At 62.2% G+C, this 47,864-nt stretch carries 44 protein-coding genes; 28 read left to right on the forward strand and 16 right to left on the reverse strand.

Annotation, left to right across the window (positions count from 1 at the left end; genetic code table 11):
- The 6 genes from ACPYOI_RS14070 to cueR all read left to right on the forward strand — a co-directional run.
- Nucleotides 1-4,888 (forward strand): alpha-2-macroglobulin family protein (locus ACPYOI_RS14070; RefSeq protein ID WP_481422960.1); only part of this gene is annotated, 4,888 nt, incomplete at its 5' end.
- Nucleotides 4,888-6,969 carry a penicillin-binding protein 1C gene (gene pbpC, locus ACPYOI_RS14075; RefSeq protein WP_481414521.1) on the forward strand — a complete coding sequence of 694 codons (2,082 nt, stop codon included), beginning with the start codon at nucleotides 4,888-4,890 and terminating at the stop codon, nucleotides 6,967-6,969. The genes ACPYOI_RS14070 and pbpC, both read left to right, overlap by 1 nt.
- A 106-nt stretch (nucleotides 6,970-7,075) precedes the next feature.
- Nucleotides 7,076-7,669, forward strand: a complete 594-nt coding sequence (locus ACPYOI_RS14080) for a dihydrofolate reductase family protein (RefSeq protein ID WP_481414522.1) — start codon at nucleotides 7,076-7,078, stop codon at nucleotides 7,667-7,669.
- Between the two features lie 116 nt (nucleotides 7,670-7,785).
- Entirely contained in the window at nucleotides 7,786-10,287 is a 2,502-nt protein-coding gene (gene treY, locus ACPYOI_RS14085) for a malto-oligosyltrehalose synthase (RefSeq protein ID WP_481414523.1), read from the forward strand.
- Between the two features lie 87 nt (nucleotides 10,288-10,374).
- Entirely contained in the window at nucleotides 10,375-12,882 is a 2,508-nt protein-coding gene (locus ACPYOI_RS14090; RefSeq protein WP_481422961.1) for a heavy metal translocating P-type ATPase, read from the forward strand.
- 12 nt (nucleotides 12,883-12,894) lie between these two features.
- Nucleotides 12,895-13,290: a Cu(I)-responsive transcriptional regulator gene (cueR, locus tag ACPYOI_RS14095; protein WP_481414525.1), complete on the forward strand. Its 396-nt coding sequence runs from the start codon at nucleotides 12,895-12,897 to the stop codon at nucleotides 13,288-13,290.
- On the opposite strand, the gene ACPYOI_RS14100 is transcribed toward cueR, so the two are convergent.
- Both ACPYOI_RS14100 and ACPYOI_RS14105 read right to left on the reverse strand, forming a co-directional pair.
- Nucleotides 13,287-13,715: a type II toxin-antitoxin system VapC family toxin gene (locus tag ACPYOI_RS14100; RefSeq protein ID WP_481414526.1), complete on the reverse strand. Its 429-nt coding sequence runs from the start codon at nucleotides 13,713-13,715 to the stop codon at nucleotides 13,287-13,289. The two genes, cueR and ACPYOI_RS14100, sit on opposite strands and share 4 nt — an antisense overlap.
- On the reverse strand, nucleotides 13,715-13,954 hold the full coding sequence (locus tag ACPYOI_RS14105; protein WP_481414527.1) for a type II toxin-antitoxin system VapB family antitoxin: 240 nt from the start codon (nucleotides 13,952-13,954) through the stop codon (nucleotides 13,715-13,717). The genes ACPYOI_RS14100 and ACPYOI_RS14105 overlap by 1 nt, the downstream gene beginning before the upstream one ends.
- A gap of 116 nt (nucleotides 13,955-14,070) precedes the next feature.
- Between ACPYOI_RS14105 and ACPYOI_RS14110 the strand changes: the two genes are divergently transcribed.
- The 3 genes from ACPYOI_RS14110 to ACPYOI_RS14120 are packed head-to-tail and all read left to right on the forward strand — an operon-like array spanning nucleotide 14,071 to nucleotide 16,102.
- Complete coding sequence (locus tag ACPYOI_RS14110) at nucleotides 14,071-14,610, forward strand: sigma-70 family RNA polymerase sigma factor (protein WP_168829882.1); 540 nt, start codon at nucleotides 14,071-14,073, stop codon at nucleotides 14,608-14,610.
- The gene (locus ACPYOI_RS14115; protein WP_481414528.1) at nucleotides 14,597-15,364 is read left to right on the forward strand and encodes an anti-sigma factor family protein; all 768 of its coding nucleotides are present in this window, start codon (nucleotides 14,597-14,599) and stop codon (nucleotides 15,362-15,364) included. The genes ACPYOI_RS14110 and ACPYOI_RS14115 overlap by 14 nt, the downstream gene beginning before the upstream one ends.
- 21 nt (nucleotides 15,365-15,385) lie before the next feature.
- Complete coding sequence (locus tag ACPYOI_RS14120) at nucleotides 15,386-16,102, forward strand: Bax inhibitor-1/YccA family protein (protein ID WP_481414529.1); 717 nt, start codon at nucleotides 15,386-15,388, stop codon at nucleotides 16,100-16,102.
- Nucleotides 16,103-16,221: 119 nt separating this feature from the next.
- On the opposite strand, the gene ACPYOI_RS14125 is transcribed toward ACPYOI_RS14120, so the two are convergent.
- Together ACPYOI_RS14125 and ACPYOI_RS14130 are read right to left on the reverse strand one after the other, a co-directional pair.
- Nucleotides 16,222-17,343: an RHE_PE00001 family protein gene (locus ACPYOI_RS14125; protein WP_481414530.1), complete on the reverse strand. Its 1,122-nt coding sequence runs from the start codon at nucleotides 17,341-17,343 to the stop codon at nucleotides 16,222-16,224.
- 104 nt (nucleotides 17,344-17,447) lie between these two features.
- The gene (locus tag ACPYOI_RS14130; RefSeq protein WP_481422962.1) at nucleotides 17,448-18,794 is read right to left on the reverse strand and encodes a formimidoylglutamate deiminase; all 1,347 of its coding nucleotides are present in this window, start codon (nucleotides 18,792-18,794) and stop codon (nucleotides 17,448-17,450) included.
- A 118-nt stretch (nucleotides 18,795-18,912) separates the two neighbouring features.
- Here ACPYOI_RS14130 and hutI point away from each other — a divergent pair, with 118 nt between their 5' ends.
- The 8 genes from hutI to hutC all read left to right on the forward strand — a co-directional run bounded on the left by hutI (nucleotide 18,913) and on the right by hutC (nucleotide 27,372).
- Complete coding sequence (gene hutI / locus ACPYOI_RS14135; protein WP_481414532.1) at nucleotides 18,913-20,163, forward strand: imidazolonepropionase; 1,251 nt, start codon at nucleotides 18,913-18,915, stop codon at nucleotides 20,161-20,163.
- Complete coding sequence (gene hutH, locus ACPYOI_RS14140) at nucleotides 20,160-21,695, forward strand: histidine ammonia-lyase (RefSeq protein ID WP_481414533.1); 1,536 nt, start codon at nucleotides 20,160-20,162, stop codon at nucleotides 21,693-21,695. The genes hutI and hutH overlap by 4 nt, the downstream gene beginning before the upstream one ends.
- A gap of 1 nt (nucleotide 21,696) precedes the next feature.
- Nucleotides 21,697-23,382: a urocanate hydratase gene (hutU, locus tag ACPYOI_RS14145; RefSeq protein WP_481414534.1), complete on the forward strand. Its 1,686-nt coding sequence runs from the start codon at nucleotides 21,697-21,699 to the stop codon at nucleotides 23,380-23,382.
- 4 nt (nucleotides 23,383-23,386) lie between these two features.
- On the forward strand, nucleotides 23,387-23,962 hold the full coding sequence (locus ACPYOI_RS14150; RefSeq protein WP_481414535.1) for a HutD/Ves family protein: 576 nt from the start codon (nucleotides 23,387-23,389) through the stop codon (nucleotides 23,960-23,962).
- Between the two features lie 117 nt (nucleotides 23,963-24,079).
- Nucleotides 24,080-25,027, forward strand: a complete 948-nt coding sequence (locus ACPYOI_RS14155) for an ABC transporter substrate-binding protein (protein ID WP_481414536.1) — start codon at nucleotides 24,080-24,082, stop codon at nucleotides 25,025-25,027.
- Between the two features lie 68 nt (nucleotides 25,028-25,095).
- Nucleotides 25,096-25,869 (forward strand): ABC transporter permease, encoded by a 774-nt coding sequence (locus ACPYOI_RS14160; RefSeq protein WP_481414537.1) that lies wholly within the window; start codon nucleotides 25,096-25,098, stop codon nucleotides 25,867-25,869.
- Nucleotides 25,866-26,651: an ABC transporter ATP-binding protein gene (locus ACPYOI_RS14165; protein ID WP_481414538.1), complete on the forward strand. Its 786-nt coding sequence runs from the start codon at nucleotides 25,866-25,868 to the stop codon at nucleotides 26,649-26,651. The genes ACPYOI_RS14160 and ACPYOI_RS14165 overlap by 4 nt, the downstream gene beginning before the upstream one ends.
- Nucleotides 26,652-26,673: 22 nt before the next feature.
- The gene (gene hutC, locus ACPYOI_RS14170; RefSeq protein ID WP_481414629.1) at nucleotides 26,674-27,372 is read left to right on the forward strand and encodes a histidine utilization repressor; all 699 of its coding nucleotides are present in this window, start codon (nucleotides 26,674-26,676) and stop codon (nucleotides 27,370-27,372) included.
- Nucleotides 27,373-27,519: 147 nt separating this feature from the next.
- Here hutC and cobM read toward each other — a convergent pair whose 3' ends face one another.
- Together cobM and cbiE are read right to left on the reverse strand one after the other, a co-directional pair.
- Nucleotides 27,520-28,278, reverse strand: coding sequence for a precorrin-4 C(11)-methyltransferase (cobM, locus tag ACPYOI_RS14175; RefSeq protein ID WP_481414539.1), 759 nt, complete (start codon nucleotides 28,276-28,278; stop codon nucleotides 27,520-27,522).
- Nucleotides 28,279-28,281: 3 nt separating this feature from the next.
- Nucleotides 28,282-29,514 carry a precorrin-6y C5,15-methyltransferase (decarboxylating) subunit CbiE gene (cbiE, locus tag ACPYOI_RS14180; RefSeq protein WP_481414540.1) on the reverse strand — a complete coding sequence of 411 codons (1,233 nt, stop codon included), beginning with the start codon at nucleotides 29,512-29,514 and terminating at the stop codon, nucleotides 28,282-28,284.
- On the opposite strand from cbiE, the gene ACPYOI_RS14185 reads away from it, so the two are divergent.
- On the forward strand, nucleotides 29,513-30,283 hold the full coding sequence (locus tag ACPYOI_RS14185) for a cobalt-precorrin-6A reductase (protein WP_481414541.1): 771 nt from the start codon (nucleotides 29,513-29,515) through the stop codon (nucleotides 30,281-30,283). The genes cbiE and ACPYOI_RS14185 overlap by 2 nt on opposite strands.
- On the opposite strand, the gene ACPYOI_RS14190 is transcribed toward ACPYOI_RS14185, so the two are convergent.
- The 6 genes from ACPYOI_RS14190 to ACPYOI_RS14215 form a co-directional block, all read right to left on the reverse strand.
- Nucleotides 30,247-31,011 carry a precorrin-3B C(17)-methyltransferase gene (locus tag ACPYOI_RS14190; RefSeq protein ID WP_481414542.1) on the reverse strand — a complete coding sequence of 255 codons (765 nt, stop codon included), beginning with the start codon at nucleotides 31,009-31,011 and terminating at the stop codon, nucleotides 30,247-30,249. The genes ACPYOI_RS14185 and ACPYOI_RS14190 overlap by 37 nt on opposite strands.
- Nucleotides 31,008-31,739: a precorrin-2 C(20)-methyltransferase gene (locus ACPYOI_RS14195; protein WP_481414543.1), complete on the reverse strand. Its 732-nt coding sequence runs from the start codon at nucleotides 31,737-31,739 to the stop codon at nucleotides 31,008-31,010. Before ACPYOI_RS14195 ends, ACPYOI_RS14190 begins: the two co-directional genes overlap by 4 nt.
- On the reverse strand, nucleotides 31,736-32,368 hold the full coding sequence (locus ACPYOI_RS14200; protein ID WP_481414544.1) for a precorrin-8X methylmutase: 633 nt from the start codon (nucleotides 32,366-32,368) through the stop codon (nucleotides 31,736-31,738). Before ACPYOI_RS14200 ends, ACPYOI_RS14195 begins: the two co-directional genes overlap by 4 nt.
- Before the next feature lie 2 nt (nucleotides 32,369-32,370).
- Nucleotides 32,371-33,705, reverse strand: a complete 1,335-nt coding sequence (gene cobG, locus ACPYOI_RS14205) for a precorrin-3B synthase (RefSeq protein ID WP_481414630.1) — start codon at nucleotides 33,703-33,705, stop codon at nucleotides 32,371-32,373.
- 90 nt (nucleotides 33,706-33,795) lie between these two features.
- Nucleotides 33,796-34,551: a precorrin-6A synthase (deacetylating) gene (gene cobF, locus ACPYOI_RS14210; protein ID WP_481414545.1), complete on the reverse strand. Its 756-nt coding sequence runs from the start codon at nucleotides 34,549-34,551 to the stop codon at nucleotides 33,796-33,798.
- 28 nt (nucleotides 34,552-34,579) lie between these two features.
- The gene (locus tag ACPYOI_RS14215; protein WP_481414546.1) at nucleotides 34,580-35,059 is read right to left on the reverse strand and encodes a DUF2938 domain-containing protein; all 480 of its coding nucleotides are present in this window, start codon (nucleotides 35,057-35,059) and stop codon (nucleotides 34,580-34,582) included.
- Between the two features lie 164 nt (nucleotides 35,060-35,223).
- Here ACPYOI_RS14215 and ACPYOI_RS14220 point away from each other — a divergent pair, with 164 nt between their 5' ends.
- The 4 genes from ACPYOI_RS14220 (at nucleotide 35,224) to ACPYOI_RS14235 (ending at nucleotide 37,933) form a co-directional block, all read left to right on the forward strand.
- Complete coding sequence (locus tag ACPYOI_RS14220; RefSeq protein WP_481414547.1) at nucleotides 35,224-36,150, forward strand: dihydrodipicolinate synthase family protein; 927 nt, start codon at nucleotides 35,224-35,226, stop codon at nucleotides 36,148-36,150.
- 117 nt (nucleotides 36,151-36,267) lie between these two features.
- Nucleotides 36,268-36,552, forward strand: coding sequence for a hypothetical protein (locus tag ACPYOI_RS14225; protein ID WP_481414548.1), 285 nt, complete (start codon nucleotides 36,268-36,270; stop codon nucleotides 36,550-36,552).
- A gap of 132 nt (nucleotides 36,553-36,684) precedes the next feature.
- Nucleotides 36,685-37,302 (forward strand): TerC family protein, encoded by a 618-nt coding sequence (locus tag ACPYOI_RS14230; protein WP_481414549.1) that lies wholly within the window; start codon nucleotides 36,685-36,687, stop codon nucleotides 37,300-37,302.
- A 151-nt stretch (nucleotides 37,303-37,453) separates the two neighbouring features.
- Nucleotides 37,454-37,933, forward strand: a complete 480-nt coding sequence (locus ACPYOI_RS14235; RefSeq protein WP_481422963.1) for a GNAT family N-acetyltransferase — start codon at nucleotides 37,454-37,456, stop codon at nucleotides 37,931-37,933.
- Between the two features lie 21 nt (nucleotides 37,934-37,954).
- On the opposite strand, the gene ACPYOI_RS14240 is transcribed toward ACPYOI_RS14235, so the two are convergent.
- Nucleotides 37,955-38,788: an amidohydrolase family protein gene (locus ACPYOI_RS14240; protein ID WP_481414551.1), complete on the reverse strand. Its 834-nt coding sequence runs from the start codon at nucleotides 38,786-38,788 to the stop codon at nucleotides 37,955-37,957.
- Between the two features lie 156 nt (nucleotides 38,789-38,944).
- Here ACPYOI_RS14240 and ACPYOI_RS14245 point away from each other — a divergent pair, with 156 nt between their 5' ends.
- Together ACPYOI_RS14245 and ACPYOI_RS14250 are read left to right on the forward strand one after the other, a co-directional pair.
- Nucleotides 38,945-39,403 carry a YbaK/EbsC family protein gene (locus ACPYOI_RS14245; protein ID WP_168829857.1) on the forward strand — a complete coding sequence of 153 codons (459 nt, stop codon included), beginning with the start codon at nucleotides 38,945-38,947 and terminating at the stop codon, nucleotides 39,401-39,403.
- A gap of 96 nt (nucleotides 39,404-39,499) precedes the next feature.
- Nucleotides 39,500-40,504 (forward strand): Tim44 domain-containing protein, encoded by a 1,005-nt coding sequence (locus ACPYOI_RS14250; RefSeq protein ID WP_481414552.1) that lies wholly within the window; start codon nucleotides 39,500-39,502, stop codon nucleotides 40,502-40,504.
- Nucleotides 40,505-40,508: 4 nt separating this feature from the next.
- On the opposite strand, the gene ACPYOI_RS14255 is transcribed toward ACPYOI_RS14250, so the two are convergent.
- On the reverse strand, nucleotides 40,509-41,786 hold the full coding sequence (locus ACPYOI_RS14255) for an L-fuconate dehydratase (RefSeq protein ID WP_481414553.1): 1,278 nt from the start codon (nucleotides 41,784-41,786) through the stop codon (nucleotides 40,509-40,511).
- A gap of 27 nt (nucleotides 41,787-41,813) precedes the next feature.
- Complete coding sequence (locus ACPYOI_RS14260) at nucleotides 41,814-42,548, reverse strand: SDR family oxidoreductase (RefSeq protein WP_481414554.1); 735 nt, start codon at nucleotides 42,546-42,548, stop codon at nucleotides 41,814-41,816.
- Between the two features lie 330 nt (nucleotides 42,549-42,878).
- On the opposite strand from ACPYOI_RS14260, the gene ACPYOI_RS14265 reads away from it, so the two are divergent.
- A complete protein-coding gene (locus tag ACPYOI_RS14265) occupies nucleotides 42,879-44,141 on the forward strand; it encodes a glycerate kinase type-2 family protein (protein WP_481414555.1) in 1,263 nt (420 codons plus the stop codon).
- Between the two features lie 17 nt (nucleotides 44,142-44,158).
- Here ACPYOI_RS14265 and ACPYOI_RS14270 read toward each other — a convergent pair whose 3' ends face one another.
- The gene (locus ACPYOI_RS14270; protein WP_481414556.1) at nucleotides 44,159-45,169 is read right to left on the reverse strand and encodes an AraC family transcriptional regulator; all 1,011 of its coding nucleotides are present in this window, start codon (nucleotides 45,167-45,169) and stop codon (nucleotides 44,159-44,161) included.
- A 179-nt stretch (nucleotides 45,170-45,348) separates the two neighbouring features.
- On the opposite strand from ACPYOI_RS14270, the gene ACPYOI_RS14275 reads away from it, so the two are divergent.
- From ACPYOI_RS14275 to ACPYOI_RS14285, 3 genes are all read left to right on the forward strand, one after another.
- Nucleotides 45,349-46,116 carry a 3-hydroxyacyl-CoA dehydrogenase gene (locus ACPYOI_RS14275; RefSeq protein WP_481422964.1) on the forward strand — a complete coding sequence of 256 codons (768 nt, stop codon included), beginning with the start codon at nucleotides 45,349-45,351 and terminating at the stop codon, nucleotides 46,114-46,116.
- Nucleotides 46,117-46,139: 23 nt separating this feature from the next.
- Entirely contained in the window at nucleotides 46,140-47,327 is a 1,188-nt protein-coding gene (locus ACPYOI_RS14280) for an acetyl-CoA C-acyltransferase (protein ID WP_481422965.1), read from the forward strand.
- Nucleotides 47,328-47,349: 22 nt separating this feature from the next.
- Nucleotides 47,350-47,864 (forward strand): acyl-CoA dehydrogenase family protein (locus ACPYOI_RS14285; protein ID WP_481422966.1); only part of this gene is annotated, 515 nt, incomplete at its 3' end.

Consider the following 47,864-nt stretch of genomic DNA (forward strand, 5'->3'; position numbering starts at 1 on the left):
CACCGACAGTCAGGCTTTCGGCCAGGCGGTTCTCGATGCGCTGAACGGGTATGAACTGACCCGCACGGCCTCAAAACGCGCCGATGCGCTCGCCGTCCTTGCTGTATCGCTGGAGAAGAGCTCGAACTTCCGCGCGGCCCTCAACGCTTACAAGGCGAGCCTTGCGCTGGCGAACTCCAGGGAAGTGCAGGCCGCCTACCTGAAGCTCAAGTCGGAACAGGGCTTCCGCATCACCGAACACACCGTCGATGCCGACAGCGCAACGCCACGCGCCTGCGTGACCTTCTCGGAATCGCTCGTGAAGACGGTGGACTACACGCCCTTCGTGACGCTGAACGGACAGGCGCCGAAGGCGCTCGAAGCCAAGGACAAGCAGATCTGCGTGGAAGGGCTGGTCCACGGAGAGACCTACAAGATCGCCTTCCGCACCGGCCTGCCCTCATCCGTCGATGAGGTACTGGAAGCAGCTGTCAGCCTCGACATCTATGTCAAGGACCGCAGCCGGATGGTGCGGTTTACCGGCGACAGCTTCGTGCTGCCTTCGACCGCGCGCCGCGGCATTCCACTCGTTTCCGTCAATCTCGATGCCGCAGATCTGAAGCTCTATCGCATCGGCGATCGCGGTATCGCACCGCTTCTCGTGAGCTCGCAGTTCCTGACGCAGCTCGACGGTTACAGCGCGCAGAATATCGAGGAGCAAAGCGGCGAACTCGTCTGGAAGGGTTCGATCGAGATCGCCGACGACCTCAACAAGGATGTCGTGACCAGCTTCCCTGTCGACCAAGCGTTGCCCGAGCGCAAGCCTGGCGTCTACGTATTGATCGCTTCGCCCGCCAACGCGCCTGACAACGAATGGGATTCGAAGGCGACGCAGTGGTTCGTCGTTTCCGATATCGGCGTCACCACCTATGCCGGGACGGATGGGCTCAACGTCTTCACGCGTTCGCTCGCCTCGGCCAAGCCGATCGCCGGCATCGAGCTGCAGTTGCTTGCCAAGAACAACGAAGTCCTCGGCACCGCGAAGACGGATGAAAACGGCCGCGCCACCTTCACAGCCGGCCTGATGCGCGGCACAGCCGCACTGTCGCCTGCGGTGATCACTGCGAAGAACGGCGCATCCGACTACGTCTTCCTCGACATGACGCGCGCCGGCTTCGATCTGTCCGACCGCGGCGTGACGGGCCGCGCATCGCCCGGTGCGATCGATGTCATGACGTGGACCGAGCGCGGAATCTATCGCGCCGGCGAGACGGTGCACGCATCGGCCCTAGCCCGCGATGTCGATGGCAAGGCGATCGAAAACCTGCCGCTGACCTTCATCTTCATGCGCCCGGATGGGGTCGAGGACCGTCGCGTCGTCAAGCAAAACAGCGATCTCGGCGGCTATGTGATCGATCTGCCGATTCCGGAAAACGCCATGCGCGGCACCTGGACGATGAACGTCCATACGGATCCCAAGGGATCGCCGATCGGCACGAAGAGCTTCCTCGTCGACGATTTCGTGCCGGATCACACGGACATGGAGTTGAAGACGGAAGCCAAGGAGATCGGTCCTGACACTCCCGCAACGATCGATATCAACGGCAAATATCTCTATGGCGCCCCGGCCGCGGGGCTGACGCTCGAGGGTGATGTCGTTATCAAGCCGACGCGCGAGAACAAGGCTTTCCCGGGCTACATCTTCGGCCTTGCCGACGAAGAAGCGACAGAGGAAACCCGCCAGCCGATCGACGGCCTGCCCGAGCTTGACGAGAACGGCGAAGCCTCGACCAAGCTCACCGTCGGCGACCTGCCTGCAACCACCCAGCTGCTGAATGCCACGGTCTATATCCGCATGCAGGAAGCGGGCGGCCGGGCGTTGGAGCGCTCGTTAGTGATTCCGGTCAAGAACCAGGGACCGATGATCGGTATCAAGCCGGAATTTTCGGGCGATGCAGCCGAGAACTCAATCGCCAACTTCAACGTGATCGGCGTCTCCGCCGATGGCCAGAAACAGGAGGCGAAGGGGCTTCGCTGGAAATTCTACAATCTCGATCGTGAATACCAGTGGTATCGCGAGGGCACGGCCTGGAAATATGAACCGATCTACAATGCCCGGCAGGTCGCGAACGGCGCGATCGACGCGAGCCTCGACGGCGGCAAGATTTCCGTCCCCGTAGGCTGGGGCCGCTATCGGCTCGAAATTGAAAGCCCTGACGCGGACGGCCCAACCTCCAGCGTCGAGTTCGATGCCGGATGGATGGTGGAGTCCGTCTCGACCGAAACGCCGGATGGCCTGGAGATCGCACTCGACAAGGAGAGCTACAAGATCGGCGAGACGGCGAAGCTGAAGGTTACGTCGCGCTATGGCGGCGAACTCATGGTGACAGCAGGCACGGAAAACCTCGTTGCTGTCAAGAACGCCACGATGGGCGATACCGGCGGCGAGGTCGATATCCCCGTCACCGCTGAATGGGGCGCCGGCGCCTACGTCACCGCCACGCTTTTCCGTCCGGGTGACAGCCAGGACAGCCATATGCCAATGCGCTCGATCGGCGTCAAATGGCTGAAGGTCGATCCGGAGCAGCGAGCGCTGCAGGTGAAGGTCGATGCGCCAGAAAAGATGCTGCCACGGGGCCCGCTGAACATCAGCCTCGCGGTTGCAGGAGCCGGAGCAAATGAGGACGCCTATGTGACGGTCGCCGCCGTTGATGTCGGCATTCTCAATCTGACACGCTACGAGGCGCCCAATCCGGAAGACTGGTATTTCGGTCAGCGCCAGCTCGGCCTCGAAATCCGCGACCTCTACGGCCGCCTCATCGACGGCTCGCTGGGAGCAACCGGCAAGCTGCGCACCGGCGGCGATGGCGGCGCGGTGGCGCTGCAGGGCAGCCCTCCGACGCAGAAGCTCGTCGCCTTCTTCTCGGGTCCGGTAAAGCTCGATGCCGAGGGCAAAGCCAATGTCAGCTTCGACATTCCGCAGTTCAACGGCACGGCCCGCGTCATGGCGGTCGCTTGGTCGAAGGACGGCGTCGGCCACGGCGTCAAGGATGTCATCATCCGCGATCCGGTGGTGGTGACGGCCAGCCTGCCGAAATTCCTGGCACCGGGAGACAAGACGGAGCTGCGGCTCGACATCGCCAATACCGATGCGCCAGCCGGAGACTTCAAGATCGCCGTTACGGGTAATGATGCCGTCGGCATTGAGGAAGCCGCTGCCTCCCGGACGATCCATCTCGATGTGGGCGCCAAGTCCGACCTGACGCTATCCCTGATCGGCAAGCAGCCCGGCAACGGCACCGTTTCGATCAATCTCTCGGATGCCTCAGGCCTGTCGCTGGACCAAACGCTCGATGTACCGGTTCGCCCGTCGTCGCTGCCCGTCACCGAGCGACGGGTGATCGCGCTCAAGCCCGGGGCCAAGCTGACGATCGACAAGGAACTTTTGGCTAACAGCGTTCTGCCAGGCGCCTCGGTCAGCGTGAATGTGACGCGCTCCGCGGCTTTCGACATTCCGGCGCTGCTGATGGCGCTCGACCGCTACCCCTTCGGCTGCGCCGAGCAGACGACGAGCCGGGCGTTGCCGCTTCTTTATCTCAGCGAGCTTTCCAAGCAGAACGGGCTCGAAGGCGATGCGGAAATCGGGAAGCGCGTGCAGGATGCGATCTACCGAGTGCTCTCTTATCAGGCATCCGGCGGCAGCTTCGGTCTTTGGGGACCGGATTCCGGCGACCTGTGGCTCGATTCCTATGTCACTGATTTCCTCACGCGTGCCCGCGAGGAGAAATACGATGTTCCGGACCGCGCGCTGGTCCAGGCGCTTGAGAACCTGCAGAATGCGCTGAGCTACGACGTCAACGTCAAGACGCAGGGCGATGAGATTGCCTATGCGCTCTATGTCCTCGCGCGCAACAGGAAAGCTTCGATCAGCGATCTGCGCTATTACGCCGACACGATGATCAACGACTTCCCGACGCCGCTCGCAAAGGCGCATATCGCTGCAGCCCTTGCGCTCTATGGCGATGCGACGCGTTCCAAGAACATCTTCGTCGACGCCTTGCAGATGACCAATGATTCCATGGTTCATCGCGTCAACCTTTCCCGTACCGACTATGGCTCCATCCTCCGCGACGGAGCCGCGATCCTGGCGCTTGCCGCCGAAAGCCGGCCGGTGCCGCCGGTCATTCCGGAACTGGCAAAGGCCGTTGCCGGGGAATGGGACCGCAGCAAGTGGAAGAGCACGCAGGAAGAGGCCTGGATGCTGCTTGCTGCCCGGGCGATCCAGAGCGGTGACGACGCACTGAGGGTCGACGTCAACGGCGCGCTGCATACCGGCGCTTACATGGCCAAGATGAGCGGCGATGCGCTCATGAGCAATCCGCTGACCTTGACAAGCGCCATGACGGAGCCCGTATCGGCGGTCGTGACGACGGTCGCAGCGCCCACTGTCCCGCTCCCTGCCGGTGGCGACGGCTTTACCATCGAGCGCAGCTACTACACGCTCGATGGCGAACCGGCGAATGTCAGCGAGGCGAAGCAGAATGAGCGCTATGTCGTCGTGCTGCATGTGACGGAAAGCAATGATTGGCCGTCACGCATCATCATGACCGACCTGCTGCCCGCCGGCTTCCAGATCGACAATCCGAGCCTGGTCGACAGCGCCCAGCTCACCAATTTCGACTGGATCGGCGAACAGACGGCGGCGTATACCGAATTCCGCAACGACCGCTTCGTCGCGGCCTTCAACCGGACCTCGGACGACAATCGCGAGATCAATGTCGCCTACGTCGTGCGCGCCGTGACGCCCGGCACCTATGATCACCCGGCGGCAACCGTCGAGGACATGTATCGCCCCGAGCTTTCGGCGCGGACGGCAACCGGCAAGATGGAGGTCATTGCAGCACCATAATGCGGCTCTGGCACAAGCTTTCGATCGGAACTGCTGCCGGTACTATCCTGGCGGGTACAGCTTTGTTTGCGCTCGACGCCGCCGACAGGGCCTATCCGCCACCGCTCGACAAAACGGATGCCGTATCGGTGGAAGTGCTGGATGCCGACGGACAATTGCTTCGCGCCTTTGCGACGCCGGAGGGCCGATGGCGATTGAAAACGACCGTCGCGGACGTCGACCCTCAATTCATTCGGATGCTGGTCGCCTATGAGGACCGGCGGTTCTACGATCATCCCGGCATCGATCCGCTGGCGATCGGGCGCGCGGCGCTGCAGCTCATCACCAACGGCCGCATCGTTTCCGGTGCCTCGACGCTTTCCATGCAGGTTGCGCGGCTGATCGAGCCCCGAGCGGGACGCTCGCTCTCGGCGAAATTCCTGCAGGTCGTACGTGCCATTCAGATCGAGCGACGGCTTTCGAAGGAACAGATCCTTAATCTCTATCTGACGCACGCGCCCTATGGCGGCAATCTGGAAGGGGTGCGCGCCGCAAGCCTTGCCTATTTTGGCAAGGAGCCGAAGCGATTGACAGTAGCTCAGGCTGCCCTCCTCGTTGCCCTGCCGCAGCTTCCCGAAAGGCGAAGGCCAGACCGCAATCTCGCGGCTGCCGAAGCGGCGCGCAAACGCGTGTTGGAGCGTGTCGCGGTGGTCGATGCTATCGGCGACGGCGAGGCCGAACGGGCGGAGGCGACACTGGTGCCCGCAAAGCGCATGCAGCTGCCGGCCCTTGCCGCACACGTTGCCGAAGCGGCCTTGCGCAAGGCGCCGCAGGAACGCGAGCACAAGACCACGCTCAAGAAGCGGGTACAGGAAGGCCTGGAGCTCGCCGCAAAAAATGCGGCCGTGCGGCTTGGCCCGAAGCTCTCGGTCTCCATGGTTATGGCCGATGCGCGAACCGGCGAAATCGTCGGCGAGGTCGGCTCGGCCGATTATTTCGACGCCAGCCGCTCCGGCTGGATCGACATGACCCGTGTCAACCGCTCGCCCGGCTCCACGCTGAAGCCGTTCATCTACGGGCTCGCCTTCGAGCAAGGGCTGGTGAGCCAGGAAACGATCATCGAAGACCGGCCGGCCGATTTCTTCGGCTACCGGCCGCGCAATTTCGACATGAGCTATCAGGGCGACGTGACGGTGCGCGAGGCGTTGCAGCTTTCGCTGAATGTACCGGCCGTGAGGCTTCTCGATGCCGTCAATCCGGCGCGGCTCCTAGTGCGCTTCCGACGCGCCGAGGTCCACCCTGTCCTGCCGCCGAACGAGACGCCCGGTTTGGCGATCGGTCTCGGCGGCGTCGGCATCACGCTGAGGGACCTCGTGCAGCTCTATACGGCGCTCGCCAACAAGGGCGAGCCGGTGCGGATCGGCGATGGCGTGACGGGAAAGCCCGGTAAGATTGAGGGCGAACCACTGCTGGAGCCGGTGGCCGTCTGGAACGTCACCGACATTCTTTCCGGCGTCATTCCGCCCGCGGGCGCCGCGCAGCGCGGCATCGCCTACAAGACGGGCACCAGCTACGGCTACCGCGACGCCTGGTCGGTCGGCTACAACGGGCGCTATGTCCTCGGCGTCTGGGTCGGAAGGCCGGACAATGGCGCAGTGCCGGGATTGACCGGTTACGGCACGGCGGCACCGATCCTGTTCGAGGCTTTTGCGAAGTCGGGCATTGCGACGACACCGCTCTCCCGCCCGCCGTCCGGTGCGATGCGCATCGCCCAGGCCGATCTGCCGGTCAGCCAAAGGCGCTTCTCGCTGAATGCCAGCGGGCTGCTTTCCAATTCCAGCCGCGAGCCGGCGCCACAGATCGTCTATCCACCCGAAGGGGCGCATGTCGACCTCGGAGCAAATAACGGCGACCTTTCGCCCTTGATGCTGAAACTGCAGGGCGGCCGCGCACCGTTCCGGTGGCTTGCGAACGGCAAACCCCTTCCCGATCTTTCGCGCCGCCGCACCAATCAGTGGATGCCTGACGGAGCCGGCTATTCGAAACTCACGGTGATCGATGCGATGGGCCGCGCAGCGAGCGTCGGCATTTTTGTCGACTAGTAACTGCGGGCCCGCCAATCATGTAATTTTTGCGTTTGAAGAATGCGGATTGTCGGCATCGGCTGGTTCAGCACGTCCTTGGGTCGACCAGTGCGAGGAGGAAGCGATGAGAGAGTTGATCCTGACAATGGCCATGTCGCTCGACGGTTTCGTCAGCGGCCCCGACGGCGAAATCGAATGGATATTTTCCGGTGATGAAGAGGCCATCGCCTGGAAGGTGGATAACGCGTGGAATGCCAGCCTGCACATCATGGGCAGCCGCACTTTCAAGGGCATGGCCGCCTTCTGGCCCAACTCGACAAGCGTATTCTCGCCGCCGATGAACCAGATTCCGAAGGCCGTCTTTTCAAAACAAGGGCCGGCGATCCTAACGGCCGCGGCAAGCGCCCAGACGGGGCAATTGCAGCCCGGTGCGGAAAGCTGGGGCGAAGCCTATGTGGCGAGCGGCGATCTGGCCGAGGAAATCGCCAGCCTGAAGGCTGGGGATGGCAAGCCGATTATCGCTCATGGCGGCGCCACCTTTGCACGCAGTCTCATCGCCCATGACCTAGTCGATCAATATATGCTGATGCTGTATCCTGTTGTCCTCGGCAAGGGCCTGCCGATCTTCTCCGATGTCGCCTCGCCAAGGAACCTCAAGCTGGTCAGCTCGAAGGCCTTTCCCAAAGGCTCGGTGGCGCAGATTTACCGGCCGGCGTGAGTTGGCTTGAGAGTGGATGTGTTCAGATGCGGTGGTGTACATAACTAAAAGAAAATAGCGGGAACAAAAGGCCAGTTGTCGTCGTTCCGGGCGGTCTCCTCTAACAGCAGGCGGATATGGCGCTTCCGACTTCGACATATCGCATTCAATTCCGCAACGGCGTGACCTTCGATCGCGCGGTCGAATGCGTGCCCTATCTCAAGGCGCTCGGCATCAGCCATCTTTACGCCTCACCGGTTTTCACCGCGACGACGGGTTCGACGCATGGCTATGACGTGACCGATGCCAACGAGATTGATCCTGCGATCGGCGGGCGCGAGGGCTTCGAGCGGCTGAGCGATGCGTTGAAAGAGGCAGGGCTCGGCCTGATCCTCGATATCGTGCCAAATCATATGGCCGCTTCGACGGAGAATTCATGGTGGCGAAGCGTGCTGCAGCTTGGGCCGGAAAGCCCTTACGCGACGTATTTCGATATAGACTGGAGCGAAAGGCTGACACTGCCGATCCTGGGTAAGCGCTTCGAAGAAGCAGTCTCTGACGGTGAATTGCGGCTGGCGCGTGATGCCGAAAGCGGCGACCTGGCTCTTGCCTATTTCGAGACCCTTCTGCCGCTCAGACCCGGCACTACCGATCTACCTGCAGCAAACCCCGACGATCTGGTGTTGGACGAGCTCTCAAAAGACAAAAAGCTGATTGCCCGCCTCCACGAAGCCCAGCATTGGCAGCTGATATACTGGAAGGACGCCCAGAAACATCTGAGCTACAGGCGCTTCTTCGAGGTGACGGGACTGGTGGGGCTGCGCGTCGAAGACGAGAAGGTTTTCGCAGCAACGCACCGGCTCACTCTTGAACTCCTGCGGTCAGGCCGGGTGCAGGGATTGCGGGTTGATCACGTTGACGGACTGGCAGACCCGAAGCAGTACCTGGCGAGGCTTCGCTCTGCAGCCGGACTGGAAACCTACATCGTCGTCGAGAAGATCCTCGGCCATGACGAGACCTTGCCCGCAAGCTGGCCGGTTGCCGGGACCACGGGCTACGAGTTCATTTCGGCACTCAGCCACCTCTTCATCGATGGTGAAGGTCTGCGGCAGCTTGGCGCCACCTATGCAACGCTCGTGCCCGAAATGTCGGACTGTAGCGCCGACCTTCGCACGACCAAGCGGCTGATGGTGGAGCGGAATTTCGAAGGCGAGACGGCGCGGCTGGTGAGTATCGTGCGCTCCGCCCATCCAGACCTCGACCGGACTGCAATTGCCGCGGCCATCCGGGAGTTGCTGATCGCTTTTCCGGTTTACCGCACATACGGCAGCAACGGCCCGCTCGACGTGCCGGACGCGGTGGTGCTCGACAATGCCGCCTCTATCGCGGCTGAAAAGCTTGCAAACCACGACGCGCTCGATCCGGTCGTGCAGCTTTTGCGAGGGGAGAAGGCCGAAGCAACGGCAGAGGAATTCCGGAGCCGGTTCCAGCAATTGAGCGGGCCCATCATGGCAAAGGCCGTCGAGGATACGCTCTTCTACCGATATGACCGATTGCTTGCCGCAAACGAAGTCGGCGGTGAAGCGGACATGAAGGCCGGTGGCATCGAGACTTTCCATGGCCTGATGCAGGAGCGGGCGCAGGTGCAGCCGCACGGGCTTTCCGCGACGTCGACCCATGACACCAAACGCGGCGAGGATACCCGGGCAAGGCTCTATACCTTGAGCGAAGGAGCGGATGTCTGGGCGCAGGCCGTGGAGCGCTGGCGCGAGATGAACCGCGAGCATCTGATCGAGCTGCCTGGCGGCCTGACGCCGGAGCCGAATATCGAATGGATGCTTTACCAGGCACTCGCCGGCATCTGGCCGGAAGATTTTTCGAATGGGCAGGCAGAAGCACTGACCGGGCGCTTCACCGCTTACGCGGAAAAGGCGATCCGCGAGGCAAAGCTGCATACAAGCTGGGACGAACCGCATGCCGCCTACGAGGCAGCCGTGAAGGCTTATGCGGCGTCATTGCTCGCCTCTACCAACCTCGCCTTTCACGAGGATTTCGCCGACGTGGTGCGGCCATTCATGGAAGCCGGCTATTTGAACAGTCTGTCACAGACGCTGATCAAGCTGACCGCGCCCGGAATACCTGACATCTATCAAGGCGCCGAAATTTTCGATTACAGCCTCGTCGATCCGGATAACCGCAGGTCCGTCAACATGACCGAGTTGTCTGCCAGCCTCTCCGAGGGAGCGCCGGTTGCAAGGCTGACGGTCCCGGCCCTGAAGCAACGGATCGTGGAAATCGGCCTTCATCTTCGCCAGCGGCGGCCGGAGCTGTTTGCGAAAGGTGCCCATGTGCCGCTTGAGGTGTCCGGCAGCCGGAAGGATCATGTCGTCGCCTTTGCGCGGCACTTGAACGGAACCTATGCGATCACCGTCGTACCGCGACTGATGTTCGGCTGGCTCGATCCGGGCGTGCTGTTCGCCGGGCCGGAATTCTGGAACAACACGGCGATCAAGGTGCCTGCCTCTCTTCAAGGCCTCAAGTGCGATCTTCTGACCGGCAGAATGCTCGATCCCGGCGGCGAACTATTGCTCTCGGCGTTGCTCGGCAGCCAACCCGTGGCTCTCATAGAGCCTAATTGACGGCGTTTGGAAATTATTCCCTTGACCTTCCAGTTGCTGGAAGGTTCATAAGCCTATCCACTGCCCCATGGGGCAACGGAGAAGCCTATGAATACGCATGATCACCACCATCCCGGCGCTGGCAGTTGCTGCGCTCACGACCATGCCGGTCCCAGCGAAGCCGTTTTTGCGCGCGATCCCGTCTGCGGCATGATAGTGGATCCGGACGCTGGCAAGCCCAGCCTCGACTACCAGGACCACACCTATCATTTCTGCTGCGACGGCTGCCGGAAGAAATTCGAAGCAAGCCCGCAGGACTATCTGACGGCCACGGACCCTGTCTGCGGCATGTCCGTCGATCGCGGGACAGCACGGCATTTCCTGAAGCATGAAGGCGAGAAGTTCTATTTCTGCTCGGCGGGCTGCAAGGCAAAGTTCGAGGCCGATCCGCAAGCCTATCGCGATGGGAGTCGGCCTGAGCCGAAGCCCATGCCGAAGGGCACCCAATATACCTGCCCGATGCATCCGGAAGTCATCAGCGATCACCCCGGCGACTGCCCGAAATGCGGCATGGCACTGGAGCCGATGGGCATTCCGCCCGAAGACGAAGGCCCGAACCCGGAACTCGTCGATTTTACGCGGCGGCTCTGGATCAGCGCGGCATTGGCCATTCCGCTTCTTCCGCTCGGCATGGGGCCGATGCTCGGGCTGCCGCTGCGCGAAGCGATCGGCGAACCGCTTTCGAGTTGGATCGAGCTTGTGCTCGCAACGCCGGTCGTGCTTTGGGCGGCGCTGCCCTTCTTCCGGCGCACCTTTGCCTCGCTCCGCAACCGCAGCCCGAACATGTGGACGCTGATCGGCCTCGGCGTCGGCACGGCCTATGTCTACAGTGTGGTGGCAACGCTTGCGCCGGGGCTCTTTCCCATGAGTTTTCGGGGACATGGCGAGACAGTGCCCGTCTATTTCGAGGCTGCGGCCGTCATCGTGACGCTGGTCTTCGTCGGCCAGGTGCTGGAACTGAAGGCTCGCGAGCGAACCGGCTCAGCCATCCGGGCACTGCTCGACCTCGCGCCAAAGACGGCGCGCCGCATCAATGCCGATAGCAGCGAGACGGATGTCGACGTGGACGATATCGCCGCGGGCGATCGGCTGCGGGTGCGGCCGGGTGAGCGTGTGCCCGTCGACGGATCGGTCAGCGAAGGGCAATCGACCGTCGATGAATCGATGATTACCGGCGAGCCGATTCCCGTCGAGAAGACCGCGGGTGACCTCGTCACCGGTGGCACGATCAACCGGAACGGCAGTCTCGTGATGACCGCCGAACGGGTCGGCGCGGAGACGACCCTGTCGCGCATCGTCGATATGGTCGCGAAGGCGCAGCGCTCCCGGGCGCCGATTCAAAATGCAGTCGATCGGGTTTCGGCCGTTTTCGTGCCTGCCGTCGTTCTGACGGCGATCGTCGCCTTCGCCGGCTGGGCCGTCTTCGGACCTGAACCGCAAATGGCGCATGGGCTGCTGGCCGCAGTCGCCGTGCTCATCATCGCCTGCCCCTGTGCGCTGGGCCTGGCGACGCCGATGTCGATCATGATCGCAACCGGCCGCGGCGCTCAGGAAGGCGTGCTGATCAAGGACGCCGAAGCGCTGGAGCGCTTTTCCAAGGTCGACACGCTGATCGTCGACAAGACTGGCACGCTGACCGAAGGCAAGCCGCACCTGACGGATGTGGTTCCGGTCGGCGACATGGATGAGCAGCGACTTCTCCTGTTAGCCGCGAGCCTGGAGCGCGGCTCTGAGCATCCGCTGGCCGAGGCGATCGTTTCCGGTGCTGAGGAGCGAGGCCTCAAGCCAATCGATGTCACCGGCTTTGAAGCCGTCACCGGCAAGGGCGTGAAAGGTCATGCAGACAACGCGGCCGTGGCACTCGGCAACGCAGCGATGATGAGCGATCTGGGCATCGATACTGCACCCCTTGCCGGAAAGGCGGGCGCTCTCCGCGACGAAGGCAGGACCGTCATGTTCATCGCAATCGACGGCCGTCTTGCCGGCCTCGTCGCGGTTGCCGATCGCATCAAGCCGACGACCGCGCAGGCGATCCGCGCACTGCACGAGAGCGGGCTGCGTATCATCATGGCGACCGGGGATAGCGAGCGCACCGCAAAAGCCGTTGCAAGAAGCCTGGGCATCGATGAGGTGCGCGCCGACGTGCTGCCGGAAGGCAAGAAGGCGTTGATCGATGAACTGCATGCCAAGGGCGCCGTCGTCGCCATGGCTGGCGACGGTGTCAACGACGCTCCGGCGCTTGCGGCTGCGGATGTCGGGATCGCCATGGGAACGGGTGCCGATGTTGCGATGGAAAGCGCAGGCATTACCTTGGTGAAGGGCGACCTCAACGGGATCGTACGTGCGCGGCGGCTGGCCGAAGCGACAATGCGCAACATCCGGCAGAATCTCGGCTTCGCCTTCGGCTACAACGCCCTCGGCGTCCCGGTCGCGGCGGGGGTCCTCTACCCCATCTTTGGCCTACTGCTTTCGCCGATGATTGCGGCAGCGGCCATGAGCCTGTCGTCGGTTTCGGTGATCGGCAATGCGCTGAGACTGCGATTCGAAAGGCTGTGAAAGGACAGGACCATGAACATCGGTGAAGCATCGGAACGCTCCGGCCTGCCATCGAAGACCATCCGCTATTACGAGGAGATCGGCCTGATCCGCCCCAGCCGGGGCGGAAATGGCTATCGCGACTATGCAGCCTCCGACGTTCACAAGCTGCGCTTCCTCCAGCGCTCCCGCGGCCTCGGCTTCTCCGTCGAGGAATGCCGGCAGCTTCTGGCACTCTACGAGGACAAAAGCCGGGCAAGCGCGGACGTGAAGGACATCGCCCAAGCAAAACTCACCGAGATCGACCAAAAAATCCGTGAGATGATGGAACTCAGGCGAGCGCTAGAGCACCTGGTCCACGCCTGCCATGGCGATGACCGGCCGGATTGTCCGATTTTGGAGGAGTTGTCGGAAGCGAAGCCCGCCTAGAAATCAGGCCCAAGCGTTTTAATATCCGTCAGCGAAAAGCCAACATCTTTTGTGAGTATCGACAGGTTTCGTGACTTTGATACCGCGTAGTGAAAGCAATCGGCAAGATTAAGCGCGCTATTGCGGGTTTCGTCAGGATGGCGGTGACGGCCATGCAGGTCGAAGGCCTTCAAGGCCAAATGGTTGTCTTCCGGCGTCACGGGCAATAGCGAAATTCCGGCTATGCGCGTGAATTCTTCGAGCTGCGCTTGAGCGTCGGCCATCGAAGTACTCTTCTTGCGATATATCGCTACCGTGGCTTCCCACAAAGCTATGACCGATGTGTATAGCGAGCCCGGCGCAGCATCTTCGAGAATTTTCACGAATCGGTCGGACTGAGGCTCTTGCAACAGAATGGCGATCATCGCCGATGCATCGACGAACATCAGTAGCCGCCACTCAATTCATCGAAAAAGGCCTTGTCCAGCACAACATCGCTGTTAGGCAAGGATGCTATTCTAGCCTGAAGGGGTTTAAGGCGGGTGGAAAGTGGCAATGTCTCTTCGAGACGGCGCAGTTCGCCTTCAAGCGCGAGCCGTACCGCTTCCGTTTTGTTTACATGCTTTTTCGCCGCCAGTTCTTCGGCAAGCTGATTGACGCGCTCATTTCTTATGTTTAGCGGCATTCCCCGCGCTCCTGTGTAGACAAACCAATATAGCGTCTACACATTTCCTCGCCAACTGCTAATAAAATTCGATGCCGGGATGGAATAAATCCTGAGCGGCATCCGTATACTCAACCATGGAACGGAAAGAACGCCCATTCGATGTCATTGGACAGCTCGCAGCGCTGAGGCGCTATGCGCGTGCGCTGGTGCGCAATTCGGATGATGCCGAAGACCTTGTGCATGATGCGCTGGTGCGCGCCTTCGAGAAGCGTCAGAGCTTCCGGCGGGGCGGCAACCTGCGGACGTGGCTGCTTTCCATTTTGCACAACGCGCATATCGATCGCGTTCGCCAGAACCGGTCGATCGCGCGCAGGCACGATGAGGCAGTCCTTGAAGCCGAACAGTCGCTGCCTGCCGGACAGGAGCATGCGGTGCGCCTGCAGCAGGTGCGCGATGCATTCTTCAACCTGCCGGAAGAGCAGCGCGAGGCACTCCATCTCGTCGCGATAGAGGATCTTTCCTATCAGGAAGCTGCAGCCTCGCTCGGCATCCCGGTCGGAACGCTGATGTCACGCATTTCCCGCGCCCGGGCGCAGCTTCGCGAGTTCGAAGCAAGTACGCCGCGCGTCTCGTATCTGAAGCTAATCGGAGGGGACGGCAATGAAAGCAGTTGATCCGATCATCGATACAGATCTTGACTCCTATGTGGACGGCGAACTCGACGTGGCGCGCCGCATCCAGGTGGAAACCTATCTTTCCGAGAATCCCGCTATAGCCGCAAAGGTGATGGCCGACCTCAGCCTGAAGGGCGAGTTGCGCCTCGCGCTTGCCGGTGAAAGTGCTTTCGGCCGGATGGAGACCCGCGACGCCGCCCGGCGCCTCGAGCGTGGCCTGTCGCATGGCCGTATTCTACACACTGTGCAGCGGATTGCGGCAGTCGGCGTGCTCGTAACGGTTGGCTGGGTGGCGCATACGTCCTTTGGCGCCTTTACGGCAACCGAGGTTGCAGCCTCCGTTCCAGCGCCAGCCTATGTTGAAGAAGCGGTGCGGGCCTACCACGCGGCCAAGCTTCGCGAGACGCTGCCTTCTCAGTCGGCAGCGAAATACAATGCCGACGACATTCGAGCCGCGACCGCAATCACGATGCCGGAGTTGCCGAAGGACTGGAAGGTTTCCGATGTGCAGATCTTTCCGTCCGCGTTCGGCCCGAGTGTCGAAATGGCGATCCAGGAATCCGATGGGAAGCGTCTTTCGCTTTTCGCCGTCCGGCCAGGCGCGTTTGCCGTTCAGCCGGTCGCCCATCTTGTGCTCGACAATACCAATGCCGCCTACTGGCAGATTGGTGATGTCGCCTATGCGCTGATTGCCGGTGACAAGGACCTTGACCTCGACCGGACCGCCGAAGGTCTCGCCCGTTCGCTCTACTAGTTCAACCCGAGGGAGATCAAAATGAACCCGACCAATTCGCGTTACGGCTACGGTTCTGCCGCAGGCTCGCAGGCTCTCTTCGACGAGGGTCTCCGTCAGCATATGCTGCGCGTGTACAATTACATGGGTCTCGGTCTCGTTATCACCGGGATCGTGGCCTTTATCGTCGGCACCACGCCGGCCCTTTACGTGCCGATCTTCCAGTCGCCGCTGAAGTGGGTGGTCATGCTTGCGCCGCTCGCCTTCGTCTTCTTCTTCTCGTTCCGTATCCAGACGATGTCCGCGAGCGCTGCGCAAATGACCTTCTGGGCATTCTGTGCGGTGATGGGACTGTCGCTGGCGTCGGTGTTCCTCGTCTTCACCGGCACGAGCATCGCGCGCACCTTCTTCATCGCCGCGACCATGTTCGGCGCAACGAGCCTCTATGGCTACGTGACCAAGCGTGATCTTGCCCGCTTCGGCTCGTTCCTCATGATGGGCCTGATCGGCGTCATCATCGCCAGCATCGTCAATATCTTCCTGGGCTCGACCGCGCTGCAGTTCGCCGTCTCGGTGATCGGTATCCTCGTCTTCGTCGGCCTGACCGCCTGGGACACGCAGAACATCAAGGAACAGTATTCGGAAAACCACGATCAGGAATCGAACCAGAAGCTTGCCGTCTTCGGCGCGCTGTCGCTCTACCTGAATTTCGTGAACATCTTCCAGCTCCTGCTCAGCTTTACCGGCGAGCGGGAATAGAGACCGCGCTTCTGGGGGCAATGGAAGCGCAGAACGCCCGGTTTGCAGTCTGTGACAGGATGGCGGCCGGGCGTTCACCCAAGGGACGGCCGGGCTCAATGCCCGGCCGTTTTTCTATTTCAGATGATACCCCAGGCGCGGTAACGGCCGCGTCCCGTGATTTCCCGAATGCCGATTTCGTTCAACAGGTTGAGCGCACCGCGGCTCGTCACCCGCAAGTGCCGGGCGACCATCGCCGAAGATACCATCGGCCGCGAAAGGACGAAGTCGGCGAGCTGCGGCAGGCTGCTGTTCGAGCGACGATCCCTGAAGCGCAATTCCATCTGCGTGCGGGCAAGCGACAGACGATCCATCTCCTTCAGCCCGGCGGCTGCGCTGTCGCTCATAGCCTCTAGATAGGCAAGCAAACGCGTCAGGCGATCGCGCGAACGCCGCCGCTCATGGCGGACGGACTTCAGCCCGGTATAGAAGGAAAAGAGGTGTGAGGCGACCTTACCCCGTGAGCGTAGATAGGCTGAGATCAGGAGGCCGCCCAGCCAATGCTGGCGCCTTAGCGGCTCGGCTCTCTCCCAAGCCTCAAAGAGCACGGCAGCGGCGAGCGTCGGAATGAGTTCATCGGCCAGCAAAATGAGGTTGCGCCAATCTGCCAGCCGCTGCGCCTCGTCCCATTCGTCGTCGCCGAAGAGACCCAGAGGATCGTCGGTCCGCGTGTGTTTGGGTTTTTCATCTGGCTCGGCAGGCTTGCCGAGATGCGTGTCCAGCAGTCGCTGGGAGCGGGCGAGCACAGCATCGATCTCGGCGAGTTCCGCCGACAGTAGCGCCTCGGGTTCGTCCTCCGCCTCTTCAAGCGGCCTGCTTGTGCCCTTGACCTCGGGAGCCCGCGCGACGTCATCAAGGCCGGCGCCGGCAAGCGTGTTCAATCCGGCTGCGCTAAGTGCCCAGCCTGGCTCGGCCGTCCAGATGCGCCGTCTTGCGCGCAGCACGGAATGCGCGATTGTAAGCTCGTGGCTCGGCGTGCGGCTGTCCATATGCGCATCGTGCAGCACCAGGTCTTCCACATGCACAAGCTCCCCCGCAACCCACAGCGCGCCCGCCGCATCGAAAAAGTGGCCGCGTTCGGCAAATCCATCGCCGACCGGCGAACGGGCCGCTCTCTCATCCAGCCGCGCCAGCATGTCCTCCGCCTGGACGACCGCTGGCAGCAAGCTTTTCAGCATGGCATTGTCGATTTCGTAGCGCATTTCGTCATCCGGAAGTCATCTGGACGTTTACTTCCGCTATTTGCGGCGTGATTCGCAATAGAAGCGCTCGGAATTCTGCGAACACTGGCGCGTAGGCGGAAAACCTAAGCGGCCAGCAGTTCGCGCATTGCGGCGAGGAACCGCCGATTGATCGCTTCCCGCTGCCGATGACGACCGGCTTCGACCTGCTTGCGGCCATGCGCCCAGACACAGTCGACAGCGACACTGCCAGCGAAAATCCAGTTATCGAGGATCTGGTCGTTAGCGAGGTGAGGCACGGCGTTACAGTCTAGCGCGACGATATCCGCGTAATTGCCTTCCGCCAGACCCGCCGCAACGCCGAGTGCGGCGCCACCGCCAGCAAGCGCATTGTCGAACAACGAGCGGCCCGTGGAATCGCCGCTTTTTGCGATCACGTTCCGGGAACGAAGCGCCAGGCGCTCGGAATATTCGAGCTGGCGGAGTTCGCTGGGAAGCGAGATCAGCACATTCGAGTCCGACCCAATGCCAAATCGTCCGCCCTCTTCGAGAAAGAGCGGTGCCTGGAAAACGCCATCGCCCAGATTGGCTTCGGTGATCGGGCAAAGGCCGGCAACCGCGCCGCTTTTGGCCATGCGCCTGGTTTCATCCTCGGTCATATGGGTCGCATGGATGAAGCACCAGTTGCGATCAACCGGCGCATGGTCGAGAAGCCACTCGACGGGGCGCTGTCCTGACCAGGCGATGCTGTCCTCAACTTCCTTCACTTGTTCGGCGACGTGGATATGGACAGGTGCGCCTTCTGCAAGCGGCAGGATGCTGGCAAGTTCATCCGGCGTGACGGCACGCAGACTATGCGGGGCGATACCGAGCCTTGCGCCTTCCAGCTTGCCGACAATGTCGCGGGTATTCCCAAGCAGCTTGCCGAAGTTCTCCAGCGAGTTGATGAAGCGCCGCTGCCCTTCGGCGGGTGCTGCGCCGCCGAAGCCGGAATGAGCGTAAAAAACCGGCAGAAGGGTCAGACCGATCCCGGCCGCCTCGCTTGCAGCGCCGATGCGCTCCGCAAGCTCAGCGATGTTGGCATAAGCGGAGCCATCCTTGTCATGATGCAGGTAATGAAATTCGCCCACGCGCGCGAACCCGGCTTCGAGCATTTCCATGTAAAGCTGCGCGGCGACCGCCTCGACATGCTCCGGCGTCATCGCGAGCGCGAACTTGTACATCACCGTCCGCCAGCTCCAGAAGCTGTCATTTGCAGGACCGCGAACTTCGGCAAGACCGGCCATGGCGCGCTGGAAGGCATGGCTGTGCAGGTTGGGCATCGCGGGAACAAGAAGCTGATGGCGCTCGTCACCCGCGTCAGCCTTCACGCCAACTTCGATCCTTCCGATGCAGCCGTCCTCGAGCGTCAGGCGGACGTCGCTTCGCCAACCGTCGGGTAAGAGTGCGGTCGTCGCGTGAAGTGTGGTCATCAGCTTTTCCCCTTCTCCAGCTCTTCCATCTTTCTTTTCCATGGAAGCGCCCAAATTTCTACTTGTCACCCGATTATTATGTATATACATTTTGTGACAAAGGGGAAGGCTAAAGCCGATGACTGGGAACAATCTTTTCGCGCAGGAGCAGAGAACGCGCCTCTGGCGCAATGGCCGCATGGCGACGCTCGATCCGGCCAAGCCAGATTTGGGCATTGTCGAAAAGGGCGCGATCGTTATCGAGAACGGACGCATCAGCTATGCCGGCCCGGAAAGTGAGCTGCCGGTCTCCATCATCGGGCGGGCCGAGATTACCGACCTGGAGGGCCGCTGGGTGACGCCCGGGCTCGTCGATTGCCACACGCACATCGTCCATGGCGGCAACCGCGCTCAAGAATTCGAAATGCGGCTAGAAGGTGCGACCTATGAAGAGATCGCCCGCGCCGGCGGCGGCATCGTCTCCTCGGTCAAGGCGACGAATGCGCTATCCGTCGAGGGCCTCGTGCAAGCCTCGCTCCCCCGCCTCGATACGCTGCTTTCCGAAGGTGTGACGACGATCGAGGTCAAGTCCGGTTACGGTCTCAGTATCGCCGGCGAATTGAAGATGCTCGAGGCTGCCCGGGGGCTCGGCTCTGCGCGTCCAGTGCGCGTCAAGACCAGCTATCTCGGCGCTCATGCGACGCCTCTCGAGTATAAAGGCCGCAATAACGACTACATAACGGACATCGTGCTGCCCGCCCTCGATGAGGCGCATGAAAAAGGCCTTGTCGATGCCGTCGACGGCTTCTGCGAAGGCATCGCTTTCTCCACGGAAGAGATCGGATATGTTTTCGATCGCGCCGAGGCGCTTGGCCTGCCGGTCAAGCTGCACGCCGAGCAACTGTCCAATCTGGGCGGAGCCGAACTTGCCGCCGATTATGGCGCGCTTTCGGCCGATCATCTCGAATATCTCGATGAGACCGGTGTTGCCGCCATAGCAGCCGCCGGAACGGTCGCGGTGCTGCTGCCCGGCGCATTCTACGCCATCAACGAAACGCAGAAGCCGCCCGTCAAGGCGCTGCGTGCTGCCGGCGTTCCGATCGCCATCGCGACGGACTGCAACCCAGGCACCTCGCCCCTCACCTCACTGCTTCTGACGATGAACATGTCGGCAACACTCTTCGGCCTGACGGTCGAGGAATGCATCGCCGGCGCCACCCGCGAAGGCGCCCGCGCCCTCGGCCTCCTTCAGGAAACCGGTACGATCGAGGCCGGAAAGTCCGCCGATCTTGCCATCTGGGATATCGAGAGCCCGGCGGAGCTCGTCTACCGCATCGGCTTCAATCCACTCTTTGCGCGTGTCTTCAAGGGCGAAAGGATCGACCGTTGACCATCATCCTCCATCCCGGCGCCGTTTCGCTGAAACAGCTGGAAACAATCTATTGGACCGGCGAGCCGGCTCGGCTCGATGCCTCCTTCGATGCCGGCATCGAAAAGGCCGCTGCGCGCATCGCCGAGATCGCCGCCGGCAATGCGCCGGTCTACGGCATCAATACCGGCTTCGGTAAGCTTGCCTCCATCAAGATCGACAGCGCCGATGTGGCGACGCTGCAGCGGAACCTGATCCTCTCGCATTGCTGCGGTGTCGGCGCTCCGCTGCCGGAAAATGTCGTACGGCTCATCATGTCGCTGAAGCTCGTTTCGCTCGGACGCGGCGCGTCCGGCGTGCGGCTGGAACTCGTCCGGCTGATCGAAGGAATGCTCGAAAGGGGTGTCATCCCTGTTATCCCGGAAAAGGGCTCCGTCGGCGCTTCGGGGGATCTTGCACCGCTGGCGCATCTCGCGGCGGTAATGATGGGAGAAGCTGAAGCTTTCTATAAAGGCGAGCGCCTTTCCGGCGCTGAGGCTCTGGAACGGGCCGGCTTGCGGCCCGTCATACTCGCTGCAAAGGAAGGCCTCGCGCTGATCAACGGGACGCAGACGTCGACGGCGCTGGCACTTGCCGGTCTCTTCCGTGCGCATCGCGCCGCCCAGACGGCCCTGATCACCGGCGCCATGTCCACTGACGCGGCGATGGGTTCTTCCGCCCCGTTCCATCCCGATATCCATACGCTTCGCGGTCATCGCGGCCAGATCGATACGGCAACGGCACTTCGGACACTCCTCGAAAGCTCCGTCATCCGCGAAAGCCACATCGAGGGCGACGAGCGCGTCCAGGATCCCTATTGCATTCGTTGCCAGCCACAGGTGGACGGCGCCTGCCTCGATCTCCTGCGTTCCGTTGCCCGCACCCTCGAGATCGAAGCTAATGCGGTGACCGACAATCCGTTGGTTCTTTCGGACAACTCCGTCGTTTCAGGCGGCAATTTCCATGCAGAACCGGTTGCCTTCGCCGCCGACCAGATCGCGCTTGCGGTCTGCGAAATCGGTGCGATCTCGCAGCGGCGCATCGCGCTGCTCGTCGATCCGGCTCTCTCCTACGGCCTGCCGGCCTTCCTCGCCAAGAAGCCGGGGCTCAATTCCGGCCTAATGATCGCGGAGGTCACCTCCGCGGCGCTGATGTCGGAAAACAAGCAGATGTCGCATCCGGCATCGATCGATTCGACGCCGACATCGGCAAACCAGGAAGACCATGTCTCCATGGCCTGCCACGGCGCGCGGCGTCTGCTGCAGATGACCGAAAACCTCTTTGGCATCATTGGCATCGAGGCACTGACGGCAGCGCAAGGTGTCGAGCTGCGTGCACCGCTGACGACCAGTCCCGAATTGCAGAAGGCGATCGCCGCGATCCGTGGCGTCGTCCCCACGCTTGAGGTGGACCGCTATATGGCTGATGACCTCGAGGCCATCAGCAAACTTGTCGCGACCGGCGCGCTGAACGCGTCTGTCTCCGAAAATATCCTCCCGTCACTGGAGATCTGAGATGAGCAATCCCCGTCACAACATCCGCGAAATCCGGGCGCCGCGCGGACCCGAGCTCAACACCAAGAGCTGGATGACCGAGGCGCCGCTGCGCATGCTGATGAACAATCTCGATCCGGACGTCGCGGAAAATCCGAACGAACTGGTGGTCTATGGGGGCATCGGCCGCGCTGCCCGCACCTGGGAGGATTTCGACCGCATCGTTGCGACCTTGAAGACGCTCACGGAAGAGGAGACGCTGCTCGTTCAATCCGGCAAGCCGGTCGGAGTTTTCCGCACGCATAAGGATGCACCCCGCGTTCTGATCGCCAATTCCAACCTCGTGCCCCACTGGGCGACATGGGATCATTTTAACGAACTCGATAAGAAGGGCCTTGCGATGTACGGCCAGATGACGGCCGGTTCGTGGATCTATATCGGCACCCAGGGAATCGTTCAGGGCACCTACGAGACCTTCGTCGAGGCGGGACGCCAGCACTTTGGCGGCAACCTCAAAGGTAAGTGGATACTAACCGGTGGCCTTGGCGGCATGGGCGGCGCGCAGCCGCTCGCAGCCGTCATGGCAGGCGCCTGCTGCCTCGCCGTTGAATGCGACGAAACCCGCATCGATTTCCGTATCCGCACCCGCTATGTCGATGAAAAGGCAAAGACGCTGGATGAGGCGCTGGCGCTGATCGACAAGTGGACCAAGGCCGGTGAAGCCAAGTCCGTCGGCCTGCTCGGCAATGCTGCGGAGATCTTCCCCGAACTGGTCCGGCGCATGAAGGCCGGCGGCCCGCGCCCGGATATCGTCACCGACCAGACCTCCGCGCATGATCCTCGCAATGGCTACCTGCCGGCCGGCTGGACCGTCGAAGAGGCCAAGGCCAAGCGCGAGAGCGATCCGAAGGCCGTCGAAGCCGCCGCCCGCGCATCGATGAAACAGCATGTCGAGGCCATGGTCGCCTTCTGGGATGCAGGTGTTCCGACGCTCGATTACGGCAACAACATCCGCCAGGTTGCCAAGGACGAAGGCCTCGAGAACGCCTTTGCCTTCCCCGGTTTCGTGCCGGCCTATATCCGCCCGCTCTTCTGCCGCGGCATCGGCCCGTTCCGCTGGGCCGCGCTCTCCGGCGATCCGGAGGATATCTACAAGACCGACGCCAAGGTGAAGGAACTGCTTCCTGATAACAAGCACCTCCACAACTGGCTCGACATGGCGCGCGAGCGCATTTCCTTCCAGGGCCTGCCGGCGCGCATCTGCTGGGTCGGTCTCGGCGACCGCCACCGTCTCGGCCTCGCCTTCAACGAGATGGTGAAGAACGGCGAGTTGACGGCGCCGATCGTCATCGGCCGCGATCACCTCGATTCCGGCTCCGTCGCTTCGCCGAACCGCGAGACGGAAGCCATGAAGGACGGCTCGGACGCCGTCTCCGACTGGCCGCTGCTGAACGCTCTTCTCAACACGGCGTCGGGCGCGACCTGGGTGTCGCTGCATCACGGCGGCGGCGTCGGCATGGGCTTCTCCCAGCATTCGGGCATGGTCATTTGCTGCGACGGCACGGATGATGCCGCGCGCCGCGTCGAACGTGTCCTCTGGAACGATCCGGCAACCGGCGTCATGCGCCATGCCGACGCGGGCTACGACATCGCGATCGATTGCGCCAGGGAAAAGGGCCTGCGATTGCCAGGGATTCTCGGGAATTGAACGCATGAAGATCTTGCGCGCCGCCGATCACAAGCGCATGCCTTGGAAGAACGGCGGCGGCGAGACGGTAGAAATCGCCGTTGCTCCGCAGGATGCGGCCCTTGCTGATTTCGACTGGCGGATCAGCATGGCGACCGTTGCCGCGGACGGCCCTTTTTCGATCTTTCCCGGCATCGACCGTACCCTCTCGATCCTCTCCGGCAACGGCATGTCGCTTGCAATCACAGGCCAGAAGCCTGTCTCCCTGACCCAGTCGAGCCAGCCCCTCGCCTTTGCTGCCGATGTGCCGGTCATGGCAACGCTTGCCAACGGCCCGATCACCGATCTCAATGTCATGACGCGGCGCGGCCGCCTTGTGCATGATGTCGAACGACACATGATCGACGGTGACTGGGGCGGGACGGCCGCCAGCGGAACGACGCTATTGCTCTGCCGGGGTGGGACGGTCACCTGCACATATGGCGGTGAAACGGGAATACTGAGCGAAAACGATGCTCTGAAAATCGAAGCCCGCCACCCTGTGACGCTGGCACTTCAAGGCCATGCCATTTGCTATTTGATCCACATCCGGCAGACGTAGCCCCGGCCTGAAATTCCCTCGATATTTGTATAGACAAAAGAAAATGGGCGTGCCTATATGGTTCAATAAAAAGGCAGAACCGCCACATGCCCAAACTAAGAGCAGGGAACATCGGACATGAAAAAAAGATCGATTATTGCTGCGGCTATCGCCGCTCTCATCGCAGGCAGCGCCGCACAGGCGGCTGAGACCAAGGTCTCCATCGGCATTTCCGGCTGGACGGGCTTTGCGCCGCTGACGCTTGCCAAGGAAGCCGGAATTTTCAAGAAGCACGGCCTTGACGTGAACATCGTCAAGGTTCCACAGGCGAGCCGTCACCTGGCGCTGGCATCCGGCGATATACAATGCGCGGCGACCACCGTCGAAACCTGGATTGTCTGGAATGCGGCCGGCGTGGCGACCACGCAGATCTTCCAGCTCGATGTTTCGCACGGGGCCGATGGCATCGCCGCAAAGCCGGGCATCGAGAAGATTTCCGATCTCAAGGGCAAGTCCGTGGCTGCTTCCGCGCCCGGCACCTCGCCCTATTTCCTGCTCGCCTTCATCCTTGCCAAGAACGGGCTGAGCATGAAGGACGTGAAGGTCGTGAACATGGAGCCCGGCCCGGCCGCGCAGGCGCTGCTTGCCGGCCAGAACGATGCGGCCGTCACCTATGAGCCGTACCTTTCCAGCGTCCGCAGCGCTCCGGACAAAGGCAAGATCATCGCGACCACGCTCGATTATCCTGCCGTCATGGACACCTTCGGCTGCACCAAGGCGTTCCTGAAGGACAATCCGGAAGCCGCCAAGGCACTCGCCGCCAGCTATTACGACGCGCTTGAGATGATCAAGACGGACAAGGACAAGTCCTATGAGATCATGGGCAAGGACGTGAAGCAGTCGGGCAAGGAATTCGGCGAATCCGCCGCCTATCTCGAATGGCAGGACAAGGCCGCAGCGCAGCAATTCTTCGATACGACCTTCAAGAGCTTCAACGAGGAAGCTGCCGATCTGCTGCTGCAGGCAGGCGTCATCAAGGCGAAGCCGGACCTCTCGACGCTCGCCGACCCGTCATTCATCAAGTAATTCGCACACATTTGACGGAGCGCCATGGACCATCCAGGCGCTCCTCCTTTTTCTAGCAAGGGCGCGGCATGCATCCTCTTCAACCCATCGGTGCCCGCAGCCGGTTACTTTTCGGCCTGCTGTTCTTCGTCATTTTCTTCCTCGCCTGGGGCTATGCGACGCTTGGGGGCTATGTCTCCGAGACCTTCCTCGCCGATCCGATCACCATGGTGCAGGACGGCTACGATCTGCTCGTCAACCAGGGCTTCCTTTTCGACATCGGCATGACGATCTGGCGTGTGGTCGGCGGTTTCATTCTCTCCGCGCTCGTCGCCGTACCGCTCGGCATCATCATGGGCGCGTATAAGCCGGTCGAAGCGCTGCTCGAGCCCTTCGTCTCTTTTGCGCGGTATCTCCCCGCCTCCGCCTTCGTGCCATTGCTGATCCTTTGGGCGGGGATCGGTGAGACGCAGAAGCTTCTCGTTATCTTCATCGGCGCTGTTTTCCAGATCGTGCTGATGGTCGCCGTCTCCGTTTCCAACACCCGCCGCGACCTCGTCGAGGCAGCCTATACACTCGGCGCCAAGGATAGCGGCGTTGTCCGCCGCGTGCTCATTCCTGCGAGCGCTCCTGACATCGCCGAAACGCTGCGTCTCGTCCTCGGCTGGGCCTGGACCTATGTGATCGTCGCCGAGCTCATCGGCGCCTCGTCCGGGATTGGCTATATGATCATCAACAGCCAGGCGCTGCTCGCGACGGGGCAGATCATCTTCGGAATCATCGTCATCGGCCTCATCGGCCTCGTCTCGGATTTTGCCTTCAAATGGGTGAATCGACGGCTCTTCGCCTGGAGGCTCGCATGAGTGAACTCGTCATCAAAGGCGTGAGCCGCACCTTTCCCGGCGTGCGCGGCGGCAAGCCGACGCTCGCGTTGCAGCCGACCGATCTCGATATTCCGCGCAACGACTTCGTCACCATTCTCGGTCCGTCCGGCTGCGGAAAATCGACGCTCCTGCGCATCATTGCCGGGCTCGACAGGCCGACGACCGGAACTGTGACCTTGGAAGGCCGCGAGGTCAAAGGACCAGGCGCGGACCGCGGCATGGTCTTCCAGTCCTATACGCTTTTCCCCTGGCTGACGGTGCGCGACAATGTTGGTTTCGGCCTGCGCGAGAAGGGCGTCCCGGAAAAGGAAAAGAAGGAGATCGTCGATAGCTACATCGACAAAGTCGGCCTTCGCGGTTTCGAGAACCATTGGCCGAAGCAGCTTTCCGGCGGAATGCAGCAACGCACGGCGATTGCCCGAGCGCTTGCCAACAACCCGAAAATATTGCTGCTCGACGAGCCCTTCGGTGCGCTCGACAACCAGACGCGCGGCCTGATGCAGGAACTCTTGCTCGGCATCTGGGAGCGAGAGCAGAAGACCGTCATCTTCGTTACGCACGATATCGAGGAAGCGGTCTTCATGGCCTCGCGGGTCGTGACGATGACGGCGCGGCCGGGGCGCATCAAATCGATCACGCCGGTCGATCTGCCGCATCCGCGCCATTACACCGTCAAGGCCAGCCCGGAATTCTCCGCGCTCCGTCTGAAGCTGACCGAAGAGATCAGAAGCGAAGCGATCGCCGCGGCGGCACATGGATAGGAAGGAGCCGGCTATGGGAGATATGCCGCTGCACCTGCGCATCTTGAACGATGTCGAAAAGCGGATTCTCTCGGGCGAATGGCCGCCGGGCCACCGGATTCCGTTCGAACACGAACTGACCGTCGTGTACAGCTGCTCGCGCATGACGGTGAACAAGGCGCTGACCGATCTCGTCAAGAAAGGCCTGATCGAGAGGCGACGGAAGGCCGGCAGCTATGTGAGTTTCCCCCATGTCCAGTCCGCCGTCATGGAAATTCACGACCTCAGGCGCGAAGTTCAGGCGCTCGGACTGCCTTATCGCTATCGCATCGTCAGCCGCAAGAAACGCCGGTTTAGACGCGAGGACCATGGGCGCCTCGCGCTGCCCCCATCCGCTTCGGTTCTGGAAGTCATCTGCGACCATTTCGCCGGCGACCGGCCATTCTGCCATGAGGAAAGACTGATCAACCTCGCGGCCGTTCCGGAAGCTGTCGATGAGAGTTTCAAAGAGGCTTCCCCGGGAAGCTGGTTGCTTGGCAAGGTGCCGTGGAGCGCTGCGGAGCATCGCATCCGCGCCGAGTCCGCCAAGACCAGTATTGCCGCGGCACTTGCGATCCCGGCAGGCAGCGCCTGCCTCGTCATCGAGCGCACCACCCATAGCGGCAGCCTCCAGATCACGCATGTGAAGCTCACCTATCCCGGCGATAGACACGAGCTGGTGGCGCAATTCGCCCATAGCTGAGCCAATCCGGGCGAGAAGGCACCATGCCAGCGGCGAGCAAGATTGCCCTTGCGAATCGCTCCGATTTGAGTCCTCCGGTGTTTACCGCCGTAAATCCGCGACGAAACGACCAGTGTCTTGCCGTCGCAAAAAACCCCAAACGAATCGTTATTGCCTGCCCCGGAACCGGCGCTGATAGGCCGGATCGTAAAGCGAGCTTTCGCGGAAATCGCTGGCGGCGAGCGATGGGCCAACGAAGATGATCGCTGTGCGCTCGATCGGCTCTGCCATGACCTTCGTTTCGATGTCGCCGAGCGTGCCGCGCAGGATGCGTTCATCCGGCCAAGACGCCTTGACGACGATCGCGACAGGGCAATCCGCACCGTAAAGCGGCGTCAGCTCGTCGACGACCTGCTTCAACGCGTGAATCGCGAGATGGATTGCGAGCGTCGAGCCTGTCGCCCCGAATTTCGAGAGCGTTTCCTCGTTCGGCATCGGCGAGGCGCGGCCGGAGACGCGGGTGAGCACCAGGCTTTGCGCGACGGCCGGTATCGTCAGTTCGCGTCCGAGCGCGGCGGCGGCGGCGGCAAAGGCCGGAACGCCCGGCGTCATCGTATAGGCAATGCCGTGCCTTTCCAGTCGCCGCACCTGTTCGGCAACCGCGCTCCAGACCGAAAGATCGCCGGAATGCAGGCGTGCCACGTCCTCGCCGGCGCTTGCGGCACGCAGATATTCCGCCTCGATCTCATCAAGCGACATTGGCGCGGTGTCGACGATGCGGGCGCCGGGCGGGCAATATTGCAGCAGTTCAGGCGATACGATCGATCCGGCATAGAGGCAGACCGGACATCTGCCGATGAGGTCGCGTCCGCGAACAGTGATGAGATCGGCCGCGCCGGGCCCTGCTCCAATGAAATGAACCGTCATCCTTCAATCCTTGATCCAGCGCCATTGCGTTACCGGCATCGCCGGGCGCCAGCCGCTCATTTCGCCGAGCGGGGCGGCGCGTGATATTTCGAAGCGTGTCAGGGAGCCGCCGCGTTTCGCCTGCTCCGCCAGCAGCGCGGCCTCCATCTCCAGCGTCACCGCATTGGCGACCAGCCGACCGCCGCTTTTGAGCGACGCGATCGCCGCTTCCATGACGCCTGGCTCGCTGCCGCCTCCGCCAACGAATATTGCATCCGGCTCCGGCAGTCCGTTCAGAGCGGCGGGCGCAATTCCCTCGACAACCGCAAGCGCCGGCACACCGAATGCTGAAGCGTTGCGGGCGATCCGCGCAGCGCGTTCGGGCGATTGCTCGATGGCGATTGCCTTCAGTGAAGGGTCGCAGAGCATCCATTCAATGGCAACCGACCCCGAGCCCGCGCCGATATCCCACAACAGTTCGCCATGGCGCGGCGCAAGCGCCGACAGCGTCACAGCGCGGATTTCGCGCTTGGTGATCTGTCCATCGTGCTCGAAGAGCTCGTCGTCCAACCCGGGCGCGAAAGGCAGAACGCGGGCGCCTTCCCCCGCGATGGCCTCGACGGCGCAAACATTGAGCGGATTGATGTCCGTCAGCCGGAAATCCTGTGCCGACGTGTGCCGGATGCGCTCGCGCTCGCCGCCAAGCGCTTCCAGAACGGTGATGCGGGACTGGCCGAAGCCAAGATTTGTGAGAAGCGCCGCCAGTTCACACGGTCCGTTTCCGTCAGAAGTGAGTGCGATGATGCGTCGCCCGGAATGCAGATGCGGCCGGATGAGATCGAGCGGACGCCCGTGCAGCGAGATGCATGCGGTCTCCTGCAAGGGCCAGCCGAGACGCGATGCAGCCATGCTGAAGGCGGAAGGTGCCGGAATGGTGTGCACCTCGTTCGCATCCATATGCCGCGAGAGTGTCGCGCCAACGCCGTAAAGAAACGGATCGCCGGATGCCAGCACGACGACCGGCGTCCCGCGTCGGGCGAGGATCGCTTCAACCGATCTCTCGAACGGGCTTTGCCAGGCAAGCCGCTCGCCTTTGATCAGATTGTCCATTAGCGCGTGATGCCGCGCGCCTCCGAAGACGGCGGGCGCGGCGACTATCAGCCGCTTCGCCTCATCGCCAAGACCGTCTGGACCGTCCTCGCCGATGCCGATAATGGTCAACCATGGTTTCATGGAATGGCTGGGCATATCAGACATGGCAAACATCCGCGTACTGATATTGGGTGGAACGAGCGAAGCGCGCGGTTTGGCGCAGGCGCTGTCCGAAAAGCCTGGTTTCACCATCCTGCTGTCGCTCGCAGGTCGCACCGAAAAACCGTCCAGTCAGCCTGTTCCTGTTCACATCGGAGGATTCGGTGGCGCGGAAGGCCTCGCATCCTTTCTGCGCGACGGCAAATTTCACCTTCTTGTCGATGCGACGCATCCCTTCGCCACTCGCATCTCTTCCAACGCCGAAGAGGCCGCGCGCCTTTCCGGCATAGCCGCCTTTGCGCTCCGCCGCCCCGAATGGGCTCAGCAGTCGGGCGACAACTGGGTCGTGACCAACAGCATTCCCCAGGCGATCACCGCGCTTGGTGCTGCCGCCCGCCGCGTCCTTCTGGCGACCGGACGTCAGGAGGCGCATTGCGCGGAAGCGGCGCCGCAGCACTCCTACCTCGTTCGCAGCGTCGATCCGGTCACCCCGCCGCTTGATGTCCCGAACGTGGAGTACATTCTCGAGCGCGGCCCCTTCGATCTCGACAGCGAGATTGCACTTCTCAAGCGACACCGCATCGATGCGATCGTCGCAAAGAATAGCGGCGGAGCGGCGACCTATGCGAAGATCGAGGCAGCCCGGGATCTCGGCATCGAGGTGTTTATCGTCGCCCGCGCAGCCGCGCCTGCCGTCATGACGGTTGAGACTGTCGACGAAGCGCTCGGCGCGATCGATCACCTCTTTCCTCCGGCGATGGAACGCGGTGTGTAGACAATTGCGGGCTTGCCGCCACCGGAAATGATCCGCGTTTCCGGTGAGCCGACGATGATGCAGGTGGCCATGTCCGCAAGGTCTGCCCGCGCATCGCCGAGCGGCTTGACTGCTATCTGCTCGTCCGGACGTCCGACCGCGCGGCCGAAGATCACCGGCGTCTGCAGCGGCAGCTGCGTGCGAAGCAGCTCAAGAGCCTTGCCGAGCTGCCAGGGCCGCGCCTTGCTGATCGGGTTATACAGGGCGATGACAAAGCTGGCCTTCGCAGCCAAGGCCAGGCGCTTTTCGATGATATCCCAGGGCTTCAGATTGTCCGACAGCGAGATCGCGCAGAAATCGTGACCGAGCGGCGCACCGACGCGCGCAGCGACCGCAAGCATCGCCGTGATCCCCGGCACGACGACGAGCTCGACGGAGCGCCATTCCGCCGGGCCTGTGTCGATTGCCTCGCAGACGGCGGCCGCCATAGCGAAAACGCCCGGATCGCCGCCGGAGACAACGCAGACCTTGCGCCCGCCTGCCGCCATCGTCAGTGCCGCGCTCGCCCGATCCAACTCCTCGCGATTATCGGAGGCATGGCGCTGCTGATGAGCGCCAAGATGCAGCCGATCGAGATAGGGACCGTAACCGAAGAAATCGGTGGATGCAGAAATGGCGGAATGTGCTTCCGGAGTCATCTGCTCCGGATTGCCCGGGCCGGTGCCGATCACAAACAGGATGCCGCTCATCGGTTCGCCTCCCAGCCGGGCACAAGTACCAGCGAGAAATACGGCGCCTCGCCGTCCGGTCGTTCCGCGAGCTTCAGCATCGCCGAGTTCGCCATCGTGCCGCGCTCGACATAGACGGCTTCGCCGAGGCGCCCGGCCGCCTCCAGCGCACGGCGGATCTTCGGAAGATTCCGGCCGACCTTCATGATGACGGCTGCCTGGGTATCCCCGAGCCGCCGCGTCAATTCCGCCTCAGCCATCGTGCCCGGCAGCACGGAAAGCACGTCGTCGCCCTGAACGATCGGCATGCCGGCGAGAGACCAGCAGCCGGACATGGCGCTGATGCCGGGGATCACCTCGGCCGCATAGCGATCGGCAAGCCGCACATGCAGATGCATGTAGGAACCGTAAAACATCGGATCGCCCTCGCTCAGGATCACGACCGTTTTTCCCGCGTCGAGACACGCTGCCACCGCAACAGCCGACGCATCGTAAAAGGCGGTGATCTGGCTCTGGTAGAGCGCGTCACCCTTATCGATCTCGGTGGTCACCGGATAATAGAGCGGCAACAGCTCGGCGCTGGGCTGGATCAGGTGCTGCACGATCGCCCGGCCGTTGCCTCCCCTGCCCTGCTTGGCGAAATAGGCAATGACGTCCGCGGCTTCGATTGCCTTGGCGGCCTTGATTGTCAGCAGATCCGGGTCGCCTGGACCGGTGCCGACGCCGATGAGACGGCCCGGTCCTGTCATAGTCCGGGCCTCGCCAGCGCGTTGATTGCGGCGGCCGTCATCGCGCTGCCGCCGAGACGGCCGCGAACGATGGCAAACGGCACGCCATAGGAATTCTCCGCTAGCGCATCCTTGGATTCGGCGGCGCCGACGAAGCCGACCGGCATGCCAATGATCGCAGCCGGTTTTGGCGCACCGTCGCGCAGCCGTTCGAGCAGGTAGAAAAGTGCCGTCGGGGCATTGCCGATGGCAACAACGCTGCCCGCCAGCCGATCGAGCCAGAGATCGATGGCGGCCGCCGAACGCGTGTTGCCGCTCGCCTGGGCCAATTCCGGCGTGCGCGGATCGCGCAGCGTGCAGACCACGTCATTCTTCGCCGGCAGCCGGGCGCGCGTGACGCCATGGGCCACCATCTCCGCATCGCAGAAAATCGGGGCGCCTTTCTGCAAGGCGCCGCGCGCGGCATTCACGAAATCCGGGGAGAACTCGAAGTGTGCAGCCGCTTCCACCATCCCGCAGGCGTGAATCATGCGCACGGCGACCTCGGCCTCGTCCGGCGAAAAGCGCGAAAGATCGGCTTCGCTGCGAATGATCGCGAAAGAGCGCTCATAGATCGCGTCGCCGCTGCGGATATAATCGTAGTCTGGCATTCCTATTCCTGTCTGAGCGCCGCCGCAATTGCCGGGGCGCCAAGCCGTGCGAGGCAGGCAGCCGCCGATTCGCCAGCGCTCTTGTTCTTCCCGATAAGCCGGGCGAGCTTCTCTATAGCCAAATTAATCTCGCCGCCAGCAATCGTTACGTCCGGCCTGTCATTCGCACGCCCATTGAGGACAATACCATAACCGCCAGGCATTCCGGTGAGCGTCAGCGCTGGCCGCGGATGAGCGCACCCCTTCGCACAGCCTGAAAGATGAACCGTCAGCGATCCGTCGAGGAGGACCGCCGCCCGCTGCGACAGATCCTGCGCCAGTCCCCGCGTTTCATAGAGACCCGAGGCGCAGGCTCCTACGCCGGCACAGGCGGCAATATTTGAAGATGCCTCGCTGGGATCGGAGCTGAAACCGTGCCTCGTTGAGGCCACCTGCAGCTTCTTTGCATTCTCGGCTTCCAAGCCCGTGACAAATAACAACCGGCGGGGCGCCAGCCGAATCTCGGCGCCCCCCAATCTCTCCGCCTCTTGCAGAAGGGCTGAAAGGTCAACTGCCTGCATCTGACCAAAGCGTGGCCTGAGGCCGAGCGTAAAGCTGCCATCGGCGAGCTCATGCGTTCCGGGCCACGGCATTTCTGCCTGCGGCGGGGCCGCGAAATGCGCTGCCCTTGCCGGGAACGCCTCTTGCAAGACAGCCGTTCTTATATCGCGCGCTCGCGCGTGCAGACCGGCTTCCGCCAGCGTCTCCAGTAATTGTCCTATCGCACGGACGGCGTCATTCGCCGAGCCGACGGAAACGGGCTGTGCCATCATCGCATCGCCGTCGATCGCAACCAGCCAGCGGCCGTCGTCCATAGCTACAGCGCGGATATCCGCCGCAAGACCGGACAGGCCGAAACGCCCTCCGCCGTCAACGACGATGGAAAGTTTCGGCGCAAGGCGCGGGGAAGAGAGTGCGGCGCTAAGCTCACCCCGCAACTGCGCTTCCATGGCGGCGGCATTGCCGGCCTCACTTGGATCGATGCCATGCAGCGGTGAGAGCTCGATAGCCGGACCGGCCGGGACGATGATCCCGGCAGCATCGATATCGGCTGCAAGTTGCTCGACGCTCTCGGTCCGCAGCCCGCGGATCTGCAGATTCCCGCGAGCGGTGATTTCCAGAAGGCCATTGCCGTTTGCCGCGGCGGAAGCCGCCAGCGCCTTGAATTGTGCCAGCGACAGCGCACCGCCGGCGGGTCGCAGCCTGACGAGCAGACCGTCGCCGGTCACCATCGGAGCAGCCAGCGTCGGACAGGCGCCTCGCCGCAAGCCCGACGGTGCGGCGGTGCGCTCATCCATTTCGATCTGTCTTTCGCCGGCAAAGCCCATGGCTCATCCTTTCATCCCATGTCCTTACAGGATGGGGGACGCGGCAAAGCGCCGGCCCTATCACTCGAAGTCGCGGCCTTTGCGGAGCAGGTAAATGTCCATGATCCAGCCGTGCCGCTCGCGCGCTTCCGCCCGCGTTCGTACGATATCGTCGGCGACATCGCCAAGCCGCCCGGCACGGATGATTTCATCCTTGGTGCCGAGGTAGGCTCCCCAGAAAATCTCCGCATCCGCATCGTCGATCTTCGCGAAGGCCTGTATGCCGTCGAGCATCACGACCGTACTTTCCGCCTTCAGCCCCTCTTCGGCAAGTCTTCGGCCGGTCGTGATCTCCACCGGCTTGCCGACGAGATTGACCGGAATGCGGTGGCTCGCTGCAAGCGCCTGAATGCTGGTAATGCCCGGGATGACGGTGATCGCGAATTCTACCTTGGCCCGCACGCGTTCCAGGATGCGCAACGTGCTGTCATAAAGGCTCGGGTCGCCCCACACGAGAAAGGCCGCCGATCCGTTTTCCGGCAGGCGGCCGATCAGGCCGAGATACGTCGCAGCGATCGCGGCATGCCAGTCATCGACGCTTTGCACATAGCTGCGATCCTTCGTCTCGCGCACCGGTACGGCGAACTCGACCGTCTTTCCGGCAGCCCGCTGGACATATCGCTCGCAGATTTCGCGCCGGACTTCTGCAAGCTCCTCCTTCTTCGCACCCTTCGTGGGAATGAAAATAAGATCGGCGGCATTCATCGCGTTGATCGCCTGAATGGTCACATGCTCCGGGTTTCCGGTTCCAATGCCGATAACGTAGATATGTCTCACGTAGTCTCCTTGCGGTCTCGCGCTGCTCTCAGCGGATCATGAGAGCCGTGCCGTAGAGCCCGATCGCGAAGACCGTGTGCGCAATCAGGTTGAGCGCGCGCACCTTGTTCGGGTTCGGCCTCTTCGACGCGGCCCGGCCGAGACCAAGGCCCGGCTGCAGCAGGAACCAACCGGCGCCCACGGTGACAATGCCGAGAATCCAGGCAGGGATGAAGGTCGGCGCCGCCAGCCACGATGGACCCATGATAACCGCAAGAACAAGGCCGTAGATGATGCCGATCGCATAGTGGCCGATCCATCCCAGCGCCAGTTCATGTTCATAGGGCTTCGCATCTGCAATTGCGTCGTGAAACACCTTGCCGCGACCGAGATGCCAAAACCAGCGCCCGACAGGCGCCCAGTTGGAAGCGGGCTGGCCGAAAACGCCGGAAAGGATGATTGCCCAGATATCCATGAGGATCGTCGCGCCGATCCCCATTGCGATGCCGCGCCATAAAATCTCGAACATGAAGAAAATCCAGATGGGTGAACTCGCATTTGTCTTAGACGCGGGTGGCGGAGCCTGCAACATCGCCCCTCGTGTCGGATGCCAAATCGCTGTGCAAACGGTGCATTTCAATTTGATCGGAAGTACGAGTCCGCCTAAGTTTCGGCCGAACGAGGGAGGTGCACATGAGACTCGATCACACAGCCACGGGCGTCTATGCCATTGCCGCGACGCCCTTTCATCCGGATGGGCGGCTGGATACGGTATCGGTCGATCGGCTCACCGATTTCTATCTTGGCTGCGGCGTCACCGGGCTTACGATTCTCGGCATCATGGGCGAAGCGCCGAAGCTCGAGCCGGAGGAATCGCTTGCGATCACCCGGCAGGTCGTCAAGCGCGCAGGCGTTCCGGTGATCGTCGGCGTGTCTGCGCCAGGCTTCGCGGCAATGCGCTCACTGGCCCGCGGCGCGATGGATCTCGGCGCTGCAGGGGTGATGATCGCCCCGCCGCCATCGCTGCGGACCGACGACCAAATTATCGGCTATTATGCTCAGGCGGTCGAGGCGATCGGCGAAGACATTCCCTTCGTCATCCAGGATTACCCGCTGACACTCACCGTCGTCATGACGCCCGGCGTTATCCAGAAGATCGTCAACAATCACACATCCTGCGTCATGCTCAAGCACGAGGACTGGCCGGGACTTGAGAAGATTTCGCGGTTGCGCACGGCGCAAAAGGCTGGCGACATGCGGGATATCTCGATCCTTTGCGGCAATGGTGGGCTGTTTCTCGATTTCGAGATGGAACGCGGCGCCGATGGCGCGATGACGGGCTATGCCTTCCCGGACATGCTGGTCGACGTCGTCAATCTCCAGCAGGCTGGCAAGCGCGATGCGGCGCACGATCTCTTTGATGCCCACCTGCCGCTTGTTCGCTACGAGCAGCAACAGGGCGTCGGTCTTGCCGTACGCAAATATGTCCTGCAGCGGCGCGGGGCGATCGCCAGCGACGCGCAGCGTAAACCCACCGGCGGCATTTCAGAGAAAGCAAAGGCGGAAGTTGATTTTCTGCTTTCCCGAGTCGCCCGATTCGACAAGCGTGCGGCGCTTTGATCCGTCACCGCACTTGCTAGGTACTGCATCGTCAATCTGGCACAAGGATTGCGTTGAGCCCCTGGTACATCTATCGCTGCTTCGACACGGAGGGCTATCATGGTATCGGTCACAGAGATGATTGGCGCAACCTGGCGTCTCGAAGATGCGATTCGCGAAGTGATCGCTGACCCATCGCAGTTCCCTGATGAAAGCAAACCCATGAAGGAAAAGGCCAAAGCGCTGCCGCACCTTCTGGTTCAGAAATATCCTCATCTTTCCGATATTGAGCACGAACTGCGGGGTATTTTCGAGACCTGCCGCCTGGCAATTGATCATAATTCGATCAGTCCGGTGGTTGCGAAAGCAGCCGTCGCCATTGCCGATGAGTACCGCGAGATCATCATCAGGCTGAAGCACTGACATCTTCTTGGACCCCTGGGGACAGTGAGCGCCTCGGGTGCCGCATTTATCCCAGCTCGTGTCATTCGTGGGTTGACGCGACGTGCCGAGGACACTAGCACGGCTTCTCGAAAGCATCGGGGGACGTTTTCTATGGAAATTTTTACTGCCGCGGGTTTGGCTGCGCTCCTGCAAGTCATCGCGATCGATCTTGTTCTTGCCGGCGATAACGCCGTCGTCATCGGCCTTGCTGCGGCCGGCCTGCCGGCCGAACAGCGCAAGAAGGCCATTCTGGTCGGCATTCTGGCAGCCACCGTACTGCGTGTTGCTTTTGCATCGGTCACGGTTCAACTCCTGAATATCGTCGGCCTATTGCTGGCCGGTGGCCTGCTCCTGCTCTGGGTCTGCTGGAAGATGTGGCGCGAGCTTCGCTCGCAGCATGGAAGCGTCGACGAGACCCTCGATGAAGGAGCGGCCCCGAAATACAAGAAAACCTTCATGCAGGCCGCGAGCCAGATCGTCATCGCCGACGTGTCGATGTCTCTGGACAATGTATTGGCCGTTGCCGGTGCCGCTCGCGAGCATCCGACCGTTCTGATCGTTGGACTTGTACTTTCGATCGCCCTGATGGGCATCGCGGCAAATCTCGTCGCGCGCTTGCTCAACCGCCACCGCTGGATCGCCTATATTGGCCTGCTGATCATCCTCTATGTCGCGCTCGACATGATGTATCGCGGCACCCTGGAAGTCTGGCCTTACATGCAGGGCTAGAAGCGAAGCGCATCGCCTTACAAGGCGGGTCGGCGAAAGCCGGTCCGCCTTTTTGCTTTTTTTGCTGCACCTCCTCGACTCAGGGACTGTTGACAAGCCGTGTGCAGCAAAATCAATCTCGTTGAAAGACGTCTATTCGGGAGGGCTTGAGGTGGCAGACCTGCTGGTGAGCTTGTATTCCAACAAGCTCGATGAGCTAAAGCAGAAGGCCGAAGCGGCTGGCGTGACCATTCGGCCGGCTCTTCCTCCGGAGCTGCATATCGTCGTCGACTGGGTGCGGCTGAACTTCAGCGAGGACTGGGCGAGCGAATGCAATGTTTCCTTTTCGCGTCAGCCCATCGCCTGCCTGATCGCGGTTGAAAACGGTAAATTGCTCGGCTTTGCCTGCTACGACGCCACCGCCCGTGGTTTCTTTGGTCCGACCGGCGTCGATAGCGCCGCCCGCGGCAAGGGCATCGGCCTCGCGCTCTTTTCCGCCTGCCTCCAGACCATGAAAACCCTTGGGTATGCCTATGCCATCATCGGCGACGCCGGCCCCGTCGATTTCTATGCGAAGACAGCCGGCGCCATCGAAATTCCCGCGCCCGACAAGGGCATCTACGAGGGTATGCTGAGAAAGACGTCGAACTAGCCCGAATTCCTTTCAGGCGGCTCAGAGCCCGTAGAAGCGTTCGCCGTTCGATGCCCAGATCTTCTGCTGGTCGGCAGCACTCAGGTTCTTCATGGCATTGCCGAGGGTCTCGATCCAGCGGCTGTAGTCCGCAACGAGATTGACAACGGGCCAGTCGCTTCCGAAGACGAGCCGATCTGAACCGAAGATATCGAAGACAGCCTCCAGATAGGGCTGAAGCCGCTCCGGTGTCCAGTCCGGACCATCCTCGGTGACGATCCCGGAGATCTTGCAATGGACGTGGCGAAGATCACGGAAACGTTCCATGTCGCGCCGCCACGGCTCGAAGTTGCCGCTTCCGATTTCAGGCTTGGCCATGTGATCGACGATGACAGGCAGATCGGGATAACGCTCGATGAACCTGATCGTGTTGAGGATATGCCGCGGCTTGATCAGCGCGTCGAACCGCAGGCCGAGGTCGAGCATGGCGCGGAACGCGGGATCGAGCTCCTTCTTGAGGATCCAGTCGTCTTCCGGCAGGTCCTGAAGGTAGGGACGGATGCTCTTCAGCTTCGGAAAGCGCGCCCAGCCGGCGAGGTCGGCTGCGGCCGTCGGCGCCAAGAGATCGAGCCAGGCAACGACCCCCCTGACGAAATCGCGCCCATCGGCAAGACCAAGAAGGTAGCCGGTTTCATGAACAGAGGACGCGGCGGAGACGAGGACGACGCCCTCGACATTGTTCTTCTCCATCAGCGGAAGGGCATCGCGCGGCCCGTAATCGCGGTACAGCACTTTGTCATCCGGCGACATCCAGAGCGAATAGTAGGGCTCCATCGCCAATGTCCAGAAATGCATATGACAATCGATGCGCCGCATGGCTTCCTCCCTCAAACGTCTGCTCCGCCCGACAAGAGGTTCAGAAAACCAGCCCGATCGCAAGTGCGCCCGGCTCGAAATCGGGTTGAAATATCTTGATTGCGAGTCGCTTTCCTGGGGGTTCAAATCCTGCCCTTCCTGGTTTAGCATCGGTCCATGAGCTTCGAATCCGTCCGCGCCTTTTTCGGCGCACATGCACCCGACATTGAGATCATCGAAACCACCGGCAGCTCTTCGACGGTCGCGCTAGCGGCCGAAGCGCATGGCGTCGAACCTGCGCAGATCGCCAAGACGATCTGCCTGCGGGTCGGCGAAGAGACGATGCTGGTCGTCGCAAGCGGTACGGCACGTCTCGACAACCGGAAATTCAAGGATGCCTTCGGCGGCAAAGGCCGGATGCTGGGACCGGAGGAAGTCCTGGCAGCGACCAGTCATCCGGTCGGCGGTGTCTGCCCCTTCGGGCTACCCGCGCCGATCCCAGTCTATTGCGATATTTCGCTGAAACGCTACGACGAAGTGGTGCCAGCCGCCGGTTCGACAAACTCGGCTGTTCGCATTTCGACGGAGCGGCTGGCCGAACTCACCCGGGCCAAATGGGTCGATGTCTGCCAATAAGTCCGGTCGCAGAACTTCAAATCGCCTAACCAGCGCCTATATGAGTTTCACCGTATGAATTGCACCATGCCGTGGTTGGGCATGAGAGGAGATGAGATGCCGAGTACCGTTTCGCGTCTTGCCAAGTTCGTGGCTATCGCCGCTTTGACGAGCGCTACCATTTTTGCTGCCTATGGCGACGCCGAGGCGCGCCGCGCCGGAGGTTTCGGTGGATTCGGCAGCCGCGGGACGCGCACTTTCCAAGCGCCGCCGGTCACGCGCACCGCGCCGGCTCCGGCCGCGCCGATGGAACGCTCGATGACGCCGCGTCCGCAGACACCCGCCACTGCGCAACAGCCTTTTAACACACAGCGCCCGGGTGGCCTGTTCGGCGGTTTCGGCCGTTCGATGATCGGAGGCCTCATTGCCGGTGGCCTGCTCGGCATGCTGCTCGGCCATGGATTCGGCGGCGGCTTCGGTTTCCTCGGCATGCTGCTGCAGATCGCGCTGATCTTTGGCGCCGTGACGCTTGCCATGCGCTTCTTCGCCAATCGCCGCCAGCCGTCCTACGGTGGAGCCAGTGGCCGGGGCGGTCCGTCTTATAGCAACATGTCGTCGAACAACAATTCGTCGTTTCGCATTCCCACGATCGGTTCCGGCGCCGGCGGCTACCAGCAGCAGCGCAATAATCGGCCGAACGATGAAATCGGGCTCACACAAGCCGATCTCGACCAGTTCGAAGAGCTGCTGACCAAGGTGCAGACTGCCTACGGCGCCGAGGACTACGGCATGCTCCGCAAGCTGACGACGCCCGAAGCCATGTCCTATCTCGCAGAAGAGCTTGGCGAGAACGCCACCAATGGCGTGCGCAACAGCGTCTCCGACGTCAAGCTGCTGCAGGGCGATATTGCCGAAGCCTGGCGCGAAGGCGATCAGGACTATGCGACGCTTGCCATGCGCTATTCGTCGGTCGACGCGATGGTCGACCGCAACACCGGCCGCGTCGTCTCCGGTGACGACAGCCACCCGAGCGAGAGCACCGAAGTCTGGACGTTCACTCGGAGGAATGGCGGCGACTGGAAGCTCGCCGCTATTCAGGGCACCGGTCAGCGCGCAGCCTGAACTATCACCCCTTGAAGGTGTAGTCGGTGATCGACTGCGCCTTCATTTCAATTGAAAAACCGGGATTGGAAGGCGGCATATAGGCGGCGTCCCTGATCACGCACGGATCGAGGAAATGTTCGTGCAAATGGTCGACATATTCGATCACGCGGCCTTCCTTGGTGCCGGACACAGCGACATAGTCGATCATCGACAGGTGCTGCACATATTCGCAAAGGCCGACGCCGCCCGCATGCGGCCAGACCGGTAGGCCGTATTTGGCGGCGATGAGCAGCACCGCCAGCACCTCGTTCAGCCCGCCCATACGGCAGGAGTCGATCTGCACGATGTCGATTGCGCCCTCGGCGATGAACTGCTTGAACATGATGCGGTTCTGGCACATCTCGCCGGTCGCGACCTTGACCGGGCCGATCGCCTCGCGGATCTTCCGATGCCCGGCTACATCATCGGGACTGGTTGGTTCCTCGATGAAGTAGGGTTTGGCGAACGCTAGTTCCTTCACCCAGTCGATCGCTTGGCTGACCTCCCAGACCTGATTGGCGTCGATCATCAGGTAGCGATCCGGTCCAATGACCTCGCGGGCGATGCGCAGGCGGCGGATATCGTCTGCAAGATCGCGGCCGACCTTCATCTTCACGTGGTTGAAACCGGCGTCGATCGCTTCCTGGCAGAGCCGGCGCAGTTTCGCGTCGTCATAGCCGAGCCAGCCGGCGGATGTCGTGTAGGAGGCGTAGCCTTCCTTTTCGAGCGTCGCAATCCGCTCCGCCTTGCCGGCCTCGGCACGTTTCAGGATCGCGACAGCCTCGTCACGCGTCAGAACGTCGGTCAGGTAACGATAGTCGACGATGTCGGCGATTTCTTCCGGACTCATCTCCGCAACGAGCCGCCACACCGGTTTTCCGGCCTGCTTGGCAAGAAGATCCCAGACCGCGTTGACCACCGCCCCGGTCGCAAGATGGATGGCGCCCTTTTCCGGCCCGATCCAGCGGAGCTGGCTGTCGCTTGTCAGATGGCGCCAGAATCTGCCCGGATGGGCGAGAATTTCAGCGAGGTCCGCGCCGAGAACCAGATGCTTCATCGCCTCGATCGCCATGCAGCAGATATCGTTGCCGCGGCCGATGGTGAAGGTCAGACCGTGCCCTGAAAGCTGCGGCTCGTCGGTATCCAGAATGACGTAAGCCGCCGAATAGTCGGGATCCGGGTTCATCGCGTCGGATCCGTCGAGGCTCTGCGAGGTCGGAAAGCGAAGATCAAAGACACGAAGGCCGGTAATGCGGGTCATGGGCTCCTCCCCCGGAGGCTCGGACGATCAGATCGTCCAGCCGCCGTCAATGCAATAGGCCTGGCCGCTGGTATAGGTGGCACCGGCGAGGTAGACGGCAAGATCGGCGATCTCTTCGGGCGTGCCGAGACGGCCCATCGGCTGGCGCGAAATGAAGGCGGCACGCGCTGTCTCATAGTCACCCTGCGCGCGCATGCGGTCCTGCAGGGACGGGCTTTCGACGGTACCAGGGCAGATGGCGTTGCAGCGGATGCCGTTCGCCACGTAATCGGCGGCAACCGATTTCGTGAGACCGAGCACGGCGGCCTTGGTGACGCCGTAGGCAAAGCGGTTCGGCACGCCTTTGATGCTGGAGGCGACGGAAGCCATGTTGATGATCGACCCGTCTTTCCGCTCCAACATGCCGGGCAGCACGGCGCGGATCGTGCGGATCATCGCCTTGACGTTGAGATCGAAGGCGAATTCCAGATCCGAATCCTTCATTTCGAGAATGGACCCGGCGTGCACGAAGCCAGCGCAATTGAAGAGCACGTCGACGGCGCCGATTTCAGCGACCAGCGCCTTCACCGCCTCCTCGTCCAGCACATTGAGCTTGTGCGTCGATATGCCGGTCTCTTCGGCAAGCGCTGCCAGCGCATCCGTATTGATATCCGTTGCGTGGACCTTTGCTCCGGCCTGATGGAACGCAATCGCGCTGGCGCGGCCGATGCCCTGCGCTGCGGCCGTGATCAGGACTGTCTTGCCGGAAAGAGTGATGCTCATGTCTTGGCCTCTTCAGGATCAACAATGCGGGAGGAAGCGCAATCAGCGTTGCGAAGATTCGCAGCAAAGGAAGTGCGACATCCCTACTCCTCCTCCTTGAGCGGTCGGTCGTCTGCATGCGTATCGCACTATCGATAGGAAGCTTGGACGGAAAAGGCAACGATCATCTTTTCCACACCACGGCGTGCCCCGCGGGGGCTACCTTCTTGACGCAGAAAAACGAAAATCCCGAATCTCGGACTTGCGCAACCGGTCGATCTTCTGAATGGTGCTGGCTGAGGAGTACCGGCGCACACGGCTGTCCGGCGATGTAGATTCGGAAGATTTCTTGTGACTGTTTCATCCCCCCGCACCTTCTTGTCGTCCCTGTTCCATGAGGCCGTACGGGCGGCCGACCCGCTGACCGGTATCAAGGCGCATTTGCCCGCAAAGCCAAAAGGCCGCACCGTAGTCATCGGCGCCGGCAAGGGTGCCGCACAGATGGCACGCGCGCTTGAGAGCGTCTGGGACGGGTCGCTCGATGGCGTCGTGGTTACACGTTACGGCTATGGCTGCGAAACGCAGTCGATCGAGATCATCGAGGCTGCTCATCCGGTGCCGGATGCCGCTGGCCTTGCCGCATCCAAGCGGCTGGTGGAAGCGGCGAAGGACCTGACGCCGGACGATCTGGTGATCGCGCTGATCTGCGGCGGCGGCTCCGCCTTGCTGCCGGCGCCGCCCGAAGGCTTGACCCTCGACGACGAGATTGCGCTGAACGAGATGCTGCTTGCCTCGGGGGCGCCGATTTCGGCGATGAACGTTGTGCGCAAGCATCTGTCCACGATCAAGGGCGGACGGCTGGCCGCTGCCACAAAGGCGCGCGTTGTCAGCCTGATCGTTTCGGACATCCCGGGCGACAATCCTGCGCATGTCGCCTCCGGCCCGACCGTTCCTGACAGCTCGACCCGGCAGGACGCTTTGGAAATAGTCCGCCAATACGGACTGAAATTACCGCAGGCGGCCCTTAACCATCTTGCCTCGCCGCAAGCCGATGCGCCTGGCGCGGACGATCCGATCTTTGCCGGGCATACGCACCATATCATCGCCTCGGCCGGCGTTTCGCTCGAGGCGGCCGCGGCGCTCGCGGGGTCACAGGGCATTACGCCGGTGATCCTCTCGGATTCGATCGAAGGCGAGTCCCGTGACGTCGCGCTGGTGCATGCGGCGATCGCCCGCGAGGTGCTTGGCCATAACCGGCCCTTCGAGAAGCCGGTGGTCATCCTGTCCGGCGGCGAGACGACCGTTACGCTGAGGGCCAAAGGCGGCAAGGGCGGACGCAACGGCGAATTCGCGCTCGCCGCAGCGCTGGCGATCGACGGCCATGACATCCATCTGCTGGCCGCCGATACCGACGGCATCGACGGCTCGGAAGACAATGCAGGCGCGTTCGCCGACGGTTCCACGGTCAAACGCCTGCGTGCCCAAGGCCTCGATCCCCGCCGGCTGCTTGACGCCAACGACAGCTATTCAGGCTTTCAAGCAATCGGCGATCTCTTTGAGACCGGACCGACGGGCACCAACGTCAATGACTTCAGGGCGATTCTGATTCGCTAGGTCCCGGCGGAAGGTGTTCAGCCGCTAACCGCAACTCTACTCTCCCGGCGGAAGGCGTCCGGGCTCTTGAACATCCATTTGCGGAATGCGCGATAGAAGGCGCTGGGTTCGGAGTAGCCGAGCTGTGTTGCGATATCGCCGACCGTCTTCGACGTGTTGAGCAGCATGTCGACGGCAAGGTCGCGGCGTATGTCGTCCTTGATGGCGGCATAGCTCTGGCCTTCCTCGTCGAGTCTGTGGCGCAGCGTGGACGGCGGCATCCGCATTTCGGCCGCGAGGTCCACGAAACTCGACCAGGCAGTCGGAGGCACGCGGCCGAGCCTGCGGCGCACGCTGGCAGCGAGCCCGGCATCGTAGCGGTAGCGCACGAGAATGTTCGCCGGCGCACCGCGCAGGAATTGCTTCAGTGCCTGCTCGGAGCGTGAGACCGGCAGGTCAAGCATGGCGATGTCGAAGCCAAGCCGACTGATCGGCTGGGAGAAACGAACCGGCGCGCCGAAGAAGAGCCGGTAATCGGCCCCTTGTTGAGGTTCGTCGCACCGGAAATCGACCAGCCGGATCGGAATGCGGCGGCCAACCAGCCAACAGGTGATCCCGTGGAGAATGATCCAGTACGTGCGATAGGCGAAAGCCGAGCGCGGCGGACCGGCATCCCTGAGTTCGATCTGTGCCATCCCGTCGCGGATGACGAGTTCGCCCCGTGGATCCTCCAGCACGATATTGAGGAAACGCAGCGCCCGGCGCAAGGCGTGGCCGAGCGTCGGCGCATGCAGCACGCAGTGGCAGAGCAAGGTGAAGCTTCCTCTGCGCATTGGACGTCCGCCCATCCCGAAGAATTCGTCGTCGAGTTCGGCCGCGATCGCGAGCCACAGTGCGCCATAGACTTCGGCCGAGACGGGCTCGTCGACATTCTCCGGCAGGCCGATTGCGGCGAGCATAGCCTCCGCCGGCTTTCCCATCCGGCGGAGGCTTTCGAGCGCTTCCTCGACAAATCCTGGCGCGATCATGCGCCTCTCGATTTCCGCCATTGCCGCCTCCCGGTGTGGCAAAACTGTCCGAAATTATGGAGCAGTTTAGTCATCGCTTGCAATAGTGGGACGACATAGACTCCGTGCTATTCTGGAGGAGCCAATTTGCAGCGCCAAGCGTCTGCAGCTGGCCTAGGCGCTGCATGAGAGGAGCATGTTAGGGCTGTGGGAGGAAATCCATGTTGATCCGTGGCGCAAGCTTTATCGTCACCGGCGGCGGCTCCGGCCTGGGCGCGGCGACGGCGAGGATGCTGGTCGCAGACGGCGCCCGCGTCGTCATTGCCGACCTCAACGACGAAGCCGGTGAAAAGATCGCGGCGGAACTCGGTACGGATGTTCGTTACGTTCATGCCGACGTCACAAGCGCGGAGGATGGCGCAAATGTCGTCGCTGCCGCGCTCGAGGCATTTGGCGGTCTGCGCGGGCTTATCAATTGCGCCGGCATAGCGCCGGCTGAAAAGGTGATCGGGCGCGACGGTCCCCATCGGCTCGAGAGCTTTGCGCAGACGATCGGCATCAATCTCGTCGGCACCTTCAACATGATCCGGCTGGCCGCATCCGCCATCCAGCAAGAGGAACCGGACGCGGAGGGCGAGCGTGGCGTGATCGTCAATACGGCCTCGGTTGCAGCCTTCGATGGACAGGTCGGGCAGGCCGCCTATTCCGCCTCCAAGGGCGGGATCGCGGCGATGACGCTGCCGATTGCCCGCGAACTCGCCCGCCACGGCATACGCGTCGTATCGATCGCTCCCGGCATCTTCGAGACGCCGATGATGGCAGGTATGCCACACGAGGTTCAGGAGGCGCTTGGCAAGAGCGTCCCCTTCCCGTCTCGTCTCGGCCGGCCCGCTGAATTTGCCGCCCTGGTGCGCCATATATGTGAGAACAGCATGCTGAACGGCGAGGTCATCCGCCTCGACGGCGCATTGCGAATGAGCGCCCGCTGAGCGGTCCCTCGGGAGGAAAAGACATGGCATTGCAGGACCCAGTCGTGATCGTCGGCTCGGCGCGCACGCCGATCGGCGGATTTCAGGGTGAACTCCGCGACGCGGCAGCGCCCGAACTTGGGGCAGCAGCGATCCGCGCTGCCCTTCAGCGCAGCCAGGTCGGGCCCCAAACCGTCGACGAAGTCGTCTTCGGCTGCGTGCTTCCTGCCGGCCAAGGGCAGGCGCCGGCAAGGCAGGCGGCGATCGGCGCCGGGCTGCCCTTCTCGACCGCCGCCAGTACCGTCAACAAGATGTGCGGCTCCGGCATGAAAGCCGCGATGATCGCTCACGACCTGATTGCCGCCGGGAGTACCTCCATCGCCGTCGCGGGCGGCATGGAAAGCATGACGAATGCGCCCTATCTCCTCGATCGGGCACGGGGCGGCTACCGCCTCGGCCACGGGCGCGTCATCGACCACATGTTCCTCGACGGGCTGGAGGATGCTTACGACAAGGGGCGGTTGATGGGCACCTTCGCGGAAGACTGTGCAGAGGCCTACCAGTTTACGCGCGCGGCGCAGGACACCTACGCCATCGCTTCGCTGACCCGAGCGCAAAAAGCAATCGAAGCCGGCTATTTCGACGCCGAGGTAACTCCTGTTACCGTCAAAGGCGGCAAAGGTGAGCATGCGGTCGACCGCGACGAGCAGCCGGGCAAGGCGAAGCTCGACAAGATCCCGACCCTCAAGCCGGCATTCCGCGATGGCGGCACCGTGACCGCCGCCAATTCCAGCTCGATTTCCGACGGTGCCGCCGCGCTGGTGCTCATGCGCCGCTCGGAAGCCGACCGCAGGGGATTGCAGCCTCTCGCGACCATCACCGGCCACGCCACCCATTCGCAGGCGCCGAACCTGTTTGCGACTGCGCCGATCGGCGCTCTTGGGAAGCTTGCCGATCGAACCGGCTGGGCGCTTGAGGACGTCGATCTCTTCGAGATCAACGAGGCCTTCGCCGTCGTCGCCATGGCGGCGATGCGTGACCTTGACCTGCCGCACGACAAGGTCAACGTGCACGGCGGCGCCTGCGCGCTTGGCCATCCGATCGGCGCTTCCGGAGCGCGCATCATCGTCACGCTGCTCGCGGCACTCGAGCGCTATGATCTCAAGCGCGGCATGGCGGCCCTTTGCATCGGCGGCGGCGAGGCGACCGCCGTCGCCATCGAGCGGCACTAACGAGAATGGGGAGGAAACGCTTATGATCCTTTCCGATGTGCAGCAGCAAATCCGCGATCTCGCCCGCGACTTCGCCCGCGAGCGCCTCGCGCCGGGTGCGGCTGCCCGCGATCGCGATCACGCCTTTCCCCGCGAGGAACTCAAGGAGATGGGCGAGCTCGGCCTTCTCGGCATGCTCGTTCCGGAAGCCTATGGCGGCTCCGACACCGGCACCGTAGCCTATGCCGCGGCCGTCGAGGAAATCGCCGCAGGCGATGGGCCGTGCTCAACCATCATGAGCGTCCACAGCTCGGTCGGCTGCGTGCCGATCCTGAAATTCGGCAGCGAGGAGCAGAAGCAGCGCTTCCTGCCGAAGCTCGCGAGCGGCGAATGGATCGGCGGCTTCGCGCTGACCGAGCCGCAGGCGGGCTCCGACGCATCCAACCTGCGCAGCCGCGCGCGACGCGACGGCGATCACTATGTCATCGACGGCGCCAAGCAGTTCATCACGTCAGGCAAAAACGGCCAGATGATCATCGTCTTCGCCGTCACCGATCC

Source organism: Rhizobium sp. SVR5-2C (genome assembly GCF_056755115.1).

Coding starts and splice junctions, on each gene's coding strand:
- pbpC (WP_481414521.1), top strand. CDS start 4,888: ATGCGGCTCTGGCACAAGCTTTCGATCGGAACTGCTGCCGGTACTATC.
- ACPYOI_RS14080 (WP_481414522.1), top strand. CDS start 7,076: ATGAGAGAGTTGATCCTGACAATGGCCATGTCGCTCGACGGTTTCGTC.
- treY (WP_481414523.1), top strand. CDS start 7,786: ATGGCGCTTCCGACTTCGACATATCGCATTCAATTCCGCAACGGCGTG.
- ACPYOI_RS14090 (WP_481422961.1), top strand. CDS start 10,375: ATGAATACGCATGATCACCACCATCCCGGCGCTGGCAGTTGCTGCGCT.
- cueR (WP_481414525.1), top strand. CDS start 12,895: ATGAACATCGGTGAAGCATCGGAACGCTCCGGCCTGCCATCGAAGACC.
- ACPYOI_RS14100 (WP_481414526.1), bottom strand. CDS start 13,715: ATGTTCGTCGATGCATCGGCGATGATCGCCATTCTGTTGCAAGAGCCT.
- ACPYOI_RS14105 (WP_481414527.1), bottom strand. CDS start 13,954: ATGCCGCTAAACATAAGAAATGAGCGCGTCAATCAGCTTGCCGAAGAA.
- ACPYOI_RS14110 (WP_168829882.1), top strand. CDS start 14,071: ATGGAACGGAAAGAACGCCCATTCGATGTCATTGGACAGCTCGCAGCG.
- ACPYOI_RS14115 (WP_481414528.1), top strand. CDS start 14,597: ATGAAAGCAGTTGATCCGATCATCGATACAGATCTTGACTCCTATGTG.
- ACPYOI_RS14120 (WP_481414529.1), top strand. CDS start 15,386: ATGAACCCGACCAATTCGCGTTACGGCTACGGTTCTGCCGCAGGCTCG.
- ACPYOI_RS14125 (WP_481414530.1), bottom strand. CDS start 17,343: ATGCGCTACGAAATCGACAATGCCATGCTGAAAAGCTTGCTGCCAGCG.
- ACPYOI_RS14130 (WP_481422962.1), bottom strand. CDS start 18,794: ATGACCACACTTCACGCGACGACCGCACTCTTACCCGACGGTTGGCGA.
- hutI (WP_481414532.1), top strand. CDS start 18,913: ATGACTGGGAACAATCTTTTCGCGCAGGAGCAGAGAACGCGCCTCTGG.
- hutU (WP_481414534.1), top strand. CDS start 21,697: ATGAGCAATCCCCGTCACAACATCCGCGAAATCCGGGCGCCGCGCGGA.
- ACPYOI_RS14150 (WP_481414535.1), top strand. CDS start 23,387: ATGAAGATCTTGCGCGCCGCCGATCACAAGCGCATGCCTTGGAAGAAC.
- ACPYOI_RS14155 (WP_481414536.1), top strand. CDS start 24,080: ATGAAAAAAAGATCGATTATTGCTGCGGCTATCGCCGCTCTCATCGCA.
- ACPYOI_RS14160 (WP_481414537.1), top strand. CDS start 25,096: ATGCATCCTCTTCAACCCATCGGTGCCCGCAGCCGGTTACTTTTCGGC.
- ACPYOI_RS14165 (WP_481414538.1), top strand. CDS start 25,866: ATGAGTGAACTCGTCATCAAAGGCGTGAGCCGCACCTTTCCCGGCGTG.
- hutC (WP_481414629.1), top strand. CDS start 26,674: ATGCCGCTGCACCTGCGCATCTTGAACGATGTCGAAAAGCGGATTCTC.
- cobM (WP_481414539.1), bottom strand. CDS start 28,278: ATGACGGTTCATTTCATTGGAGCAGGGCCCGGCGCGGCCGATCTCATC.
- ACPYOI_RS14185 (WP_481414541.1), top strand. CDS start 29,513: ATGGCAAACATCCGCGTACTGATATTGGGTGGAACGAGCGAAGCGCGC.
- cbiE (WP_481414540.1), bottom strand. CDS start 29,514: ATGTCTGATATGCCCAGCCATTCCATGAAACCATGGTTGACCATTATC.
- ACPYOI_RS14190 (WP_481414542.1), bottom strand. CDS start 31,011: ATGAGCGGCATCCTGTTTGTGATCGGCACCGGCCCGGGCAATCCGGAG.
- ACPYOI_RS14195 (WP_481414543.1), bottom strand. CDS start 31,739: ATGACAGGACCGGGCCGTCTCATCGGCGTCGGCACCGGTCCAGGCGAC.
- ACPYOI_RS14200 (WP_481414544.1), bottom strand. CDS start 32,368: ATGCCAGACTACGATTATATCCGCAGCGGCGACGCGATCTATGAGCGC.
- cobG (WP_481414630.1), bottom strand. CDS start 33,705: ATGGATGAGCGCACCGCCGCACCGTCGGGCTTGCGGCGAGGCGCCTGT.
- ACPYOI_RS14215 (WP_481414546.1), bottom strand. CDS start 35,059: ATGTTCGAGATTTTATGGCGCGGCATCGCAATGGGGATCGGCGCGACG.
- ACPYOI_RS14220 (WP_481414547.1), top strand. CDS start 35,224: ATGAGACTCGATCACACAGCCACGGGCGTCTATGCCATTGCCGCGACG.
- ACPYOI_RS14225 (WP_481414548.1), top strand. CDS start 36,268: ATGATTGGCGCAACCTGGCGTCTCGAAGATGCGATTCGCGAAGTGATC.
- ACPYOI_RS14230 (WP_481414549.1), top strand. CDS start 36,685: ATGGAAATTTTTACTGCCGCGGGTTTGGCTGCGCTCCTGCAAGTCATC.
- ACPYOI_RS14240 (WP_481414551.1), bottom strand. CDS start 38,788: ATGCGGCGCATCGATTGTCATATGCATTTCTGGACATTGGCGATGGAG.
- ACPYOI_RS14245 (WP_168829857.1), top strand. CDS start 38,945: ATGAGCTTCGAATCCGTCCGCGCCTTTTTCGGCGCACATGCACCCGAC.
- ACPYOI_RS14250 (WP_481414552.1), top strand. CDS start 39,500: ATGCCGAGTACCGTTTCGCGTCTTGCCAAGTTCGTGGCTATCGCCGCT.
- ACPYOI_RS14255 (WP_481414553.1), bottom strand. CDS start 41,786: ATGACCCGCATTACCGGCCTTCGTGTCTTTGATCTTCGCTTTCCGACC.
- ACPYOI_RS14260 (WP_481414554.1), bottom strand. CDS start 42,548: ATGAGCATCACTCTTTCCGGCAAGACAGTCCTGATCACGGCCGCAGCG.
- ACPYOI_RS14270 (WP_481414556.1), bottom strand. CDS start 45,169: ATGGCGGAAATCGAGAGGCGCATGATCGCGCCAGGATTTGTCGAGGAA.
- ACPYOI_RS14275 (WP_481422964.1), top strand. CDS start 45,349: ATGTTGATCCGTGGCGCAAGCTTTATCGTCACCGGCGGCGGCTCCGGC.
- ACPYOI_RS14280 (WP_481422965.1), top strand. CDS start 46,140: ATGGCATTGCAGGACCCAGTCGTGATCGTCGGCTCGGCGCGCACGCCG.